Origin of the sequence: Psychrobacter sp. Sarcosine-3u-12 (genome assembly GCF_002836005.1) — a bacterium.
GTDB classification, from domain to species: domain Bacteria; phylum Pseudomonadota; class Gammaproteobacteria; order Pseudomonadales; family Moraxellaceae; genus Psychrobacter; species Psychrobacter okhotskensis.
The window spans coordinates 1-41604 of sequence record NZ_PJBY01000074.1; the positions used below are offsets into that span (position 1 = coordinate 1).

At 43.2% G+C, this 41604-nt stretch carries 31 protein-coding genes; 17 read left to right on the plus strand and 14 right to left on the minus strand.

The genetic code is table 11. The annotated features are described in order from the left end of the window. Positions 1 to 41 precede the first annotated feature (41 nt). The 5 genes from CXF65_RS02625 (at position 42) to CXF65_RS02645 (ending at position 11328) form a co-directional block, all read left to right on the plus strand. The gene (locus CXF65_RS02625; protein WP_101210946.1) at positions 42 to 2069 is read left to right on the plus strand and encodes a hypothetical protein; all 2028 of its coding nucleotides are present in this window, start codon (positions 42 to 44) and stop codon (positions 2067 to 2069) included. Between the two features lie 273 nt (positions 2070 to 2342). After that, positions 2343 to 2807: a hypothetical protein gene (locus CXF65_RS02630; RefSeq protein WP_101210947.1), complete on the plus strand. Its 465-nt coding sequence runs from the start codon at positions 2343 to 2345 to the stop codon at positions 2805 to 2807. A 44-nt stretch (positions 2808 to 2851) separates the two neighbouring features. Next, positions 2852 to 4963: a beta strand repeat-containing protein gene (locus CXF65_RS02635; protein WP_101210948.1), complete on the plus strand. Its 2112-nt coding sequence runs from the start codon at positions 2852 to 2854 to the stop codon at positions 4961 to 4963. Positions 4964 to 5101: 138 nt separating this feature from the next. Continuing rightward, complete coding sequence (locus CXF65_RS02640; protein WP_101210949.1) at positions 5102 to 10414, plus strand: SdrD B-like domain-containing protein; 5313 nt, start codon at positions 5102 to 5104, stop codon at positions 10412 to 10414. Between the two features lie 137 nt (positions 10415 to 10551). Next, on the plus strand, positions 10552 to 11328 hold the full coding sequence (locus CXF65_RS02645) for a hypothetical protein (protein ID WP_025651780.1): 777 nt from the start codon (positions 10552 to 10554) through the stop codon (positions 11326 to 11328). 226 nt (positions 11329 to 11554) lie between these two features. Here CXF65_RS02645 and CXF65_RS02650 read toward each other — a convergent pair whose 3' ends face one another. From CXF65_RS02650 to glpK, 5 genes are all read right to left on the minus strand, one after another. Beyond that, positions 11555 to 12247 (minus strand): TetR/AcrR family transcriptional regulator, encoded by a 693-nt coding sequence (locus CXF65_RS02650; protein ID WP_025651779.1) that lies wholly within the window; start codon positions 12245 to 12247, stop codon positions 11555 to 11557. A gap of 215 nt (positions 12248 to 12462) precedes the next feature. Next, positions 12463 to 13491 (minus strand): endonuclease/exonuclease/phosphatase family protein, encoded by a 1029-nt coding sequence (locus tag CXF65_RS02655; protein WP_101210950.1) that lies wholly within the window; start codon positions 13489 to 13491, stop codon positions 12463 to 12465. 214 nt (positions 13492 to 13705) lie between these two features. Then, positions 13706 to 15037, minus strand: a complete 1332-nt coding sequence (locus CXF65_RS02660; protein WP_101210951.1) for a sodium:proline symporter — start codon at positions 15035 to 15037, stop codon at positions 13706 to 13708. Between the two features lie 239 nt (positions 15038 to 15276). Continuing rightward, positions 15277 to 15789 (minus strand): hypothetical protein, encoded by a 513-nt coding sequence (locus CXF65_RS02665; RefSeq protein ID WP_101210952.1) that lies wholly within the window; start codon positions 15787 to 15789, stop codon positions 15277 to 15279. A 271-nt stretch (positions 15790 to 16060) separates the two neighbouring features. Continuing rightward, positions 16061 to 17665 carry a glycerol kinase GlpK gene (glpK, locus tag CXF65_RS02670; RefSeq protein WP_101210953.1) on the minus strand — a complete coding sequence of 535 codons (1605 nt, stop codon included), beginning with the start codon at positions 17663 to 17665 and terminating at the stop codon, positions 16061 to 16063. A gap of 626 nt (positions 17666 to 18291) precedes the next feature. On the opposite strand from glpK, the gene CXF65_RS02675 reads away from it, so the two are divergent. From CXF65_RS02675 to CXF65_RS02695, 5 genes are all read left to right on the plus strand, one after another. Further along, positions 18292 to 20016 carry a TolC family protein gene (locus CXF65_RS02675; RefSeq protein ID WP_101210954.1) on the plus strand — a complete coding sequence of 575 codons (1725 nt, stop codon included), beginning with the start codon at positions 18292 to 18294 and terminating at the stop codon, positions 20014 to 20016. A gap of 130 nt (positions 20017 to 20146) precedes the next feature. Further along, positions 20147 to 21010, plus strand: a complete 864-nt coding sequence (locus CXF65_RS02680; RefSeq protein ID WP_025653353.1) for a YihY/virulence factor BrkB family protein — start codon at positions 20147 to 20149, stop codon at positions 21008 to 21010. A 63-nt stretch (positions 21011 to 21073) separates the two neighbouring features. After that, positions 21074 to 22273, plus strand: a complete 1200-nt coding sequence (locus CXF65_RS02685; RefSeq protein ID WP_025653352.1) for an HlyD family secretion protein — start codon at positions 21074 to 21076, stop codon at positions 22271 to 22273. A gap of 3 nt (positions 22274 to 22276) precedes the next feature. Further along, positions 22277 to 23587 carry an ABC transporter permease gene (locus CXF65_RS02690; RefSeq protein ID WP_101210955.1) on the plus strand — a complete coding sequence of 437 codons (1311 nt, stop codon included), beginning with the start codon at positions 22277 to 22279 and terminating at the stop codon, positions 23585 to 23587. After that, a complete protein-coding gene (locus tag CXF65_RS02695) occupies positions 23587 to 24783 on the plus strand; it encodes an ABC transporter permease (RefSeq protein ID WP_025653350.1) in 1197 nt (398 codons plus the stop codon). The genes CXF65_RS02690 and CXF65_RS02695 overlap by 1 nt, the downstream gene beginning before the upstream one ends. A 270-nt stretch (positions 24784 to 25053) precedes the next feature. Here the strand turns inward: CXF65_RS02695 and sthA are convergent, their stop codons facing one another. The 3 genes from sthA to CXF65_RS02710 form a co-directional block, all read right to left on the minus strand. Further along, positions 25054 to 26697 (minus strand): Si-specific NAD(P)(+) transhydrogenase, encoded by a 1644-nt coding sequence (sthA, locus tag CXF65_RS02700; RefSeq protein ID WP_101210956.1) that lies wholly within the window; start codon positions 26695 to 26697, stop codon positions 25054 to 25056. Between the two features lie 78 nt (positions 26698 to 26775). Beyond that, positions 26776 to 27183 carry a DUF4377 domain-containing protein gene (locus CXF65_RS02705; RefSeq protein WP_101210957.1) on the minus strand — a complete coding sequence of 136 codons (408 nt, stop codon included), beginning with the start codon at positions 27181 to 27183 and terminating at the stop codon, positions 26776 to 26778. A gap of 117 nt (positions 27184 to 27300) precedes the next feature. Further along, positions 27301 to 28197 carry a pyruvate, water dikinase regulatory protein gene (locus CXF65_RS02710; protein WP_101210958.1) on the minus strand — a complete coding sequence of 299 codons (897 nt, stop codon included), beginning with the start codon at positions 28195 to 28197 and terminating at the stop codon, positions 27301 to 27303. A 600-nt stretch (positions 28198 to 28797) separates the two neighbouring features. On the opposite strand from CXF65_RS02710, the gene ppsA reads away from it, so the two are divergent. The 6 genes from ppsA to CXF65_RS02740 all read left to right on the plus strand — a co-directional run bounded on the left by ppsA (position 28798) and on the right by CXF65_RS02740 (position 34421). Then, on the plus strand, positions 28798 to 31182 hold the full coding sequence (gene ppsA / locus CXF65_RS02715) for a phosphoenolpyruvate synthase (protein ID WP_025653345.1): 2385 nt from the start codon (positions 28798 to 28800) through the stop codon (positions 31180 to 31182). A 139-nt stretch (positions 31183 to 31321) separates the two neighbouring features. Next, the gene (locus CXF65_RS02720) at positions 31322 to 32293 is read left to right on the plus strand and encodes an RDD family protein (protein WP_227523183.1); all 972 of its coding nucleotides are present in this window, start codon (positions 31322 to 31324) and stop codon (positions 32291 to 32293) included. A gap of 235 nt (positions 32294 to 32528) precedes the next feature. Next, complete coding sequence (gene rpsF, locus CXF65_RS02725; RefSeq protein WP_025653341.1) at positions 32529 to 32933, plus strand: 30S ribosomal protein S6; 405 nt, start codon at positions 32529 to 32531, stop codon at positions 32931 to 32933. Between the two features lie 16 nt (positions 32934 to 32949). Beyond that, positions 32950 to 33180, plus strand: a complete 231-nt coding sequence (rpsR, locus tag CXF65_RS02730; RefSeq protein WP_025653340.1) for a 30S ribosomal protein S18 — start codon at positions 32950 to 32952, stop codon at positions 33178 to 33180. Positions 33181 to 33200: 20 nt separating this feature from the next. After that, positions 33201 to 33716 carry a 50S ribosomal protein L9 gene (gene rplI / locus CXF65_RS02735; protein ID WP_101210960.1) on the plus strand — a complete coding sequence of 172 codons (516 nt, stop codon included), beginning with the start codon at positions 33201 to 33203 and terminating at the stop codon, positions 33714 to 33716. Positions 33717 to 34196: 480 nt separating this feature from the next. Then, positions 34197 to 34421 carry a hypothetical protein gene (locus CXF65_RS02740; protein WP_025653335.1) on the plus strand — a complete coding sequence of 75 codons (225 nt, stop codon included), beginning with the start codon at positions 34197 to 34199 and terminating at the stop codon, positions 34419 to 34421. A 35-nt stretch (positions 34422 to 34456) separates the two neighbouring features. Here CXF65_RS02740 and CXF65_RS02745 read toward each other — a convergent pair whose 3' ends face one another. From CXF65_RS02745 to cobT, 3 genes are read right to left on the minus strand one after another with little or no spacing between them, the layout of a single operon-like run. Then, a complete protein-coding gene (locus CXF65_RS02745; protein WP_101210961.1) occupies positions 34457 to 35047 on the minus strand; it encodes a histidine phosphatase family protein in 591 nt (196 codons plus the stop codon). Between the two features lie 35 nt (positions 35048 to 35082). Further along, the gene (gene cobS, locus CXF65_RS02750) at positions 35083 to 35970 is read right to left on the minus strand and encodes an adenosylcobinamide-GDP ribazoletransferase (protein ID WP_101210962.1); all 888 of its coding nucleotides are present in this window, start codon (positions 35968 to 35970) and stop codon (positions 35083 to 35085) included. Beyond that, positions 35970 to 37037, minus strand: a complete 1068-nt coding sequence (gene cobT, locus CXF65_RS02755) for a nicotinate-nucleotide--dimethylbenzimidazole phosphoribosyltransferase (RefSeq protein WP_101210963.1) — start codon at positions 37035 to 37037, stop codon at positions 35970 to 35972. Before cobT ends, cobS begins: the two co-directional genes overlap by 1 nt. A gap of 109 nt (positions 37038 to 37146) precedes the next feature. On the opposite strand from cobT, the gene CXF65_RS02760 reads away from it, so the two are divergent. Continuing rightward, the gene (locus tag CXF65_RS02760) at positions 37147 to 38283 is read left to right on the plus strand and encodes a glycerate kinase (RefSeq protein WP_025653331.1); all 1137 of its coding nucleotides are present in this window, start codon (positions 37147 to 37149) and stop codon (positions 38281 to 38283) included. A 140-nt stretch (positions 38284 to 38423) separates the two neighbouring features. Here the strand turns inward: CXF65_RS02760 and CXF65_RS02765 are convergent, their stop codons facing one another. The 3 genes from CXF65_RS02765 to CXF65_RS02775 form a co-directional block, all read right to left on the minus strand. Then, positions 38424 to 38681, minus strand: a complete 258-nt coding sequence (locus CXF65_RS02765; RefSeq protein WP_025653330.1) for a hypothetical protein — start codon at positions 38679 to 38681, stop codon at positions 38424 to 38426. Between the two features lie 355 nt (positions 38682 to 39036). Beyond that, positions 39037 to 39375 (minus strand): RidA family protein, encoded by a 339-nt coding sequence (locus CXF65_RS02770; protein WP_025653328.1) that lies wholly within the window; start codon positions 39373 to 39375, stop codon positions 39037 to 39039. A 75-nt stretch (positions 39376 to 39450) separates the two neighbouring features. Further along, positions 39451 to 40698 (minus strand): NAD(P)/FAD-dependent oxidoreductase, encoded by a 1248-nt coding sequence (locus CXF65_RS02775; RefSeq protein WP_101210964.1) that lies wholly within the window; start codon positions 40696 to 40698, stop codon positions 39451 to 39453. Positions 40699 to 41604: the final 906 nt, after the last annotated feature.

Genomic DNA, 41604 nt, shown 5'->3' on the forward strand with positions numbered 1-41604 from the left:
AACAAATATTGATAGCAAGTTTTAGCTTATAGGAAAAAGATATGCATAAAGTCCAGTTAACTTCAAATCCAATAAGCTCGCAATTATTCAATACATATATGTATCGAGTGCTGGCATTGATAATCGCTATTGCTATGATTCTAATTAGTAATTCGACCTTAGCAGCAGTAACTTGTGATGCTGGTTTTGTCTCTGATGAGTTTGCGCCAGCTGATTATGGAAATTTGGGATCTAATGCCTCTCCACCTGTGCTTGGTATTAATCAGCTTTTAAATGGTATTAAAAATGAAAGCTATATTATTGCTTCTAACAGTTTAAATACGGTCGCTACTGGAACTTTAGAGACAAGAGGCTCAAATTTTTATAGACCTAAAACGTTGACTGGCGGCGTCGAGTCGTTCGAGCTTTTCCAAGACTTTACCGATAAAGCAGGTACTCGTACTGTTTCATATACTTTTAATAATAAGTTTACTGAGAAACCGCAAGCGCTTAAAAATGTAAGTCTAAGTATTTATGATATAGATGCAAATTACGCTCGAACTGGTATTTTTACAGGTACCAGATACTTTGAGTTTTCCGATCAAGTGACAATAACAGGTGTTACTAGTTCAGGTGAAACTGTTAATCCAATTTTAAAGTTTAGGGGCAGTGAAATCACAAGTTCTACACCTTACCGTCAAATAACTGACACGAATAGTGTTTTGTGCAATACAGACTCTTTAGATACGAAGTGTAAAGTTTCAGTTGCTTTCGAAAATGATGATGTAGTCAAAATAGATGTGACTTATGGTAATAACCCTGACTTAGAATATTATGGTAACAATAATTATTTCAATCCTGGTGATCAGCTTATCAACATTGTATTTGATGGCTACTGCTATAAACCACAACCACGGTTAACATACTCGAAAGCGCTTTCGACTTCTCGTAAAAAAAATACGGATCAATTCACTGTTCAAATTAAAGACAATGCAGATAATTCGGTAGTTACGAGCGGCATTACTTCTGTTACTACAACAGGTTCAAATAATACTGTCACGGCTGGTACAGGTACTACAGGAACTTTCAAAGTTAACCCTACCAAAACCTATACATTGACAGAGTCAGGCTCAGGATCGACAAATTTAGCAGATTATAATGCCTTATATGCTTGTAGAAAATCAGATGGTACATCCGTTAGCACTTTAGACCCAAAAAACCTTAATCTAACTTACGGAGACAACTGGACGTGTACAATCACAAACGGCAGCCCTAACTATGTCTTCTCAGGCACTGTCTTTAACGATAACGGCGGTATAGCAGCTCCAACTAAGGATGATGTGTCCGATAAATATCTAAATAATAGTCTTTATTTCAATGGTAAATACGATTCACCAAGCGAATCTGGAATACCCTTTACTTCAGGCCACACTATTACCCTAAATAGATGCATAGGTGATAATGGTACGTTTACATCTCAAACTGTAGCTATCAATCCTGATGGAACCTATAGTTTCACTGTGACACCTGCACAGCTTGGAAACAATACGAGGCTTTGTGCTACTCAGAATGAACCTAGTAATTATATATATTCTATGGACACTACGAGCGATGTGCGACAAATAAATATTACGACTAATACATTTACTTATCCTGATAATAACTTTGGTGATGTTATTCAAGATAATGCAGCTTTGGTACTTGAAAAAGAACAAGCACCAAATAACTGCAACATCACCTCACTCACAGACGCTTCGCTTAAATATAGTAAATCACCATTATCGAGTTCAGGTGACAACCCTGATATACGTCCAGGTCAATGTATTGCTTACAGAATAACCGCTACCAATCGTGCCAACATGCCCATTGATAATTTCATTATGCAAGACGCTCTACAAAAAAAAGACGTGAATAACGCGACTGTGACCTCAGTCTTAACCAATCCTGCTCGTGCAACGGGAGTCTTTAGCGATACTCTTATTAATGGTCAAAATGGCACTATCACAACCATATCCCAAACGTTGCCAAAGAGAGACAAACGTTTTTTTTATTTCAACACCAAATACGGTAGTACTGTGAATGCTCAGTAGATAATTTCTGTTGTAATTTTAGTAGCTTAATGCAGTCAACATCTTAATATAAAAAGCCCTATCTCCTCAGATGGGGCTTTTACCGTTCGGTAACCTCGAAATACCCTTTGTCGTCTTTATGGTGACTCTTTGTCTATTAATTGTAAAAATACCTTAAAGACAGTTTCAGACCTCTATCAGTAATGTCTCTTCATAACTAATAGCAAAAAAATTGAACTGCACTTAGTGAAGTTAATAGCGCACTGATAATAATGATTACAGCAAGGACATAAAATGAAATTCTTAAATGCTTTACGTGCCACCCTGTTTATTACCACAATTTCTTTAGGCTTACTAAGCACAGCATATGCTGAAGAAGCATTAAAAATGGAATTAACTGCTAATAAAGCCGTTAAAAATGCGGATGGCAAAATCACTTATGTAGCAGCCAGCACTGCTCCAGCAGGCACTATTATTCAGTACAAAGCGACTTATACCAATACCGTCAATCAAAATATAAATGATATCGCGGTTACCCTACCTATCCCTGCAAATATGTCGTTCAACGGCGAGGTTTCACCTGCTAGCGCACAAGCCAGTACTGATGGCAAAAACTATGCTGACATGCCTCTGATGCGCAAAGTGGATGGCAAGGTAGTAAAAGTACCATTTTCTGAATACCGAAGCCTTCGCTGGAATATCAAACTATTACCAGCCAAAAAGTCTGCCACCGTATCACTCAACACGATAGTCAACTAATCCCTACCTGATATTTTTATCAAACCCCCTTGGAGATTTACCGCATGAAATCTAATTTATTCAAATACTCAGTGTTGACTGTCGGTGTCGTTGCCGCTATGGGTGTGGCTCATGCTGCTCAACAACCTACTGGTGGTACTTCTGCTGGCAGCTTTGATGTAGCTAACCAAGCTTCTGCGTCTTATACCGTTGCTGGCAATACTGCTTCACAGACAGCTACTTCGAACATCGTTACCATTTCGGTTAGTGAGCAAAGTTCATTTACGTTAGTCACAGATAACCTTAATAAGACGATTAATCCTCAAACAGGCTCAACCGTTAACTTTATCCATACCCTAAAAAATGAAGGTAACGTAAACGACACCTATACTATTAATCTTTTGAATACGGCAAATGGTACAGCTACAGGTCAAGATGATTTTGATTATACGCTTACTGGTAATCTAATTACCTATCAAATAAAAAATGGTACTACTAATGTAGGAAGTCCTGTATCTATAGCTAATGGTGGCACTATCCCTTTGACACCAGGTCAATCTGCAGAGATTACCATTGTAGGAACAGCAGCAACAGAACGTTTAATTAATAAAAATGGTATCCTAACTGTCAGTGCTGAAAGTACTTATCTAAAAGCCAAAAATCCTGGTACCGGTCCTACTGTAACAAATACTTATACAGCCACTAACGTCGATAATGCAAAGACGACGACCCCCATCTACGCGATTACTAAGTCTGCTACAACGAACCTAAACAATAAGACTTTTGATGCTACCAATGCTGGTTCATACATTGACTACACTATAACTGTGAAGAATGAAGGTACTGTAGCGGGTACAAATGTAAGAATCTCCGATGTTTTACCAACTGGCTTAGTTGCTATTACTGATACTAATGCAGCTAATTATCAAGCCCCTACTACTACTGGTGGCACTACAAATGTTACTCCTACTTTCTCCAATAATGACAAGACGATTACTGTCACAAATCAGAACATTGCAATAGGTCAAACGATTACCATAAAATTCCGTGTCAAAAAAGAGACGGGTACTACGTTAGCCACTGGTACTAACAACATCGTAAACTACGCTATTGTTGAAGACAGTACGAAAGACGATGGCACTTTTGATCTTATCGACAGATCAGACGATGGTGTAACTACAGGTGGGAAAACAGAGAAGAATTATGAAGATACTACTGCTACACCTATTCTTGGTGTAGATAATAACACCCAAGCAACAGTCTCAACGTCGAACCAGACTCGTGCGATTGCTATCACGACAGGTGTGAATAAAGAAGTCGCCCTACTCACTAGTGGCGCGAATCTTGGTAATACTTATAGCTATACCATTACCAACAACGGTACTGACATTATAGAGGCAGCAACTGCAGGTTCAGTACTATTTTCTGTAAAACCAACCGCTACTGAAACCACTAACGTTACTGATAATCCTAAAATCGAGATTGCTCGGGTATTCGTAGATGCTAACGGCGATGGTATTTTTAATTCAGGTGATACTGTGCTGCCGGGTACTCGTGTTGGCACGACGTCAGAGTATACCTATGATCTAAACGCTGCAAAAACCACTGGTTTTGCTCCTGGTGCGGCTAACGCCATCAAAATCGGTGTAGAAGTTGTAACTACTGGTACTGGTAGCAATGCTACGGGCGAGGTCAATAATATTGGCAATTTTGAGACTCTGACTTTAGCAGTATTACCTCAAGGTCCAGTTAATCAAACGCCTGCTCCAGCTAGTGTCAATACGACCTCTAAGACGACGATGCAAGGTATCAATTTACTTAAGTTCCAAGCGGTAGCTACCTGTGGTACTTCTCTTGCGAGCATAGTAGACGGAACTGCGCCAGGCAATTGGTCTCAAAGTAATAAAACGGCAGATGTGACTCAGTGTCTTTTTTACAGACTTGATGCCAAAAACACATTCTCTACTACTAGTGGAACTGATATTAATAGTGTGGCAATTTCAGATACATTAGTGTCATCAGTTACATATCGTAATGACTTTACTCCTTCAAAAGCGGTCACTACACCGAGTCAAGTTTCTGCCCCGTTAATCAAAGGGACTTTTGCCACTTTGACACCTCAAGAAACGGTAACTATCAAATTCTCTGCCAAGCCTTCACAAACAGGTACTAATTAATTATTCATGAACTCTCTAATCTATAAGTGTCACGAGATACTTATAGACCCTCCTCTAGCTTGAGACGATTACTTTTATTAGCCAAGCTAGAGGTTCAATTTTTTATTTCCCATTGATGTTTTATTGGATAAGCGACTTATGACCCGATCTACCATGATACCGTCTAATCGTACCGCATTGTGCACAGCAAAGATTTCTGCGCTGTCAGTGGCAATGTTGCTTATGCAATCGAATATGGCATTCGCCGCAGTCAACCCACTTGTGCAAATCATTGATAATTTAGCAAACGTCGATTATGACGTAGCAGCTGTTAAGCAGCATGGTACTTCAAACAAAGTACAAGTCAAAGTCTCTGCCCTTCCTGAATATGGTATTGGCTTAACTAAGCAGCCTGTACAGACAGTCATGCCTAATGCTTTAGTTAGTTGGGTCAATGTTTTAAGCAATACCAGCTATAGTGATCAAACAGTTGAGTTGACGCTGGATGTAGCACCAACGCTATCTAACATCAAAATCTATCAAGATTTGAATAAAAACGGCATCATTGATAGTTCTGACAGCGAAGTTATCTTTAATAACTTAAATGCTCAGATCTTGCTTGGTCACAGTGAAAGCATCCAACTTATCGTACAAGCTTTGTCAGATCCTAACGGTAAAACTGACGATACTGCCGAGATTCAGCTTGGTGCTATTGTTCTAGAAGACCCTTCTATAACGGCTAATATTACGGACAAACTCGTTATCGTCGAGCCTGAGATTAATTTCACCACGCCCAAGTTCGATGACAATAAAACCACCTCTCAAATCGATGAAAACGTCTATATCGATGCCAACTACGCACAATGTAATGCTCAGCTAGATAAGCCCGATCAAGTATGGGTTACGATTACTTCATTATTGACAGGTGATAAGTACTCTCTAAAAGGCATAGAGACGGGCAACAGCACGGGAAAATATCAGCTGTCAGCATCCACTCAAAGTAACGCCAATGCGATTGATGACAACATCATTCAGACGTTGGCAAATGACACGTTGACTGCTAGCCTAGATGCTTGTATCGCGCCTTCTGTCGGTACTGGCGCTGAGCAATTGCCAAACGACGGCGATTTCATCGTGCGTATCGACGACTTGGATACACAAATCAGTATCGTTGATGACAACCCAAGCTTAGTCGTCACCAAAGAGAGTGACGTAAAGAGCGCTGAGCTTGGTGACTATGTTAGCTATACTATTAATATTACCAACAGCGGCAACTCCACCGCTTATGATGTACAGCTAAAAGACGCCTTACCACGTGGTTTTGATTACGTCGATGGTAGTGTACGTATTGGCAAAAATGCTGATATCGATATCAATCAGACGCAAACCACTGAGTTTAAGGCGGATGGTAAATATCAAGTGCTAAGCCTAGGTAATATGACTGCTGGTGAAACCAAAAACATCACTTATCGCGTATTAGTCGGTGCTTCCTCATTAGGTGGTGACGGTATCAACCGTGCAACTGCCGTTGCGAGCAATGAACAAGGTCAAAGCTTAATATCTAGAGAAGCACAGTGGAAAATTGAGGTTGAGCGCGGCGTCATGAATACCGATGGCATCATCGTCGGTAAGGTATACCACGATATCAACCGTGATGGCATTCAACAAAAAGATGTTGGTGAGCTGGGTGTTGCTGGCGTGCGCATCTATATGGAAAACGGTAACTTTATCGTCACCGATCCTGAAGGTAAGTATAACTTTTATGGGGTTAGTGCCAAAACTCACGTATTAAAAGTTGATCGCACGACCATTCCTAACGCGACCGAAATGGTCATCCAAACCAACCGTAACGCTGGTGATGCTGGCAGCCGTTTTGTCGACTTAAAATACGGTGAGCTACATCGTGCTGATTTCGCTATTGTCGGCGGTATGGGCGATAGCACTGAGCGCTTGAACGCAGAGCTGGTTGCTCGTAGCAAATCAGTGAGCGCAAAGAATGATACTCTTGAGCAAGCCGTAAAAACCGAGCTGACTTTAGAGCCTGACTACAATCGCGACTACAATGATAATGTGGACGCCAGCGGTTGTAATATCAATGGTGATTTAGACCTTGGTAGTAACTGCGACTCTGCTATCGTTAATGAGATGGTGAATCCATCTACTAACATAAATATGGAAGTGACTACTATTGCGCCTCCTGTCGAAAAAGTGCTAGAAGAATACCTAAAAGAAGTCGCTAATAATAATGTGACCTTTATTAACATGAGCGCAGGTCAACAGCTCAATTCTTATAAGCAAATGGTACAAGTACAAGCGCCACTGGGTAGCAATTTCACGCTATATGCCAATGGTACAGCCGTATCAGAAGATAAAATTGGTAAAACTGCTGAGCAAGAAAAACAAAATGTGACAGCTTTTGATTATTATGGCGTTGAGCTTAAACGTGGTCGTAACGTCCTACGCGCTGTAGCAACGGATATTAATGGAAAAATCATCTCTGAGCAGACGCTTGATGTCTTCACACCAGACAATCTACAATCTATAGACTATCGTACCCAAGCACAGTTGGTTGCCGCAGATGGTGTTAGCGACTATCAAGTGGTTATCAGCTTAAAGGATCGGGATGGTCGTCCTTATATTGCCTCAACACCGATCACTATCGATACCAATATTGGTCGTATTAATCTCAGCGATACCAGTAAAGATCAGGCTGGTACTCAAGTTATCGTCTCTGGCGGCGAGTTATTGATACCTGTTACGGCCCCAAGTGCGCCAGGCAAAGGCGAACTAGTCATTGATACTGGTGGTAGCAAGCAAGTAATTCCGCTACAGTTCACCGCTAAACTACGTCCATTGATTGCTGTGGGTATTGTCGAAGGGGCTATATCGCTTAAAGACTTTGATGGCAGCAATATTACCGATGCTCAAGGGGCTTTTGAGCAAGAATTGAATGAGATTGCTGGCGGTGACGATTATTCAGCCACTGGTCGTGCAGCAATGTTCCTAAAAGGCAAAGTGCGCGGTGATTATCTACTAACCCTTGCCTATGACAGTGACAAAAAAGGCGAGCGCCTATTCCGTGATATCGATCCAGGCGAATACTATCCCGTCTATGGCGATTCATCGGCAAAAGGCTTTGACGCCCAGTCTACTAGCAAGCTCTACGTACGCGTAGATAAAGGTCGCTCATTTGCCATGTACGGTGATCTCAAGACTCAAATAGATAACGACGAAGGTATCGAGCTTGGTCAGTACAACCGTACGTTGACTGGTGCCAAAGCGCAGTACGAAGACAACAATACCCGTATCACCACCTTTATCTCCGAAACCAGCTCATCACAACGCGTCAACGAGACTCGTGGTCTTGGCATTTCCGGTCCTTATCCACTGGCTAACGACTTCGATGCGGTACTAGAGAACTCCGAAACCATTGAGGTCATTACTCGCGATGCGAATAACCCTGGACTTATCGTACGCCGTGAGACGCTGACACGATTTGCTGATTATGAAATCGACCCTATCAGCCGCAGTTTATACCTAAAAGCGCCGATTGCCAGTCAAGATTTGGAAGGCAACCCTATTTATCTACGCGTTACCGTAGAAGTAGACGAAGGCGGCGAAAAATATTGGGTGGGCGGCATTGCAGCCAAGCAACAACTGACTGCCAAAATCGCCATCGGTGGCAGCTATGTCAATAGTGATGACCCACTAAATAAAGAAGAGCTCGCGAGTGTTAACAGCGTTATCAAGTTCAACGATAAGCTAAAACTGGTCGCAGAATATGCCAAAAACAAAGCAGAAAATCCAAACTTTCAACCAAGTAACCAGATTAATGCGGATCTCTTAGAAGGCCGCGATGCCAAAGGTGATGCGCTACGTATAGAATTAGATTACGACAATAAATTAAGCACCCGTGCCAAAGCTTATTATAATGATGCTGAAGAAGGTTTTGTCACTGGCGCATCACCGCTAACTGCGGGTCGTACTGAATCTGGCGTAGAAGTCACTCACACTCTGAATGATAAAAAGACAGCGCTTAAACTTGAAGGCGTACGTACAGAAGATCATACAACAGAGGCCAGTCGCGAAGGTGTAGAAGCAAGCATTGAGCAGCGTCTCAGTCAAAATATCGTTGGTGAAATTGGGGTGCGCTACTACAAACAAGATGCGACCGCCGCCTCACGCAATACCCAAGCAGCCACTGATGTGCTAGATGTTACTGATGATACAATATTCAATGATGACATCATTAATCAATCAGCGCTCAATGGCGTCAGTAACGCTGACAAAGATATCGAAGGAACAACTGCCCGCGCCCGTCTAACAGCGCGTTTGCCAAAACTAAATAACTCGTTAGTATTTGCCGAATATGAGCAAGATATTGATAATAGTGAGCGCAATGCAACCTCTATCGGCGGCGAGACACCACTAGGTAGCTTAGGTCGCCTATATGCCCGCCATGACTTAATCAACAGCTTATCAGGCAGCTATGGTCTTGACGATTCTGATGAGCGTCAGCGTACGGTCGTAGGCTTCGATGCCACTTATATGAAAGATGGTAAAGTCTATAGCGAATACCGTATGAGTGATGCGATCAGTGCCCGCGAAGCAGAAGCAGCTATCGGTCTAAAAAACAAATGGTATGTCCAAGAAGGTCTAACCTTGAGCACATTATTTGAGCGTGTTGAGTCTTTAGAAGGTGACGAAGACAGTACAGCAACTGCAGCTGGCGTAGGGGTTGAATACCTAGCCAAAGAAAACTACAAGGCTTCAGGGCGTCTAGAAAAACGCTGGGGCGACACCAGTGATACCCTTCTCGGTAGCGCTGGCATAGCTTATCGTTACACGGATGACATTACTTTATTAGCGAAAGATATCTACTCGCAGGTAGATTATGATGATGGTCATCGTACTATCAATCGTTTTCAGCTTGGCGCTGCTTATCGTGATTATGATAGCAATCAGCTCGATATGCTTGCCAAGCTTGAGTATCGTTTAGATGATAATGCTACTGGTAATGACCCTTATCAAAAAGATTCGATTGTTTGGTCATGGAGTGGCAACTACCACCCAACACGACCATTAACGCTATCAGGTCGCTATGCAGGTAAATACACAGAATATGATGCTGATAATATCGTAAGTGATAACACAGCTCATGCTGTCTATGCACGCGGCTTATATGACATTAGTGAGCGCTGGGATATTGGTTTGCAGGCAGGTACTTACTGGAATAAACAAGCGGATGACTTGGCTTATCTGGTTGGTGCAGAAGTTGGCTACAGCCCGATGACCAACCTGTGGTTATCACTCGGCTACAACTTTATGGGCTTTGAAGATGAAGACATCGCTTATGATGACAGCACGCAAGAAGGCGCTTATTTTAGACTACGCTTCAAATTTGATGAAGATTTATTCAAACGTGAAGATCCACGCAAAAATAAACGTTTAACCAGCGATTCTACGTTATAATTTAGCCAAATTATCATAGGCATGGCTTATGATAATTTGCTCGCCGATTTACAGTCCTTTATCGATTAAGGGCTTATAAAGTCAGTGCTAATAAAAACCAATATCCACACTCATTACCTTAATACAAGGTTCGCATTATGTTGTACTCTGCGATCAAAGCTGTAACCAATAAACAGCCTATCTATACTACGCTCGCAGCAGTCTTGCTCCTGACGACTGCTTCATCAGCGCTGGCAGTAGCCAAAGAGGCTCCAGCTATTACTCTACAAGCTTCTAACTATTGCCATGGTGATTTGCAGACACAACCCTCTGCTTATAAATACCAAAGTACGCAGCAACGAGCGCTGAGTTGCCTGTTGACGCAACTACAAGCTTATCAGCAAAAAGACATGACAGCGCAGCAGCAGTATCTAGCGTATAAAGCGCAAGCGTGGATTAACTATGCTATTCATCAAGACAGTATTAATAGCCGCTCACCGGCTGGTACATACGCAGCGCAGTCGGCAGAGACGATATTGCAAGCGCTAAAAAATGATACCGCACAAGACATAAGCCTATATCAGGATATCCCGTCTGACTCTGCTTTGATGCGTCCTGATCTTTGGGCAACTTTGAGTGCTTTAAAAGACAGCGACGGTATTGGTACTGCGCCACGTGAAATGGCATTTAGTGAAGTGGCTTTAATATGGGCGGCAACCAATCAGTGTGAGCGTGGCTCAAAAGAGTCAGGCAGTCACTTCCGCATGGCAGATCGCTGGCTAGAGCAAGCGCGTGAGGCCTATGTGAACGCCCATGATTCGCAAGCTAACGTCGCCTTAGAGAATCTGATCGTGCGTTATTACAAGCAATATGCCCCTTTGGATCCGAGTGAGGATGTTTGCCAAGGGCAAAAACTGTTTTCTATCGCTCAATAACCTATCAATCGCAAAAATGAGCAAGGTGTTTTTGGCACCAAATGTCGCTCATCTTAGATATTTTCTGACAGCTACTTGTCAATATTTTCGTTATTATTGAACCTAGGCAAACAAAAGGCCGTTACAAAAATAGAAATTAAAAAAGCCGACTCATAAATAGTCGGCTTTTTTGTATTAAAATTTCAGTTAACTTTTATAATATCATCCACGTTTAGCACAAAATAAATTAGCGGTTTTTACGTGGTAGCTTTTCTGGTAAATAACAGCGCAGATAAGCAATTGACGCAGTATTTGCTTCTTGCAGATACTTCTCTGTAATGCTCTCATGACGGCGGTAAGAAACCGTAAAGATAGCGTTGATAATACTATAAGTGACCAAAAGAACATCTTGGATATCTTCAAATTTTGGCACTTCATAGCGTTCTGCTAAACGTTTATATACCAGTTCAACCACTTGATGATCCATATCTTCACCGAAACTATCACCTTCAAAATCAGGTGTATTCGTACCATAGATCAATTTTGCTTTGGTCTGATCTTCATGAAAGATATGCACACAGCGATCGATAAGTGCTGTTAAATATCCCTGCCATCTGTCGTAATCAACCGTTTCTACAGTTGTCAAAATCTCTAAAATCTCGATAGCATTCAAAAAGCGCAATGCTAAAAATATGGCTTCGATATTCGGAAAGAAATGATAAGCAGATGCTCTTGGAATGCCAGCTTCTTCGCAAACAGCAGCCAAGGTAATATCATTGATAGACTGCGTTTCACTCAGTTTTTTGGCACCCATCAATAGCTTTTGACGGCGCGCGCGACCTTGCTGACTGGTAAATTTAAATTTATTAGGTACCAGCTTCTTTGCCAGTTCCGAATCTACCAGTACATCTTCAATTTTGTCGTCTCTATTTTCACTCATTGTAAGTCTCTTAATGTTGTGCCCTATCTTTATAAATATGGTCTTCATTGGACAGTATTCATTCTAAATTTAAGAACGACTGTTTGTTAGTTGGTAGTACGGGCTAATATTACCGCTCTATGCTCAATGAAGAGGCATCATAAACGCTTGTACACTATCAAGCAAGGGACGTGCATGGGTTAAAAAATAATGTATCGATTAACAGTATATTAGGGTTAATCATGAAGTTTTATTTTCGCCCTTATAATACCATGATCGATGACTCTATCGGCATAATCCCACTTTAAATGGTCATTAAAATAGTCAACTCGCTCAACCTGACCGATTGCAAACTTGCTATCAGGCAAAAATTCCTCTGAAACGAACAGCTGATCAATTACTTCTGGCATACCTTGATAAATGTGGGTATATGCCACGTCTTTCATCCAACCATAACGCGCTTGAATGCGAGCGGCGTCGAACAAGGCAACATCACGCATGCTTTTATCGTAATTGACTTCGCCAGTCTCGGTCATTAGTTGCGTGGTCACACTACCGGTGACGTCGTTCATATCACCAAGTAAGATTAAAGGCTCACGAGTATGCTTTAAGCGTTCGATGATAAACATTCGAATAGATGCCGCTTCTGCTGCCCGCATACATAAGCTACGAAGCTTGGCACGAATGCGAATATTGGGGTCATCCATATCTTCTAACAAATTGCCGGCTTCATCTCGTAAGAAAAAAGCGCGCTTACTTTTAAGGTGAGCTGTAATAATAGTAATGGGCTGCCCGAATGCATCTACTCGCAATACCAAGGGTGGACGGTTAAAACGCTCATAAGGACCAATATCAGGAATATCAATCACCGCCTTTGGCGCCACTTGCTCTAATAAAGTCGTCTCTAATTGTTCAAAGCGACTAATAATACCTACGGCAGGTGTATTTTGCGCCCCTCTACCTTGAGTATAAGCACTCGAACTGTCATTGCTTGCTAGCGGAATAACCACATGTTCGGGCTTAAATCCTAACGATACTGCCAATGCCTCTAGCGCCTCGCTGTCCCATACTTCTTGTACGGCAATAATGTCGGCATGGGCTTTTGCTAATAAGTCGCTGATGCCACGCAATTTACTTTCATACTCTTTATTACTGTACGGCTCAGCATTTTCATAATACATGCGATTAGGATTGGCAAAATTTAGCAAATTGGCAGTAGCGATATAAAACTGTTTATCGCTACCTTTATTGGCAGAGTAACTCATAAAACTCCTAGTGCTATTTGGATAGTATGCATTATTATGAATAAACAACGCAAGCTGTTCATAATAATAGACCGCCTCCACTAAATCTGTAGTGTTTCGTATTGTTTTATCCTACTATTTCATAGCTAGAAAAACTGGGTTCATTGATAATGTAGAGAACGCTTGCTCTATTAACGCGCACTCTATCAAAGCCCTTGTACTAAATATTGGTTGATCATACTCGTTTATGAGCCAGTACAAAGGCGGCGCTGCCAATCATAGAAGCGATGACACACAATACTAACAGCTGCACGTATTTGTGCTCTGCGCCAAACACTGGCGCCATCACTGCAATATAGCCACCGTTTTCTAACATATAAATAATACCTGCCATGAGCGCTGATACAAAGCTGACTACAATGGCCCAAGGTTTGACTTCCCAACTTGACCAAATGCTAAAAAATACGACAGGTGCTAAAAACAGGGAAGCGGTACCACTAATAGCGACCGCATCGAATAGGTCTTTGCTGCCAGTTGCAATGAAGGCCAAGCCTGCCAGCAAAAACCCTAGCATAATCAGCCTGCCATTTTTTACAGTTGGTTTGACAAGTTTCATATCAATGGCTATCAATTTTGCGGCACTGGCGTAGGTAGAATCTAAGGTCGATATCGCTGAAATAATCAGCGCGAAGCTAAACAACATCATTACCGCTGGTGAAAATAGAGTGTTCAGCGTTTGCGTCACTTCAGTGACCCCTCCCGCGTTGTTCAGCTGTGCAAACACACCTAGCAAACCAAATAACAAGATGCAAGCCATCGAAATAGGCGCGGCATAGTAAAATGACTTTTTAGTAGTCGCCCTATCTGCTAAAAATCCTCGGTCAGTCATGACAGGATCATGAGCGGGATAGCTCCATATTTGGATAAATGCAACTATCATTAATATCCATCCCTTGTTGTCAGCGGAATTGGAGGAGCTAATGATGGCATTAAAAGAAAACAAGGGATGTGCAAACATGGCAACCGCTAAAACAATAATGGCGAAGATCGTCAATAGCGCTTGAGCCACATCTGTCTTCAGCGCAGTGTGTAGCCCACCAATTGAAGAATAAATTAAGGTAGCGACCGCTATAATCAGTATTAAATAATTCTCATTAAAGCCCACGAACAAGGTTGTGATAAACCCAAACACCAGTAAGTTGCTGAATACCTCGCTCACTAATCGAAAACCAATCACTGCATTATAAAGATGCTCACCAGTTGCCCCAAACTTGACTTGCATGAACGTCTGTATGTTATTAAAACCATGTTTGAATCGTAAGCTATCAACAATATGTGCGCCAGTGATAAAACTAAAATAGTACATCCCATAAGCCAAAGTACCAGCGATACCGTAGAAAAAACCTAAAACGGCCGCATTCATGAGCGACCGTGCAAATATCCAAGTAGTAACCTGAGACAATACCAATGTCCAAAGACTGGGTGGCTGACCTTGTAAAGACTTGCCTTGATAAAATCTGGCGATATCAGGGGCAAGTTCATACGTTTCAGAAGAAGAGTCAGTCATGGTCGCTCTATGGGTTATTGAGACATCGTTAAGATTACCACAACTATCAAAGGTGCAACATGTAAAAAAGCCTCTAGAGCATACTCTAGAAGCTTTTATATAACTGCAATTATCAAGGGTAAGAACTCGGCTATAAAAATACTGTATCGTTAATCAGTCATACTATCGATGATACTGACTAAGCTATCAATACAAATGATGGTACTGATTAAGATGCCGAAATTCTCTATTTCCCAATATTACGATACACGATTCCATGCATCACGTGATGCTCGACGTGCCTCATTCCACTCCATACGTGACTCACCTTTTACTTCATGCCATGAGTTTTCTAAGTCTGCTTCATGATCTTCAAAGCGAGCATCTGCAGGATAACGGGCACGGTTGGCGTAACCGACTGCGTAGGCAGGATGTAAATCACGGTCAAAATCATGGCCTTCTTTATAATAGTCTGCATTCGCATACTCTGCGCGCCAGTAAGCTTCTTCGCGCGTTGGGTCAATGGCTTCAGCGGCCGCATGACCTGCACCGCCACCAACGATAGCACCAATAGCACCACCAATCAAAGTACCTAGTGGACCTGCCATTGTACCGATAGCTGCACCTGCTGCTGCACCGCCTATGCCGCCTATGCCTGTACCTACTGGATGTGATCCTGGCTCACCAGTGATGATGTCAGCATTCAAATCCTGCTTAGTCTCCTTAGACATGTGCTTTACTTCACTACGATCAATACCGTCATGGTTACTCATAATATTTTCCTTAAATTATTTGTTATATATATTAGATTTATGGTTGAAAATTAGCAGTGTTGCTTTATTCATCTAAAGTATAGAAACTTAAGGACAAAGACAGATAGGCAGATTATGTAAATTGTGTCCAAATCTCGATTGCCTTGCGTTACAGTCTGTATCTTTATGACGATTATGTACATTGGTCTAGGCGTTTCAGTAATTTTAAACATTCTTATTAATAGGACATATTGAATACCAGCATTGAATCGACGTTTTATTGCTGCTCTTTTTACACCTTCATTAATGCCCTTTCAAGCGCTTGTTGCCATTTATGAAGATGTTGCTCGCGCTCATCAGCAGACATGCTTGGCTCAAAAATCCGATCGACTTGCCAAGATGCTTTCATAGTAGCGTCATCATACAACCCCGTTTTTAGACCAGCCAGGAGTGCAGCACCTTTGGCAGTAATTTCTGTATCTCTAGGGCGCAGTACAGGAACGTCCAATAAGTCTGCCTGAAACTGCATGAGCAAATCATTATTGGCAGCGCCGCCATCGACCCTCAGTTCGGTTAAGGGGTGTGGGCTGTCTTTTTGCATGGCGATTAAGACATCATAGGTTTGATAGGCGACCGCTTCTAACGCCGCTCGGGCGATATGCGCTTTGGTCGTGCCGCGACTCATACCTGTAATACTTGCACTGATGTCCGAGCGCCAATATGGTGCGCCAAGTCCCGTAAATGCAGGGAGCAATACCACGCCTTCGCTACTATCAACCTGCCGCGCTAAGTCTTCGACTTCACCGCTCTGTTGAATCATTCCCAGATTATCACGCAGCCACTGGACGATTGCCCCTGCCATAAATACGCTACCCTCTAGCGCGTAGGTGACTTCTTTTTTGGGCGGCTGTAGCATACGCTTGCCAGACTGCACGATTTGATCAAAGGATAAATTGTCTGGGCGCAGTGTTGCCGATTTGCGTTGCCACGCTATCGTCGTCAACAGCTGATGCTCGCTAAGTTTGGGCTGTTGACCGATATTCATCAGCATAAAACAGCCCGTCCCATAGGTATTTTTGGCCATACCAGCATCGAGGCAGCCTTGGCCAAAAAGTGCCGCTTGCTGATCGCCTAATACCGCCTGAATAGGAATCTGCTTGGCAAACAAGCCTTTTTTAGTCTTACCAAAATCCCCATCAGAGGGCAAAACTTTAGGTAAGATATTCATCGGAATAGCAAAGCGGGCGCACAGCTCCTCTGACCATTCCAGCTTATGAATATCGTATAACAGCGTGCGAGAAGCATTGGTAATATCGATGACATGCTCGCCGCCTGTCAATTTATAGATAAGCCAACTATCAATAGTGCCAACAGCTATCTCACCCTTGCTCGCACGCACGCTAAGCTTTGGATGGTTTTCCAGCAACCATGCGATTTTACTGGCGCTAAAATAAGCATCTAAACGTAACCCGGTGATACGTTGCACTCGATGTGCCATATCATCACCGTCATCCGTCTCATCGCTATGAACACCAGTACTCGCACTTTCAGCTGCAAGGGTTTTGCAATAGTTTGCGGTACGGCGATCTTGCCAAATAATCGCAGGCGCTAAGGGTTTGCCCGTTTTTTTGTCCCACATGACAATAGATTCACGCTGATTGGTGATGGCGATACTAGTCACATCGGTAGCGAGCAGCCCTGCTTGGTTAATGACGTCATGCGCACAGCTAATCTGAGTTTGCCAAATCTGCTGGGCATCTTGCTCCACAAAACCAGCTTTGGGTGTCTGTAATGTGGTTGGCTGTTGCGCCATTTTTATCGGTCGGGCATGATCGTCGTATAGTATCGCGCGACTCGAAGTGGTGCCTTGATCTAAAGCCAAAATATATCCTGCCATCACTCATATCCTTTACTGGTCTTATTTATTCTATGGTTGATAGTTTATATCACTCTCATATTTTTATAGTCAGCGGTTTCTTTTTATTTTCAGCGGCTTCTATAACTAAATTAACGCGCTTAATTAAGCACCGATTCATCGGGTTAATAGTCAAAACATGGCGCTCATTATGATTCGTCAGCAATAAAATCGAAATATCAAAGTACAAAAAATCCCTGCAATATCAAGGCACTCACAGCTCAAAAACTCAGTATATGATGACGACAATGTTCTTGTTGGGAAATAAATAATAACGCTATGATAAAAGTCGAAATCATTTCTTTATCACATCAGCACTGATTATACAATAGACGACGGCAAGATACTGAGGCTTGACCCGTCACGGTTGTGGCTCTAAAGTGTGCTTCGTATTACGTACAACAATATTTCAGTTATTATTTATCCTCATCTTTTTTCTCGTATTTTATTCATGTTTTTTGCTTAAAATTTATTCGAGCGCTATTAATTTGCTGGCTGCCGGATAGTTTATAATAGCGTAACGACGCTATTGTGTGATCGATCAAAATGCTGAATATAGCGCGTTGTTTTAAAAAACTTTGCATTCTAATTAATGGCTTATGTGACTTATGAAATTTGCATTATCAACTCTGTCTACTGCTGTGATTACGGTTATGCTCATGGGGATGTCCGTCGCCACCTCAGTAAGCGCTAACGTGGATGACGTTGAGCCACAGAATGACGTGCCAGCAGTCACGGTAACCCAAATCGTTGACGCTGACAATCAATTGCAGACTGGCCATACGGCAGCCGTCCAGACCAGTACCATCGCGCCAGCAGATAATAAATCTGTAGTCAATAACACTGCGACGACTATTCATAACCAAAGCATTGAGCTAAAAGGCATTGAGCAGAAAAGCAATTTAACCACGCTGATAGATCCCATCACGCACAAAGCGGTTGATAATAGCTATCCTTTAGAAGTCTCTAGCTTTTTGAGTCTTGAGCAGGCGCAAAACATCTTATTACAAGTCTCGCCAAAGCTTGCGGCCAATGAAGCCGCTATTGCTGCCAGTCAATTTCAAACTGATGCCCTCAAGACCATAGACAACCCATTGGTGTTCGCCCGCGTATCTGCCAGTGCCTACCATGTAGAAGAAGACATTGATTTATCATCGCTCAAAAACGGCATCGTCAATGAGATCAATAATGGCGTCGATGACGTTATCCCCGCTCCGCCAACCACAGATTTGCCAAATTTTGGTGAATTGGTCGGTGAACGCCTCCCAAATTCTTATGATTTTAATCGTTCAGGCTCAACGACGGGCGCAGGTATTGGCGTTGTTTGGCCTATTTATACTGCTGGGCGGACAACAGCGTTAACAGGCGCGTCCGATGCCCGCACCCAAGAAGCGGTCGCAGATAGCCTACTCGATAAGAACGAGCTTTATAACACCTTGATTGAGCGCTATTTTAAGGCGCAGCTCGCCATCATTGCCGCCTACTTGCGTGAAGACGCTTATGATACCTTGCAGCAGACCGACCATATGGCGCAGCGCCTGTTTGAAGAAGGTTTTATCTCACGTGTGGATCGCCTAGAAGCGCAGTCTGCCTTAGCCGATGCCAAAAGCGAATCGGTCAATGCCAATAACGATGCTCGCCTTGCGATGATTGCTTTGCAGCGGTTATTGCGTACCGACTATCGTATCAAACCGACGACGCCTTTGTTTGTTTCCAGTCGCCCCCTACCTGATGTGAGCTACTTCCAAGACTTGGCACTTAGCAATCATCCGGGGTTACAAAAAGTCGCCGCCAAACGCGCACAGGCTCAGCAACTGCATGCGCTATCAGATACCGGTTACAAGCCGACCGTCATGCTATACGGCTACGGACAAGTCGAAAAAGATCCCAGTTGGGTCGCTGGTATTTCTGCCACTTGGAAGCTATGGGGCGGACTCGATAAAACAGCATCATTGGCATCAAGCAATGCACAAATACGCCAAGCAGATCTTTCTGAAATTGAAGTCAGTGACAATCTACTACTGCTGGTCGAAAAAAACTGGCACGATGTCAATAATGCCCAGTCACGTTATCAGGCATTACAGAGCAATGTTGACTTGGCAGCAGAAGTATTGCGCTTGCGTCAGTTAGGTCTTCAAGAAGGCGTAAATACAACGGTTGACGTGGTGCAGGCACAAACCCAGTCTCTCAAAGCACGAACTGAACAAGCTCAGGCAGCCAACAGTTATGTGCAAGCGCTTGCTGCCCTTATGCAAAGTTGCGGGACGCCACTGGCCTTTAACGCCTATCTTAATGCAGCAGATATTCAGTTACCTACCTTATATAGTGAATAATAATCTCGTGTGATGAGTAATAGAGCGTTTTGATAAACGCTTATGCTGATGGTGATTAAATGGCTAATGGCTATATTGTTACTGACCTTACGATACTACTAACCCTAGCTCTACTGTGAATAAGCGTTTTATGAAAAAACTGACTTTTAAGGTAACCCATTGGCTACCGCACTTGCTTCAAACATGGCGTATAGCAAACAATTCTAATGTTTGGGCACATTGCGCGAACGTAGGATTTTTTGGTTTTTTATCTATTTTTCCAGCAATGGCCGTGTTTGTACTGCTTTATGGTCTCGCTTTTTCACCTGTTGAGATGCAAGAGCAGATTTCACTTTTACGTCCGTTTATCCCTGAGTCTGTCTATGAGATTCTTAATTCACGCTTAAGCGAGCTGGCTTCGAACACCGCATCCAAACTGACATTTGGTTTGATTGTATCGACGCTACTAGCCCTGTATGCAGGCTCCAAAGGCATAAAATCCTTAATTATCCTGGTTAATATTGCCTTTCATATCACTCAAGAGCGCAGCTTTATACAGGGCACCATTCGAGCACTTAGTTTAACCTTTGCTGCCGTTGTGGTCTTAATTATAGCCATCTCCTCTATCGCTATTATTCCTTTGGCGGCGGCTTATTTTCCTTTTCCGCAAATCGCTAAGACCATTGCGCTTTGGAGTAGATGGCCGATATTGGCTAGTATTATATTCTTAAGCTTCTTAAGCTTATATCGTTTTGCGCCAAACCGTGACGCCGTAGCGCTAAAAAATCTAGTGCCAGGCGCTGCCTTAGCTACCGTTCTCTGGATTCTATTGTCTGTGTTATTTTCGATTTATGTGCAAAACTTTAATAACTATAGCGCTGAATTTGGTGCACTTTCAGCAGCGGTAGTCATTATGCTGTGGCTTTATTACTCAGCATTTATTGTCGCTTTTGGTGCTATTTTTAATTTTGAAACCATAGAAAACGCCAAGCCTTATGCTATTCGAGTGTACTAGGTCAAAACGACTTTACCCTACCCTTTTCACTCTCAACTTTATTGCTTTAGGAATCTCACTGTCATGACTGAATTTCCAAACGAATCAGACGACTCACGCAAATCAACTGGTTCGACTGATGAGTCAACGCTGTCTCATAATGATCAGCCGTCAGTCGATTCTGCAGAAGACATACCTGACGTGGAACCAGAACAGGCAACGCCTACTTATCGTGATAATCCTAAATCTGATAAGTCGGCCATGATAAAAAAGGCGTTGCTTGCCTTATTCGTGCTGATTGCCTTAGGCGTTATCGCTTATGGTTTGTATAAAAGTAACCAAAGCAGCGAACCTGACATCATTACCCTACAAGGGCAAATGCAAATGCAGCAAACCTCCATCGCTGCAAAAGTACCAGGGCGTATCGCTCAGATTATGGTCACTGAAGGGGATGAGGTGACGGTTGGCCAGCAATTGATTGAGATGGATTCGCCTGAGATTAATGCAAAGATTAATCAGGCTGAGGCTGGTAAGCAGATGGCACAAAGTCAGCTGGACAAAGCCGAAAATGGCGCACGTCCGCAAGAGATTGCCCAAGCAAAGGCGGCGTGGCAAGCCAATAAAGCGGCCTCTGACTTGGCAGAAAATACCTATCAGCGTGTCAATCGCCTTTATGAAGAAGGTCTCATGGCAAGACAGAAGCGCGATGAAGCTTATGCCCAGTATCTTGCAACCCAAGATCAAACCGAGGCCGCACGTTTGCAGTACGACTTGGCAATGGAAGGTGCGCGCAGTGAAGACAAATCTGCCGCTAGCGCCCAAGTGGCGCAAGTCGATGCTCAGTTAGACGAGGCACTGGCTGCAAAAAAAGAAGCCAACTTAAAAAGCCCGATTGCTGGTATCGTGGATAACGTAATAGTCAGTGCCGGTGAAGTTATTGGTCAAGGTGTACCGCTATTAACGTTGGTCAATACCAACGATCAATGGGTGGTACTGAATGTCACTGAAACCTATTTGAACCAGTTTGCCATTGGTCAGCAATTTACCGGTACTATTCCCGCATTATCATCAGCGGACAAGCCTTACAGCAAACAGTTTACTGTCTATGCAACGTCTACATTGTCTGACTTTGCAACGTGGCGACCCACCAATAATGATGATGGCTTTGATGTACGTACCTTTGAGGTCAAGGCGCGACCGAGCAAACCTGATGCGCGGATTCGTTCGGGAATGAGTGTCATCGTCCGTATCAATCCAACCGCTGCCAATCAGAGCCAAGAGTAAGCCATGCGTAAAGCTCAGCTCAGGGATGCTTTTGTACGTAGTGCCGTGTACGAGCGGCGATTTTTAGCCAAAAATCCTTGGGATTTTGCCATGGTGATTTGGATACCCTTGGTCACGGTGCTGCTGATTTGGTGGATTTTTTCGCAAACGCAAATTACCAACTTGCCGATTGGGGTAATTGATCAAGACAATAGCCCGATTGCCAATACCGCTGTGCGCTACCTTGAGGCCAGTCCTGATATCACTGTCAGACAACTTTATCACTCGCCCGCCGCTGCTGAAGCGGCAATCCTGCAACGAGATATTTATGCAGTCGTGATTATCCCTGAGGATTTTTCGCGTAATATTTTGTCTAGCAAACCAGCACCGCTGATTTTACAAGTAAATGCCCAGTATGGTACACACTCGGGTATCATTCAAAAAAGCGTTCAGTCTGTCGCTGGTACCTTATCTGCTAGCGTTGAGATACAGCGGTTGGTTAAACAAGGCATGGCACCCTCGCAAGCGGCGATTGCTTACTCACCAATCAGTATTCAGCGCATCAGTTTGTTTAATGCGGCAACCGATTATCAGCAGTTCTTAGCCTCCACCGTGATTCCTGCGCTGCTTCATATTTTGGCGATGGTTATTGGCGCAACGACGATTGGACGCGAGTTGCGGGATAGACGCATCGGACGCTGGTACACTTTTATTGATACCGGTCGACCCGATTTGACGGCACTCGTAGACAGTGACACAGTCTCTACACTAGACCATAAGCAAAGCCGTAGCGATGCAACCAAACCATTAGCAGCGATCAAAAAAACTCAGCAAGTGAGTATTGCCGTCCTAGTATTTGGCTTATTAGGCAAATATTTTTGGCCGATGTTGGCTTACAGTATTTGGTCCGCATTGGCGCTATGGCTCGCCACGCCGCAACAAGCGGTCGCTCTCGCTTCAATTATTGTCACTTATATCGGTCTAGTATTACTGATGATGCTGTCATTTTGGCTGGGAGCCATATTTACCTTAGGCTCATTTTCGTTGCGCATGGGCTTGTCATCTACCGGCTTTATTTCGGCACCTTCTTACGCTTTTGCAGGCGTCACTTTTCCTTATATCGCCATTAGTGATAGCGCCCAACACTGGTCAAATGCCCTACCGCTCACCCATTATTTAAAACTACATATCGCCCAATTACAGATGAACGCCCCTGTTGCCATATCGCTGCCAATCATTTACGGACTAACGCTAGCGACCATTATTGCTATGGGTCTGACTGCTGTGTTAAGCAAACGCGCACTGGCACATCCTGAACGTTGGGGAGCACGCTAATGTCATCATTACCGAAAAACAAGCCACTAAAGACGCCTGCGCAATCAGCCACGTTGTCATCGTCACAGAGCTTCTTGGGCAGTTTTTTACAGACTCTCAAAGACATCTTTACCGATAAAGGCGTGGTTTTGATGTTGATTATCGCCCCTATTATTTATGGCTTCTTTTATCCATGGCCGTATTCCACTGAAGTAGTCAATCACGTACCCGTTGGTATTATCGATAAAGACAATAGCAACTTATCTCGGACAATTGTCCGTTATGCGAGTGCCAGCCCGCAATTAAATACCCAGCGCTTTGTCAATGAGCAAGATGCCATTGAGGCCATATGGTCGGATCAAATCGCCGGTTACATGGTTATACCCAGTGGCCTTGAACAGCAAGTGCTATCGGGTAAAGCGGCTAGCGTGAGCGTACTGGGTAATGGTGGTTATTTTATTTTAAATAAAAACGTACAGTTAGGATTTTTAAAAGCGGTCAGTACAGTATCCGCTGGCATTGAAGTGAAAAAAAACGTGGCAAAAGGCGCGTATTCGCCTACCGCTGCCAAAAACACCCAAGCCGTACCGCTACAGATTATTCCTTTATATAACCAAACCGAAGGTTATGGTGCTTACGTAGTGCCAGCGGTATCCATTATTATCTTGCAGCAGACGTTACTCATGGCCACTGCGATGCTGATCGGTACTTGGTATGAGCAGCGCCGCCACAGGACTACGATACGCGGCTGGCTTGGACGTATTGCTGCGCTCAGCACGCTAAGCTTTATCATCGGCTGCTTTTATTATGGCTGGGCGTTTGAGCTACATCATTATGCACGCGGACAAAACATGGCTGGCAGTTTGTTATTCTTGCTATTATTTTGTCCGACCGTCGCGACGCTTGGCTGCTTGCTCGGACTATGGTTCCGGCAACGTGAGCGCAGTTTGCAAATTTTAATCTTTAGCTCGCTACCGTTATTTTTTATCAGTGGCTATCCTTGGCCTGCCGACCAACTACCAGAAATACTGCAGTTTGTACGTTGGTTGATACCGACTACCCCCGCTATCAATACCTCTGTGCAGCTTAATCAAATGGGCGCGAGTATCGCTCAAGTCGCTATGAGCTTTTATGCGCTGGCAGGCTTGTGGGCATTTTACTTTGCATTACTGCTGCTATTTCGCTGGCGCACCTCACAAAAAATAAGTGCCTTATAGCTTTATACAGTCAAAATATCCTAAAAACACAACGGTATTGCTGATATCAATTTTTTGCAGCCTCTGTCTGCGCAGGCACAGCAAGCAAGAAAAATGGATATCAGCAATGCATCATGTATCGATATTATCTGCACTATTTTCCTTGTTTGACTGCAACTTACCTCATTTTTATCACCATTTTTAAAATGAGGACACGTCTTAACACATAAAAAAAGCGCCTACATTATAGTTAGGCGCTTTCTTACTTATGAACTCAGTCTTTATTACCGCTTAGAAAACGCGGTTAAGACCATTGAGTGCCGCGACGCGATAAGCCTCTGCCATCGTTGGATAGTTAAAGGTCGTATTAACGAAATACTCAAGAGTATTATTACATTTCATGACCGCCTGCCCAATATGGATAATCTCTGAGGCATGGTTGCCGTAGCAATGAATCCCCAATATCTCAAGGGTCTCACGGTGGAATAGTATCTTTAATACGCCTGTGCGCTCACCGATGATCTGAGCACGGGCTAGATGCTTAAAGAAAGCCTGTCCTACTTCATAAGGGACTTGCTCATCCGTTAGCTCCTGCTCGGTCTTACCGATACTAGAGATTTCTGGAATGGTATAGATACCAGTAGGGACGCTCGAGACTGGCTCTGCGTCACTATCACCAACCATAAAGGCTGCCGCACAGCGACCTTGGTCATAAGCGGCAGAAGCCAGAGATGGCCAGCCAATCACATCGCCAGCCGCATAGATATTTTCGATATCAGTACGGTAGGTATCATCCACTTTTAGCTGACCACGACTATTGGCTTCTAAGCCGATAGCTTCTAAGTTTAAGCCTTCCGTATTCCCTGAGCGACCATTGGACCAAAGGATCGCATCAGACTTGATTTTCTTACCACTTTTTAAGTGCAAAATGACACAATTATCGTGAGTTTCAAGATGATCGATCTCTTCGTTGTTGCGAATCAGAACGCCAAATTGTCTAAAGTCATGCGCTAGCGCATCACTGATTTCACTGTCTAAGTAGCTGAGTAGCTTGCTCTGATTGTTGATCAAGTCGACTTTATAGCCCAGACCAGTAAAGATAGAGGCGTACTCACAGCCAATGACCCCAGCACCATAGATGATGATTTTTTTGACCACATAATCCATTTGCAGGATTTTATCTGAGTCAAAAACGCGTGGATGAGTGAAGTCTAAAATCTCTGGCCGATAAGGACGGCTACCGACCGTAATAATGGCTTTATTAAAAGTAACGGTTTCAAAGACATTTTCGTCGAGTTCGACACGGATGGTATGCGCGTCGGTAAAGCTTGCCCAGCCATGAATCACTTCAATCTGATTGCGCTCATAAAAGCGGGTATGGGTACTGACTTGATTGCGTATCACTTTGCGGGCGTTGGCGAGCACCTTATTTAGCGGTACTTGATGATACTCCATCGCTTTGGTAAACATCGGATCACGGCGAAAGTTAATCAAGTTAAATACCGATTGGCGTAAGGCTTTACTCGGAATCGTGCCGACATGAGTAGAGTTGCCCCCGACTTGCTCACGTGGATCGATGACTACAACTTTTTTGCCTGATTTAGCAAGCTTCATGGCAGCCGCTTCACCAGCGGGACCTGCGCCCAATACCACCGCATCATATTCAAACTGATGCTTATCACCCTTGATACGCTCAGAGTCTTTGGTAAAGCCTGACTTTACATCAATACGGGTATCGTCTAGCGGATTGACTAAGTCAGGATGGTGCATGATGTCATCGTTGACTTGCTCATGCGTTTGTTCAATTTTTTCTTTTTTGTTTTGCCCTTCTGTGCGTTCAGGCGTCGGCGCTGTGCCGCTCTCTTTATTAGACACTTCAGTATGAATGTCTTCACCGATATCATTGGTAGCGTCGTTTGGTTTTTTGCTTCCCATCGTGTCCTCTTTATTTCTTTATTTATCTGTCTGTAGGCTATGAGTGAATCACTGCTTAGATGAGCCATGGTCATGCTGCTAAAGAGTGCCCACCATACGTTGTGATAGGATGTTTTGCAATGTCCAATGCCCTGTCAAGCTTTGCTTGCCTTCATCTATTTGTGGACGCACGCTAATCACATACTCAGTGCCAAGGCTTGGTTTAAAATCATCGATCCAATCATAAGGAATCTGAAACACGCTACCATCTTTGCTCGATTTAGCCAGCAGGCACTGCATCGGTAAGGCCGAAGCACATGCCACACGATTTGGCATCACGGTAAGCGTTTGCGCTTCACCTAACACGATAGTTGGAATATAACGTGGCTCAGGTACCGGCTCGCGTGCAAATGGTGACGTCTGACAAGCACTAAGCAAAGTAGCCGCGCTTAACAACAGGCTAGTAAGTAATAAAGGTGTCTTTCTAGACTTATAAGGTGAACTCATAATATTCTCTATATGATAAAGGCATGGTTTTAAGTGAAATGGTTTTAAATGAGACTGTCATATATAAAGTGGTACAAATTTTTTTGGTCAACGCTGACGTATGACCAGCCGCTAGCGTTAGCCAATACGGCGTTTAAGACCCGTCATCTGTAAGATACGCGTGGCAATCTCTTCCACCGACATCTCTGAGACATCTAGGCTCGGAATACCGTGAGTAATATAAATCCCTTGTATCGCCCGTTGCTCTTGCTGGCACTGCTGATAGCTTGAGTAACGACTACCAGCACGGCGCTCTTGACGAATTTTGACCAAACGATCGGTATCAATAAGCAGACCGAACAATTTGTCTTTGTGCTCACGCAATGCTTTTGGCAATTGGTTGTCGTACAAGTCATCTTCGGTCAACGGATAATTGGCCGCACGGATACCGAATTGTAAGGCTAAGTATAATGACGTTGGGGTTTTACCCGAGCGTGACACGCCCACCAAAATGATGTCAGCAGCATTATAATGACGCGTACGTGCGCCATCATCATTATCCAAGGCAAAATGAACCGCGTCGATACGTTCTTTATAAGTCTCAGAGTCGACATCATCGTGTGCATGACCTGAATGTCCGTCTGGCTCTACCCCAGTCTCTTCAGCGACACGCCCAATCAAACCCTCATACATGTCTAGATTACAGCTGGTTGCTGAGTTAATTTTTTCGCGAATTTCAGGGCTGACAATGGTATCGAACACCAAAGGCAGCACACCATCGCGCTGATAAGCCATGTTGATTTGCTCAACGGCATCTTCAGCCCGCTCTACGCTATCAACATAGGGCAGCACGCGGGTCTCAAAAGGCACTGAAGCAAACTGACTTAAAATAGCGCGTCCAAGGGTCTCAGCCGTAATAGCCGTACCATCAGAGATAAAAAACGCACTTCTTATGGTTTGTGAATTGTCTAAGTTTAACGCATCATGATTTTGAATCGTGGGCTTATCTTGTTCGGATAGATTGCTTGAGTACATAACTTTAACACCTCTTTAACACCTCGGTTAAAACCCTAATAGTGGCCTAGAGTTAGCTTGTCGCTTTTTGCTCGTCTTTTAATCAATATTACTATTTTAATTATTTGTTAGGTTATTTATGCAAGTCATTGCACGCTTCATTATACGCATAATAGCGGCTCAATAGAAATCAATGTTGTCGGCAAACAGTGACACATCCGCGCCTTTACGGTCTGTATTGCGCTGCATGATTTTATTCATCGACTATATAAAACCTAACTTTATATTTTATGGATTGTGTTTTATATTTTATAGATTGTGTCTTATATATAGGTATGAAAAATATAAGTATGAAAACGGTAAAAGCGATTTTGGCCAGCATTTACTCATTTTTAGACATTTAAATAACCATAATGACACCCTGCTATGCCAGTAATATTAAAATTTTAGAGGGATCTCAAAAGTAAAATACTCAGGCGGCTGCCATAAATTATGTAGCAATCCCGACAATTTGTATCTTTTTGACGAATTTTTTGGTTCAAGGTCTCGAAATTCTTTAAATATAGGGGTATAATCGACCGTTATAATCTTTACTAAATAACCTTATTTTCTGGAGTTATCATGGCAGCGCAATCTACAGCACTTGTAATCAATCTTGATCAGCTAGGAAAAGACGACATTGAGATGGTCGGTGGCAAGAATGCCTCGCTTGGCGAGATGATCAGCCATTTATCTGATTTGGGTGTCAGCGTTCCAGGCGGCTTTGCCACCACATCAAATGCGTTCAATCGCTTTTTGACAGAAACAGGCTTACTTGACAAAATCAATAGCGAGCTAAAAACATTAGATGTGAATGATGTGAATAAGCTGGCTGCTACGGGTAAAAAAATCCGTACGTGGATTATTGAGCAAGAGCTGCCAAGCGATCTAGAGCAAGAAGTGCGTCAGTCATTCGAAACCATGAGTGGCGGCGAAGACATCGCCGTTGCTGTACGTTCTTCTGCGACTGCCGAAGATTTGCCAGATGCCTCATTTGCCGGTCAGCAAGAGACTTTTTTAAACATTCGCGGCATTGATAACGTCCTAATCGCGATTAAAGAAGTTTTTGCGTCTCTTTATAACGACCGTGCTATCTCTTATCGCGTGCACAAAGGCTTTGAGCATGAAGGCGTTGCGCTATCTGCTGCTGTACAACGCATGGTACGTTCAGAAACTGGCGCCGCTGGTGTGATGTTCACCCTAGATACCGAGAGTGGCTTTGATCAAGTCGTCTTTATCACTTCAAGCTATGGCCTAGGTGAAATGGTCGTACAGGGTGCGGTGAACCCAGATGAATTCTATATCTCTAAGAAATTGCTAGCCAATGGCAAGCCTTCGGTTATTCGCCGTAACCTAGGCAGCAAACATAAGAAAATGATCTATGGTGACGAAGGCAGCACGACTAAATCTGTCAAAACCGTCGATGTCGAAAAACAAGATCGTATGCAGTTCTCATTATCTACCGAAGAGCTGACCTCACTTGCCAAGCAAGCAATGACCATTGAAAAGCATTACGGTCAAGCGATGGATATCGAATGGGCCAAAGATGGCGATACCAATGAAATCTTTATCGTTCAAGCCCGTCCAGAAACCGTAAAAAGCCGCCAAGACAGCAATGTCATGGAACGCTATATCATCAATACAACTGATGCAAAAATCTTGTGTGAAGGCCGCTCAATTGGTCAACGCATTGGTGCGGGCAAAGTACGTATCGTTAGCAACTTAAATGAGATGGACAAAGTCCAAGATGGCGATGTCTTAGTTTCAGATATGACTGATCCTGATTGGGAACCAGTCATGAAGCGTGCCTCTGCCATCATCACCAACCGTGGTGGTCGTACTTGTCACGCCGCTATTATTGCGCGTGAGCTTGGTGTTCCAGCTATCGTTGGTTGTGGTAATGCCACTGAACTGTTGGTTGATGGTCAAGACGTCACCGTTTCTTGTGCTGAGGGTGACACCGGCTTTATCTACGAGAGTCAGATTGATTTTGAAATACAGACCAACTCTGTTGAATCTATGCCAGAGCTTGCCTTTAAGATTATGATGAACGTTGGTAACCCAGATCGCGCCTTCTCTTTCACCCAAATGCCGAACGAAGGTATTGGTCTTGCACGTCTAGAATTCATCATCAACCGTATGATTGGTGTGCATCCAAAAGCCTTGCTAAATATGAACAGCTTGCCACGTGAAATATCACAAGCAATCAATGAGCGTATCGCAGGTTATGCCTCACCAGTTGATTTCTATGTTGATAAATTGGTCGAAGGCATCTCAACGCTAGCTGTAGCATTTATGGATCAGCCCGTTATCGTTCGTATGTCAGATTTTAAGTCAAACGAATACGCTAACTTGTTGGGTGGTAAGTTATACGAGCCATCAGAAGAAAACCCAATGCTTGGTTTCCGTGGTGCTAGCCGCTACGTCTCTGACAACTTCCGCGATTGCTTTGAGCTTGAGTGTAAAGCCCTTAAGCGCGTACGTGACGAGATGGGTCTGACCCATGTCGAGATTATGATTCCATTCGTGCGTACCGTTGATGAAGCCGCTCAAGTGATTGAGTTGCTCGAGAAAAATGGTCTGAAACGTGGTGAAAACGGTCTACGCATTATCATGATGTGTGAGCTACCAACCAACGCGCTATTGGCAGAAGAGTTCTTAGAACACTTCGATGGTTTCTCAATCGGCTCAAACGATTTGACCCAGTTAACGCTTGGTCTTGACCGTGACTCAGGTATCGTCTCGCATCTATTTGATGAGCGTGACCCTGCTGTTAAGAAACTACTGTCTATGGCGATTGATGCTTGCCGCAAAGCTGATAAGTATATCGGTATCTGCGGTCAAGGCCCATCAGACCATCCAGATCTTGCGTTCTGGCTCATGGAGCAAGGTATCAGCTCAGTGTCATTGAACCCTGATTCAGTATTAGATACGTGGTTCTTCTTAGCTGGTGAAGAAGCAAAGTAAGCCGTAACTTAAGTCACAGCGGTAATTCACACAGTCATTGAAGATACAACCATTAGGGTCTATTTGAAAAATCTTGAATAGACCCTAATACTATGTCTTACAGTAGCGACTTAATATATGACTAACTATGCAGGCAATTATGCAGATTTTCCTAGCTCGAAATAACGTACAAGCCGGTCCATACACTTTGGATCAGCTCAATATTATGCTGACATCTGGTGAGGTTTTGCTGGATGATTTGATCTGGCACGACGGCTTAGACCAATGGCAGCGAGTTGGCAATTTAACCAACAACCAACGGGCGTATCGACCTGCTAATATCAGCAGCCCTGAAGTTAATGACTCTATTATCAATAATGTCACCGTGTTTCCCGAAGATGCTGAAACCAGCAGCGCTAAAGACGGAAAAAGCGTGTCATTAGACAGACTATATGGCAAGCCTGAACGTCCAAAAGATAACGCTAAAAATGCGAAAGTAGATATGACAAGCAACCGTCATCATACACCGCATAATAACGTGTCCTTAGATAAAACGGCTACCAATAAGAAAAGTACAGCCAAAGACAAAGTCGTTGGCAATGTGGTGCTTGCGCCTATTATGTCGCGCGTATTGGCGACAGCTCTTGATTGGCTACTATTAATAATGGCATTCCTTCCATTGATGCTAGCTATGAGAGAATTGGGCGGTATGCCAGCAGATCTACAGAATATGGATGAATTGATTAAGTATTCTTTGAGCCTATCGGAAAGTATTCCTAACGCTACACAGCTAATGTCTAATGCTACGGTCTTTGGGCTTATAGCTTTACAGTTACTGTTTATTATTTTACGAGGTCAATCGTTAGGTAAGCTTATTACGGGAATTCGTATTGTCGACCAGACTACTCATCGTCTACCTTCTTTTATCAGACTGGTTGGTATACGTACTTTCTTACTAGCATTAATTTACATTCCTTTTTCTACAACGTTTCTAGTGTTCATACCTTTAGCTCTCCATTATTATATGGCGTCTAAAAGCCCGCAAAACATCGGTTGGCATGACAAACTTGCCAAAACCTTAGTGGTAAAAGCGGATAGCAGTCAATTAGTCAAACAACCAAAAGTAAAATAGTCAAAAATATCGCACCTTAAAAACACAGATGCTATGAGAAAAGCAGCGCTTAGCCGTTGCTTTTTTCGTTTATTAGCAGTAGTCGCGTATTAACCTTTGTTTTCGTGCCTGACTACTGCTATAATACGGCGCTTTATAACCTAAGCTTACCCTCTCTCTATGAGACTGAGTTTACCTTATAAATCTCCTTGCTATTAACATAGGGTTAATAGCTACTAATCCGTAAGGAGTCCAAATGAGACATTACGAGCTGGTGTTAATTGTACACCCAGACCAAAGCGACCAAGTGGTCGGCATGGTCGAACGCTATATCAAGTTGGTTCAAGACAATGGCGGTGTTATCCATCGTCTTGAAGATTGGGGCCGTCGTCAACTGGCTTACCCAATCAACAAGATCCACAAAGCTCATTACGTTCTTTTCAACGTTGAAACTGACGGTGAGACTTTAGCTGAACTTGAAGAATTATTCCGTTATAACGACGCGATCATTCGTAGCCTAGTTATGCGCCGTGACGACGCTGTCACTGAAGAGTCGCAGTTAGCCAAGAATGCCGATGAAAAACGCGCACGCAAAGCAACTACTCGTCGTCCAGACAGTCGTGAAAACGATAATGACGACAACGACAACAGTGAAGACTAATTAAAGGAGAATACTCATGGCACGTTTCTATCGCCGTCGCAAATTCTGCCGTTTCACTGCTGAAGGCATCACTCACATCGATTATAAAGATGTTGAATTGCTAAAACAGTACATCAGTGATAATGGCAAAATCGTACCAAGCCGCATTACCGGTACGTCTACTAAATACCAGCGTCAGCTGGCGACTGCTATCAAGCAAGCTCGCTATCTTGCGCTACTTCCGTACACTGACAACCATCAGGGTTAACCGTTAACTAGGAGTGACTCATGCAAATTATTTTGTTACAGCGTATCGTCAACCTTGGTAAACTCGGTGAAACTGTCGATGTAAAACCAGGTTACGGACGTAACTTTCTTATCCCTTTGGGCAAAGCACTACCTGCTACTAAAGCTAACATTGAAAAGTTCGAAGCACGTCGTGCTGAGCTTGAAGCTGAAGAAGCTAAAGAAGTCGCTATCGCTCAAGAACGTGCTGATGCATTGACTGATGTTAATGTTATCATGCGTGCTAAATCAGGTGACGAAGGCAAGCTATTTGGCTCTATCGGTACTCGCGATATCGCTGAAGCATTGACTAACTCAGGTCTAGAAGTAGACCGTGCTGAAATCAAGCTACCTGAAGGCACTTTACGTCAAATTGGTGAATATAATGTTGATATTCAACTACACCATGACGTTACTGCTAGCATCTTAGTGACCATTCTTTCTGAAGATGGTGATAACGAAGATTCAGCTGAAGAAGACGAAGCACAAGACGAGAACGAAAACTATTCTGAAGAGTAATCTTCAAAATATCTAGGGCGTGTCTTCATTTCAAAAATGGCGATAAAAATGAGATAAATTGCCGTCAAACAAGAAAAATAGCGTAGATAATATCAGGATATTAACCAGCTATTTGACGATGTTTGGCAAGATTTAGCCCATTTAGATGACTATCGAGTGAATTGAAGACACGCCCTAGTTCAAGTCTAAAAAAGAGCCAGTAACTTATGTTGCTGGCTTTTTTTATGTCCTTTCCTTTGTTTTCTTAATAGTATAGAGATGAAGCAACCATAACGATGCGATCCTCATACAGCTGATATCTGACTAAAACCCGTATTCAAATCTTCTTTGTCATACCAAAGTCTATGTTGATAGTATTCAGCAACAAATAACCTAAAAACATATACTTAACAATAAGATACTCCCTATGAAAGCCTCTTTATTGTCACTGATTAAGTTGATATTATAATTCTATCTTTTTTATAGATAAGACAGGATCATATGATAAGCACTAACGATAAGTTACTTTGCACACAAGGTAATGACTTTTATTTAGAAGGTGAAACCTATACGGTAGGTCGGATCGTTAATGATAAATACTTTCAATTATTAACGGGTAGCAATGACGATCATTGGTATGCGACTTTAGATGATAAAGGTATTTATGTCAGCTTCGATTCTATGACTGCTCAAAGCAAAAAAGCTTGGTTCGATAAGATAGCTTAATAAAACGCTCATTTATGAGTACATATCATAGCTTTTTACAAGGACTGGTCATCATATATGGCCAGTTTTTTTGGATGAAAATCTAATCTACTACGTTGCTGATAGCTTACAGGTTGAGACCAATCAGCTGCTATCTTTGGCACACTCTGTCCAGCTTCAATCATCTTAGCTGCTGTTATCCAGCCAGCATGACCGACAGCTATTATTGATGTGTGGTCTTGTACGGCTGAAGCTTTATTTAACCAGCCTTCAACACGGTCAAATAACTCCTGCAAACTTTCCCCATTATCGGGCGCAAAGTCTGCAAAATTATCACACCAGTCGTCAATCTCTTGCTTAGCGATTTGCTCCCAAGGTCGGCCATCCCATTCGCCAAAATCAATCTCAGCAAGCTCAGGCGAAACTTGACAGTGAAAACCTCGTTGCACTAATATCTGCCCAACTTTCAATGAACGTTGTAATGGGCTTACCCAAATGACTTTAGGCAACTGATGCAAACGGGTAAAGCGCTGTATTTTATTAGCCAGACGCTTAATTTTGCGTTTATCGACATTGATATCCGTCTGTCCGATGCAAAACCCATTAGCTGCAATAGGCTTTGGATGACGCCAGATATAAAGAACCATTGATTGATTAGCCTTTTCTAAAGATTTCTTTTGAATTATAAAAAAGGTATAGCCGCTGCCAACCCAGCATATATCGCAACTTCGCTAAGCTGTTGTGTCGCCCCTAGTCCATCACCCGTATAGCCATTCAGACGCCTACGTAATAAGCATCGCATATAATCAGTCGCAACTAGCGCCAACACCAAAGCCAATAACCACTGACCAACGCTAATCTGCTGTATGGCATTAGGAAATATAACCATCATTAAAACGCCTGCCACCAGTAACCAGCCGCTACTGAACAATCCTTGTAACGCTGTCAGCTGCTGCGCCATAGGTTTGGCCTTGGCATGCTCTATCTCACCGCCATAAGGCAATAGAGCAAGCAGGCTAATACATAGCAAACGTGAAGCCGTATGTCCGATAATCAGTGCGACGATAGCCACCGATAATGACATGCTGGCTAATAAGGAAATCTTTAGCAGTAATGCTGACACCAAACCTAACACGCCATAGGTGCCCAAGCGCGAGTCTTTCATAATAGTCAGCGTGCGCTCGCGAGTCAGACCACCGCCCAAACCATCGCAGCTATCTGCAAGACCATCTTCGTGAAAAGCGCCCGTAAGCTTAATCCCAAAAGCCGTACTCAGTACTGCAGCAACTAGAGGCGTAAATAAAATACTACCGAGCCAAAACACGCCAGCGCAAAGTAACCCAACCAACAAACCGACTGCGGGGAAATGACGGCTGCTCTCGTGTAGCCACTGCGGATTATAGTTTTTGAATGACGGTACAGGCAATCGTGTCAAAAACTGAGTGGCAACCAGTAATAATAGCCATTCATGCTTTATAAATTGCCCAACACTTAGTTTAGACAATGACTGCTGTGAAGGCTCTGGTTGATTTGATAGCTTTTTTGATTCTTGCTTTAGTGGCTTTGACATTAGCTATTTTGCTCACTAATACCCGCCTCACTAAAGCTTGCCATCTCATTGATAATGGCACAAGCTGACTGCAATAGCGGGTATGCAAGCGCGGCCCCACTACCCTCGCCCAAGCGCATACCCATATTGAGTAATGGCTCAGCATTCAGCAGCTTTAATAAATGCGCATGCCCCGGTTCAACCGAATGATGGGCAAAGATAGCATATTGAGCAACACCGGGCGCTAGGCGCTCAGCAGCCAACAACGCGCTACTAGCAATAAAACCATCGATTAATAAAATGCGGCGTTCACTGGCGGCCTGAATCAGCGCACCTGCCATCATGGCTATCTCAAGTCCGCCTAATGCCGCAAGTATATCAAATGGTGCTTGCACTTCACTGTGCCGCGCTAATACTTGCGTTAAAATATCTGTCTTATGCTGTAGCCCTGCATCATCAAGACCAGTACCACGACCAATACAATCAGCAATTGCTACATTACCCAATCGTGCCAATAAAAGACTCGCCGCTGAAGTATTACCGATACCCATCTCACCGACAATTAATAGGTTGCCAACCATATCCTTTACTACGTTCATACCGTTTTCTAGCGCAGCTAAGCATTCCTGCTCTGTCATGGCAGGTTCTGTTAGCGCATCTCGGCTACCATGACGGACTTTATAATCGAGCAATTGTGGATGGTCTTTAAAAGGAGAACTGGCAAAGTCTGCATCTACACCAGCGTCGACTACCTTTAGCTCGATATTGTGCTGACGCGCCAAAACGTTGATAGCAGCACCGCCCTGCAAAAAGTTATAAACCATCTGCGCAGTGACCGCACTAGGATACGCGGATGTGCCATGCTTGGTTAGACCGTGATCGGCGGCAAACACTCGAATCTGTGGTTGGGTAATATTCGGTGTAAGCGTCCCTTGGATCATGCCCAATTGCAGTGCCAGTGTCTCTAAGCGACCCAGTGCGCCAAGTGGTTTGGTTTTTAGATCTATAATTTGTTGTAGCTGCTGACGTAGGTCATTGTTTTCTATATTGGCAATAGTGGGCGCAGTAAATGTGATCAAGGCAATCATCCTAAATGTTATAAATGAAACAGGAGACTATGGTAGCAGATTATCCAATTTATAATGATATGATTGGCCTAATTGCACAATTCCAACTCGCATAATCGTAGAGTATTTCATGAAAATTTTAATCGCCCCTGACTCATTTAAAGAAAGCCTAGAAGCATTGGATGTCTGCCACGCTATCCAGTCTGGATTCAGTCAAGTGTTTCCTGACGCTGACTATAAGCTGCTACCCATGGCAGATGGCGGTGAAGGAACTTCTGCAGTATTGTCTTATGTACTAGGTGGGCGCTGGAAAAACGTGGTGGTGAACGATCCACTCATGCGACCAATTACTGCCAAGTACCTGCTATTAAAAAATGAGACAGCCGTAATTGAAATCGCTCAAGCCTGTGGTCTGCATTTATTAACGACTGAAGAAAGAAATCCATTAATTACGAGTAGTTACGGCGTTGGCGAACTTATTGCGGATGCTTTAGATGAAGGCGTTAAACGCATCATTATCGGTCTGGGCGGTAGTGCCACCAACGATGCCGGTCTTGGTATGTTGATGGCGCTTGGCATGACGTTTCATGATAGTGACGACAATACGTTAGCCCAAGGCGGCGGCGCGCTGGCCAACTTGCAACGATTAGATGCGACAAACTTCCATACTAGTGTGCTGGAGACAGTATTTGAAGTAGCCTGTGATGTCACCAACCCTTTATGTGGCGAGTTGGGTGCCAGTGCAATATTTGGCCCTCAAAAAGGCGCCAGCCCGCAACAAATCAATGATTTGGATAAAGCGCTAACGCATTTTTCGAGTGTATGTGAGCAACATGGCTATCAGAATTACCAAGACATAGCGGGTGCTGGTGCTGCAGGTGGTCTTGGCTATGCGTTAATGAGCTTTTGCCAAGCTGAGTTAAAATCAGGCTTTGATGCAGTGGCAAAAGTTACCAACTTATCACAGCATATTGCAAATGCTGATCTGATTATTACTGGCGAAGGTAAGCTTGACGTGCAGTCTGCTATGGGCAAAGTAGCTAGCGGTATTAGTCAACTCGCCAAGTCTAGTCACAAACCTGTGATTGCTATTTGTGGTAGCGTTGACGGACTCAACCCTGCTCAGACCAGCCAATTCGATGTTGTCATGCCTAGTATTCAAAAATTAGATTCTATTGATAAGGTATTTAAAAACGCTTATAAAAATATCGAAACGACTGCGGTCAATATTGCCGCAGCGATACGCTTGGGTCAAAGTATGAAGTAGCTGTTAATACGTCTCAATTACTACTCGATGATAACCGCAAGCAACAATATAAAGCCAATTTCTTGACTATCAATCAATGGGCGCTACTCATTCCAAAGCGCGCCCATTTAGAGCCCTATCGGTTTAATTGAGGACGTGCTCTAATATCCAACAGCTGACTGCATTGGCATTAGCATAGCGCCTATAATCAATAACGGGATGGCGATTAAGGTTTTCAAAAATGGAGACTTGGTCTTTTCCCATCTGGTAAAAACGAAATACAAATTAGCAAAAGGTACAAATAAGTACATGAGTCCCCAAGCAGTCGACTCTTGAAAGGCAATGATAATCAACTTAATCCCGTAAATTATACATATAATTAAAGCGATAAAAAATAAAGCAATTCCTACGATTCCCATACTGCACTCCTCAAAGACATCTTTATGTAAAGTAAACTATCAGATTTATTGCTGAAACATAATAACAGCTGACTTAGAGAATGTATAATAATATTAGACATATGTGCAACAAATTTAATCGAGCTTACTTATCGATATTACTTTTCACTGACTATATATTCTTTGACTTTGGCGTCGTACAGGTTGCAAGCATTAAGCACAAAACAATAGATATTAATAAATCCGCTAAAAAAGCGGCTTATTCATACTACTGAATGTTAGAAAGTACGCTTAACTTTAGCGATCTGACAAATAAAAAAGGACACGATATTGCTATCATGCCCTCTTTATTCATACCTATATTACAATCAGTCTATTACTCAGCCGCGATGGCTATCATCTCAACCAGTAGTTCAGGACGCGCCAATGCTGACTCGCCACAAGCACGCGCGGGCGGCTGGATACCCTCAAACCAGTTATCCCATACTTCGTTCATTTCGGCAAAGTCCGACATGTCTTTTATCCAGACTGTCACTGATAGCAGTTTTGACTTGTCGCTACCCACTTCTTCTAACAACGTTTGGATCTTTTCCAAACAAGTCAAGGTTTGTGCTTTGATGTCATCTTCCGCATTGCCTACTTGACCACACAAATAAACGGTCTGATTATGAACGACAATTTTACTCATACGCTGATTGCTATGTAGCTTTTTTATCATATTGTATACCTTCAATTTATGAATTTAAGTCTTTGTTGAGCTATTCAGATATGCTGTTAATCTGATATGAGCTTAGTTAGAAAAACGTTGAGCGCTAAAGGGCGCTACATCTACCAGTACCGGCTTGTCATGAATCATCTCTTCAACCAAACGACCTGTCATCGGCCCTAATGTAAAGCCTTGATGACTGTGACCAAACGCAAACCATAGTTTGTCATGCTTGTCTGCAGGCCCAATAACTGGCTTCATATCCGGCATACAAGGACGTGATCCTGCCCACGCTTCGCTCTCAACCGCATCTTCTAATGGTAAGATTTTGCGAGCAAACTTCAATACCGTTTTTAATTGACCGAAGTTCTTTGGTGCATCCATTGTGGTCATCTCAGCACCGGTCGTGATGCGAATACCTTGCTGCATTGGCCCCATGACAAAGCCTTTATCCATATCAAACATACTGTGATTGATATTGTTTTTATCCGTCACTTTAAAGTGCTGATGATAGCCACGCATCGGGAACAAGGGTAAATTGTAGCCAAGTGGTTTGATCAAGTCATTAGACCAAGGGCCTGCTGCAATCACCAACTTATCACTATAGTAAGTGTCATTATCAGTGATGACTTTCCAACCTTCACCGTCTTGCACGATTTCTTTTACATCACTCTCTTTTATCGTGCCCTGCATGTCTTGGAAGTTTTTCGCATAGGCTTTTACAAGCGAGCTTGGGTTTGACACTTGCCAAGAGTTTTTCCAATGAATTGCACCAACGAAACCTTCAAAATTGGCGCTAGGCTCCATGGCTTTTAATGCTTCAACGTCTAATACGTTATGCTCAACGCCTTGGTTACGAGCATCAATAGCAGAGGCAATCGCTTCTTTAAAGGTCTCCTCCGAGCGATGCAATTGCAACCAACCATCACGAGTAACTAGCTCATCAGCACCAGAGGCGCTAATCATGGTTTGATGCTCGCTGGTGCAATGCTCAATCAACGTCTGCCACTCTGCTTCTATTTTTTTGACAGAGGCGGGCGTAGAGTATTTCCAGTATTGTAAAAGCGCCTGATGATAACGCAAGATAGCTGGGATACGATAGCGAATATCCGTCCCTTGGTTGGGTAATACTCTGATCATCTCAGTCAACTGACGCGGAAATGGATGCGTATGAATCGCTTCGCGCTGGATGAGGCCTGCATTGCCATATGAGGTCTCTGACCCGGGTAGCTTTTTGTCTAACAACAACACCTGCGAACCGTTCTTTTGTAGATGCCACGCAACTGAGGTGCCAACCATGCCTGCACCGATAACGATAACTTCATAGCGCATAACCTATCCTTTTCTTATGGTATTAATACAGAATGTCAAGTATGAGGACTTCACGAATAAGGTAGTAATAGTAACGCATTGAGCTGAATATGAAACCCTTAACTAATAAATATTTTTGCTATTAAATACTTTTGGTTATAGGCATCTGATGAGAGATAAATTGGTAGGAATAATAAGGTCGTTAAATGAACATTTAATATGGAATTAGACTGTCAAACTATGAATTTAGTTAACTAATTGTAAGGCCTACCCTTCTATTAATATTAGAAGAAAATCTAAATAATTTTGATGTAATAAAACTATCTATGAATAGTACGATGCATACGTCAAATAAATTTAGGGTCTGTTGAACATTCAAATATTAGGACTGCTGATTGCTAAAATCGTCCCAAACCTTTTATCAAATCAGGCGTAAACCGACGATAATGTCGAGACCTTAGCTAGGTTTACAACAACGTTTGGGGTGATTTTAGTATCAGCCTTTCAGGGCAGAGCTATTTTTTGCCAATACATGGCGAAATTGTCTAACCTAGAATGACTGGGCGTCAAAAATTTCACTGCGCATTGTCTAAAAAATAGCCACTGCCAGTTCCACATTTGAATGTTCAACAGACCCTAACCTCATAGCGGATTTATACTGAGTTAACCGTGCAACGAACAGACTATAATCTACCTGCAGTAATTATCAGCGACGATATCATGATTGATGTGCTTTCACAGACGATGGGACATTGGATAGTTTAAAAGTTAATTTGAGAAAAAAAGCTATAAATTGGGTTACTAAGAAAATATACTGAGAAAAGAGGACTCTAATAACATGGTAGATACACAGAATCCAGTGTATCAGGGGTGATCCGGAGTGACCCCTGCCGTCAAATCCGTACACATAAACTTGGGAGATTTTAG

Bases quoted from the DNA above. Each gene is read 5' to 3' on its own strand.
- CXF65_RS02635 (WP_101210948.1), top strand. From the start codon at position 2,852: ATGAAATCTAATTTATTCAAATACTCAGTGTTGACTGTCGGTGTCGTT.
- CXF65_RS02775 (WP_101210964.1), bottom strand. From the start codon at position 40,698: ATGCGCTATGAAGTTATCGTTATCGGTGCAGGCATGGTTGGCACCTCA.
- CXF65_RS02655 (WP_101210950.1), bottom strand. From the start codon at position 13,491: ATGAGTTACTCTGCCAATAAAGGTAGCGATAAACAGTTTTATATCGCT.
- CXF65_RS02630 (WP_101210947.1), top strand. From the start codon at position 2,343: ATGAAATTCTTAAATGCTTTACGTGCCACCCTGTTTATTACCACAATT.
- sthA (WP_101210956.1), bottom strand. From the start codon at position 26,697: ATGGGAAGCAAAAAACCAAACGACGCTACCAATGATATCGGTGAAGAC.
- CXF65_RS02695 (WP_025653350.1), top strand. From the start codon at position 23,587: ATGTCATCATTACCGAAAAACAAGCCACTAAAGACGCCTGCGCAATCA.
- CXF65_RS02690 (WP_101210955.1), top strand. From the start codon at position 22,277: ATGCGTAAAGCTCAGCTCAGGGATGCTTTTGTACGTAGTGCCGTGTAC.
- rpsF (WP_025653341.1), top strand. From the start codon at position 32,529: ATGAGACATTACGAGCTGGTGTTAATTGTACACCCAGACCAAAGCGAC.
- CXF65_RS02650 (WP_025651779.1), bottom strand. From the start codon at position 12,247: ATGAGTGAAAATAGAGACGACAAAATTGAAGATGTACTGGTAGATTCG.
- CXF65_RS02740 (WP_025653335.1), top strand. From the start codon at position 34,197: ATGATAAGCACTAACGATAAGTTACTTTGCACACAAGGTAATGACTTT.
- CXF65_RS02765 (WP_025653330.1), bottom strand. From the start codon at position 38,681: ATGGGAATCGTAGGAATTGCTTTATTTTTTATCGCTTTAATTATATGT.
- CXF65_RS02645 (WP_025651780.1), top strand. From the start codon at position 10,552: ATGTTGTACTCTGCGATCAAAGCTGTAACCAATAAACAGCCTATCTAT.
- CXF65_RS02660 (WP_101210951.1), bottom strand. From the start codon at position 15,037: ATGACTGACTCTTCTTCTGAAACGTATGAACTTGCCCCTGATATCGCC.
- CXF65_RS02760 (WP_025653331.1), top strand. From the start codon at position 37,147: ATGAAAATTTTAATCGCCCCTGACTCATTTAAAGAAAGCCTAGAAGCA.
- CXF65_RS02685 (WP_025653352.1), top strand. From the start codon at position 21,074: ATGACTGAATTTCCAAACGAATCAGACGACTCACGCAAATCAACTGGT.
- glpK (WP_101210953.1), bottom strand. From the start codon at position 17,665: ATGGCAGGATATATTTTGGCTTTAGATCAAGGCACCACTTCGAGTCGC.
- cobS (WP_101210962.1), bottom strand. From the start codon at position 35,970: ATGTCAAAGCCACTAAAGCAAGAATCAAAAAAGCTATCAAATCAACCA.
- ppsA (WP_025653345.1), top strand. From the start codon at position 28,798: ATGGCAGCGCAATCTACAGCACTTGTAATCAATCTTGATCAGCTAGGA.
- rpsR (WP_025653340.1), top strand. From the start codon at position 32,950: ATGGCACGTTTCTATCGCCGTCGCAAATTCTGCCGTTTCACTGCTGAA.
- CXF65_RS02720 (WP_227523183.1), top strand. From the start codon at position 31,322: ATGCAGATTTTCCTAGCTCGAAATAACGTACAAGCCGGTCCATACACT.
- CXF65_RS02680 (WP_025653353.1), top strand. From the start codon at position 20,147: ATGAAAAAACTGACTTTTAAGGTAACCCATTGGCTACCGCACTTGCTT.
- CXF65_RS02625 (WP_101210946.1), top strand. From the start codon at position 42: ATGCATAAAGTCCAGTTAACTTCAAATCCAATAAGCTCGCAATTATTC.
- cobT (WP_101210963.1), bottom strand. From the start codon at position 37,037: ATGATTGCCTTGATCACATTTACTGCGCCCACTATTGCCAATATAGAA.
- CXF65_RS02640 (WP_101210949.1), top strand. From the start codon at position 5,102: ATGACCCGATCTACCATGATACCGTCTAATCGTACCGCATTGTGCACA.
- rplI (WP_101210960.1), top strand. From the start codon at position 33,201: ATGCAAATTATTTTGTTACAGCGTATCGTCAACCTTGGTAAACTCGGT.
- CXF65_RS02705 (WP_101210957.1), bottom strand. From the start codon at position 27,183: ATGAGTTCACCTTATAAGTCTAGAAAGACACCTTTATTACTTACTAGC.
- CXF65_RS02710 (WP_101210958.1), bottom strand. From the start codon at position 28,197: ATGTACTCAAGCAATCTATCCGAACAAGATAAGCCCACGATTCAAAAT.
- CXF65_RS02665 (WP_101210952.1), bottom strand. From the start codon at position 15,789: ATGAGTAACCATGACGGTATTGATCGTAGTGAAGTAAAGCACATGTCT.
- CXF65_RS02675 (WP_101210954.1), top strand. From the start codon at position 18,292: ATGAAATTTGCATTATCAACTCTGTCTACTGCTGTGATTACGGTTATG.
- CXF65_RS02745 (WP_101210961.1), bottom strand. From the start codon at position 35,047: ATGGTTCTTTATATCTGGCGTCATCCAAAGCCTATTGCAGCTAATGGG.